Here is a 57671-nt window from a genome sequence, read left to right on the forward strand (position 1 = left end):
ACGCATCGTGTATCGCCGCGTCGAGGATTACTGGGGGCGCGATCTGCCCATCAACCGCGGGCGGCACAATATCGGCCGCCTGGTCTACGATTATTATCGTGATCAAACCGTAGCGCTCGAAGCCTTCAAGGCCGGAAATCTCGATTTGCGTATCGAAAGCAGCGCCAAGAACTGGGCCACCGCCTACGATATACCTGCCCGCAAGGAAGGCTTCATCAAGCGCATGATCGTTCCCGATGCGCAGCCTGCCGGCATGCAAGCCTTCGTCATGAACTTGCGGCGCGAGAAATTCCAGGACCGCCGCGTCCGCGAAGCCCTGACCCTGGCCACCGATTTCGATTGGCTCAACACACACCTTTTCTACGGCGCCTATCAGGAAACCGATAGTTATTTCGAAAGCTCGGACATGGAAGCCAGCGGCCTCCCCAGCGAGGCGGAACGCCAGCTACTCGCCCCCTACCGCGATATCCTGCCGCCCGAGGTATTCAACCAGCCGCTACCGATCTCGCGACCCGATACCTTGCGGGCACGTCTGAAAAAGGCACTGAGCCTGCTTCGCGATGCCGGCTATGAAGTGCGCGACGACGTGCTCGTCGACACCGCCACCGGGCGCCCCCTGCGCCTGGAATTCCTGCTCTACGACACACAGTTCGAACGCGTCACGCTGCCGCTCATCCACAATCTCGAACGCCTGGGTATCCAGGCCAGCCTGCGCGTGGTCGACGTCAACCAGTACCTGAGACGGCGCCGGAATTTCGACTTCGATCTGATGGTCGCCAGCTTTCCGCAATCGGCCAATCCGGGCAACGAACAACGCGAGTACTGGACGAGCGACTATGCCGATGCCCCGCGTAGCCGTAATCTGATCGGCTTGCAGAGCCCGGCGCTCGACGGCCTGGTCGACACCTTGATCAGTGCCGATAGCCGGCGTGAGCTGGATACCGCCGCACGCGCACTGGACCGCGTCCTGCGCTGGGGATTCTACGTCATTCCCCAATGGCATCTCGACGGCACTCGCGTGGCGCTGTGGGACAAGTTCGGTTACCCCCAGCCCTTCCCCGAATACACCTTCGATCTCTCGAGCTGGTGGGTCGACCCACAGCGCGCAGAGCGTGTGGAAGCACGTCAACACAGCGACGGCTGAGAGGAATATCGTGGCTAACTACATTCTACGCCGCCTGCTGCTGATGATTCCCACCTTGCTGGGTATCTTGCTGCTCAATTTCATCATCGTGCAGATGGCGCCGGGCGGTCCCATCGACCAGATGCTGGCCCGCTTCCAGGGCATGGACAGCAATGCCAGCACGCGACTGGAAAGCGGTGGCGAGACATCCAGCGGCGATACCCGCAGCACAAGCGGTATCGACCCGCGCCTGGAAGCGGCACTAGAGAAGCAATTCGGTTTCGACAAGCCCCCCGTGGAACGCTTCTTCGACATGCTGGCCAATTACGCCACCTTCGATCTCGGCGAGAGTTTCTTCCGCGGGCGGCCGGTGATCGACCTGATCGTCGAACGCTTGCCGGTCTCGATCTCACTGGGGCTCTGGACGACGCTGCTGGTGTATTCGATTTCGATACCGCTCGGCATACGCAAGGCCCTGCGCCACGGCTCGCGCTTCGATGTCTGGACGTCGGGGCTGATCATCGTGGGCTACGCCGTGCCGGGGTTCTTGTTCGCCATTTTTCTGATCGTGGTGTTCGCCGGTGGCAGCTACCTGGACTGGTTTCCACTGCGCGGACTGACTTCACCGGACTTTGCCGATCTTTCCTGGTGGGGCAAGATCCAGGATTATTTCTGGCACATCGCACTGCCCGTGCTGGCCTCGGCCATCGGCAGCTTCGCCACCCTCACCATGCTGACCAAGAACAGCTTCCTCGATGAAATCCACAAGCAATACGTGCTCACCGCGCGTGCCAAGGGCGCCAGTGAGCATCGCGTGCTCTATGGTCATGTGTTCCGCAATGCCATGTTGATCATCATCGCGGGACTTCCCTCGGCACTGGTGGGGATCTTTTTCACCGGGTCGCTGTTGATCGAGGTCATCTTCTCGCTCGACGGCCTTGGGTTGCTCGGCTTCGAGGCGGTCATGCAGCGCGACTATCCGGTCATCTTCGGCACGCTGTATCTCTATACCTTGATCGGTTTGGTGCTCAAGCTGATCTCGGACCTCACCTATGTGTGGGTCGACCCGCGCATCGACTTCGCGACACGGGGGGCGTGATGACAGTTCGCCGGCACTTTCGAGCCTCGCCCATCGCACGCCGCCGCTGGCAAATCTTTCGCGGTAACCGGCGTGCCTGGTGGTCGCTGTGGGCCTTCGCCCTGCTGTTGATCGCCAGCCTGGGCGCCGAGCTGATCGCCAACGACAAGCCTCTCGTCATGCACTACCAGGGCCAGTGGTACGCCCCGGTGGTCTTCGATTATCCCGAAACCGAGTTCGGTGGCTTTCTGCCGACGACGGCCGACTATCGCGACCCCGTCGTTCGGGAAAACATAACATCGCAGGGCTGGATGCTATGGCCGCTCGTGCCCTTCTCCTACGACACGCTGGATCGTGAGCTAGAAGGTCCTGCGCCCTCACCGCCCTCGGCACGCCACTGGCTGGGAACCGACGATCACGGCCGCGACGTCTTCGCTCGCGTGCTCTACGGCTTTCGCCTATCGGTGGTCTTCGCGGTGATATTGACGGTGGGTTCCATGGTGCTCGGGGTCTTGTTCGGCGGCGTTCAAGGCTATTTCGGCGGCAAGGTCGACCTGATCGGCCAGCGCATCATCGAAATCTGGTCGGGCATGCCGGTGCTGTTCCTGCTGATCATCCTCGCCAGCCTGGTACAGCCCAACCTGTGGTGGCTGCTGGGTATCATGTTGCTGTTTTCATGGCTGGGGCTGGTCGACATCGTGCGCGCCGAATTCCTGCGCGCACGCAATCTCGAGTACGTGCGTGCAGCGCGTGCCATGGGGCTGCCTTCGCGCCTGATCATGTGGCGCCATGTGCTACCCAACGCCATGGTCGCCACCCTGACCTTCATCCCGTTTCTGTTCACCGGGGCGATCACCACCCTCACCGCGCTGGATTTCCTGGGCTTCGGCCTGCCACCCGGCTCGCCCTCCTTGGGTGAACTCGTCGCCCAGGGCAAGAACAACCTTCAGGCGCCCTGGTTGGGCATCACGGCGTTCCTGAGTCTCGGGATCATGCTGTCGCTGCTGGTCTTCATCGGCGAAGGGCTGCGCGATGCCTTCGACCCGCGCCACGTACCCAGCACCATCACGTCGACCTCCGCCGATACCGACGATCTACCCGGGAGAACCGCACATGGTCAATGACGACGTGGTATTCGAGCTCGATGCGCTGAGCATCGCCTTCGGCGACATGCGCGTCGTCGAAGACCTGTCATTCACCATAAGGCGGGGCGAAACCGCCGCATTGGTCGGTGAGTCCGGCTCCGGCAAGTCGGTATCCGCCCTGGGCGCCCTCGATCTGCTGCCGCCTGGCGCGCATGTCGAGGGCGGACGTCGACTCTGCGGAGAGTCGCTCGAAGGCCTCTCGCCGCGGCGCTGGAATACGCTGCGCGGGGGGCAAGTCGGCTTCGTGTTCCAGGAGCCCACGACCTCGCTCAACCCCTTGCACACGGTCGGCAAGCAGCTCGGCGAAACCCTGCGTCTTCATCAAGGGTTGCGCGGCCGGGCCGCCCGCCAACGCGCCCGGGAGCTGCTCGTGGAAGTACAGCTGCCGCGTCCCGATGAACTGCTCGAGGCGCATCCGCATCAGCTGTCGGGCGGGCAACGCCAGCGCGTGGTGATCGCCATGGCCATCGCCAATGCACCGCAACTGCTCATCGCCGACGAGCCGACCACGGCGCTCGATGTCACCGTACAGCAGGATATCCTGGCCTTGCTGGCGCGACTACGCGACGCCAATGGCATGGCCATGCTGTTCATTACCCACGATCTCAACCTGGTGCGTCGTCATGCTGACAGCGTGCATGTCATGCAGCACGGCAGGCTCGTCGAAAGCGGCAGTGTCACACGTGTCTTCGATGCCCCCCGCGCGGCCTATACCCGACATCTGCTCGACGCCCATCCCGAGGGCCACGCCGCACCGTTGCCACCGGCACGCGAGGTGCTGCTCGAAGCACGCCATCTCGGCGTCTCTTTCGCACGCAGCAAGTCCTGGTTCGGACGCCGCCCCGCCCCCTTCGTGGCCGTTCAGCCGCTGGATATCACCCTGGCGCGCGGCGAAACCCTGGGCCTGGTCGGGGAATCCGGCTCCGGCAAGACCACCCTGGCGTTAGCGCTGCTACGCCTGGCCACCGCCGACGGCGAGATTCGCTTCGATGGTGAACGCCTGGATACATTACGCGGCAACGCGCTACGCCGTCGGCGGCGGCGCTTTCAGATCGTTTTCCAGGACCCTTACGGCTCGCTCTCGCCACGCATGCCCGTCATGGATATCGTCAGCGAAGGACTTCGCTTCCATCACCCGACACTCAGCGACGCGGACGTCGAGCAGCGGGTCGCCACCACCCTGGAGGAAGTCGGCCTGCCGGCGGATTGCGCGGCGCGCTATCCGCATGAATTCTCGGGCGGCCAGCGCCAGCGTATTGCCGTGGCACGCGCCATCATTCTCGAACCCGATCTCGTGGTGCTCGACGAACCGACATCCGCACTCGACCGCAGCGTGCAGAAGCAGCTCATCGATTTGCTGCGCGACCTGCAAGCGCGACGCTCCTTGAGTTATCTGTTCATCAGTCATGATCTCGCCGTCGTGCGCGCCATGGCGCATCGAATCGTGGTGCTCAAAGACGGCGAGATCGTCGAACAAGGCGCTTGCGAGTCCCTCCTCGGGCAACCGCGCGAGGCGTATACCAAACGCCTGCTCGACGCCTCAGGACTGTCCTTCGCCCCCTAGCCAATCTTGGGCGGGTCATGACGGCGTTGTCAGGTTATGGATCGTTGAACGAGCATGAAGATAACGGTATAAATTAGATGGACGCCACTTCGGCCTCGGTAAGCTCCCGCCAATCGCCCGGCGCCAGTGACGGGTCGAGCGCGATGTCGCCGATTTGCTCACGGTGCAATGCCACTACCGCGTTATCCAGCGCCGCGAACATGCGCTTGATCTGATGGTAGCGGCCCTCCTGAATGACCAACCGCACCCTCTCGCCCTCATCCGACGCCGGCAGACGTTCGAGGCGCGCCGGCAGTGTCGGCCTGTCTTCCCCTTCCAGCATCAATCCCTCAGCCAGGAGGTGCTCCGCTCCTTCCGCCAGCGGCCGCGCCAGCGTCACGAGGTAATGCTTGTCGCAACGTCGCTTGGGCGAAGTCAGCCGATGCGACCATTGGCCGTCTTCGGTGATCAACACGAGCCCGGTGGTATCGACATCCAGACGCCCCGCCGTATGCAAGCGGCCGGGCTTGGTGACATCCAGCAATTCGATCACCGAGGGGTAGCGCCCCGGCCGTGTCGTGCATTCATAGCCGGTGGGCTTATTGAGCATCAGATACCGCACGCCCACCAAGGACAAGGGCGCCCCCATCCAGCGTACGTCCTGCTTGTCGTCGAGCTTGAAGGCGGCATTCTTGATCACCTCACCATCCACCTCGACCTCGCCGCGGTGCAGGGCTTTCTTGGCCAGCGAGCGCGTCAGCTCGGTACTTTCACTTAAAAAACGGTCGAGACGCATGCAGGGAATTCACTCCTCGACCTGGAAACGATCGGCGTCCATCCAGGCCGGAAATTTGTCACGGAATGTACTCAGCGCCTGGCGATCCAGGTGACCGGTACGCATGAAAGGGACGTCACGCGGCTCATCGATCAGGGGCTCGCCCTTGAAGTCGACGAGCATCGAGTCGCCCGCATACGCCAACCCCTTGGCATCTTCTCCCACACGATTGACACCGATCACATAGCACAGGTTTTCGACGGCGCGCGCCTGTAACAGGGTGCGCCAGGGCTGACGGCGTGGTGCGGGCCAATTGGCCACGCACAGCAGCGCATCATACTCGAAATGCTCGTCCGGTGCGGGCTGCTGACGCAGCCATACAGGAAATCGCAGGTCATAGCAGACGCTCAACAACAGCCGAACCCCTTTGAGTTCGACGATGACGCGCTCGCTGCCCATGCCATAGCGCTCATGCTCGCCGGCCATGCGGAACAGATGTCGCTTGTCGTAATGCGTGATATCGCCATCCGGGCGCGCCCAGACGAGACGGTTGAAATACTCGCCATCCTCGACCACGGCGACACTGCCTGTCACCACGCAGCCACGCTGACGGGCCTGCTCGACCATCCAGGCGACGGTGGCGCTTTGTGCCATGGGTTCCGCCATCTCGCGAGAGTTCATGGTGAACCCCGTGGCGAACATCTCCGGCAGCACGATCAAATCCGTGGTATCCGACGAGAGCGTGCCCAGGCGCTCCCCGAGCAAGCGGCAATTGGCTTGAGGGTCTTCCCAGCGCAGGTCGGCCTGCACCAGGGTGGTACGCAGTTCACTCATCACACACCTCCCGTATTGAATGTCCAGTTTGAAGGCCTGCGCGAGGCGGCGGCAAGTCTCTTTCGTCCATGTTAGTTTAGCGTTTTCCCATTCGCTTTGGTCCTCCCACGGTGAGATTCCCATGACGCGCGAGAATCCCCTGCAAGACACGCTGGCCTCAACCAGGACAGCCGCCGATACAGATGCCGTCAAGGGCGTCACGTTCGGCGTCACCGCCTATACGCTATGGGGCTGCTTCCCACTTTTTTTCGCACTTTTCGATGGCGTGCCCGCCTGGGAGATTCTCACCCACCGTATTCTCTGGGCATGTCTTTTCCTGGTCTTGGTGGTGACCGCATTGGGGCGTTGGCGACCGATCAGAACGGCCTTGCGCGCGCCGCGCCTGCTGGCACGCGTCCTCGGCTGCGCCCTGCTCATAGGCTTCAACTGGGGGATCTACATCTACGCCGTGGAAAGCCACCATGTGCTCCAGGCCAGTCTTGGTTATTTCATGACCCCGCTGGTCAACGTAGCGTTGGGCATGCTGATATTGCGTGAGCGAATGTCACGCCTGCAAAGCGCCGCGGTGGCGATCGCCATCGTCGCCATCGGCGTTCAATTGGTGGGACTCGGCGGCCTGCCGTGGATCAGCATCTGTCTTGCCCTCAGCTTCGGTACCTATGGGCTGTTACGCAAACAGGTCAGTCTGGATGGTCTGTCGGGACTCTTCGTCGAGACCTTGATACTCCTGCCCCTCGGCTTGCTCGCCGTGGCCTGGTTCGAGATGGCGGGGATTTCCCATTTTGGCGGCAACGTACACAATACGGCGCTGTTGATAGCGAGCGGTGCCCTCACCGCATTGCCGTTGCTGGCCTTCGCCGGCGCCGCTCGGCGCTTGCGGCTCTCGACCGTGGGATTCTTGATGTACATCAACCCCACACTGCAATTCTTGATCGCATTGGTGATCTTCCGCGAGCCATTGGGCACGCTACAGCTCATGACCTTCATTCTCATCTGGCTCGGGCTGGCGCTATACTCGTTTTCCGCTTGGCAAGAACGACACGCTGGCGCCAGATAAAGCGAGCACCATTGCGCCCTCATCATCTAGAGTGAATGCACGGCTCGAGGAAATACGCCTTCATGACAACGCACCTGGTACTGGTGGGTGCCGGTCACGCACACCTCCACTTACTGACACACGCCGACACACTGCAGCGTGCAGGCTATCGCATCACACTCGTGGCGCCCACGCGTTTCTGGTATTCGGGCAGGGCCGCACGCCTCCTCAGTGGCGCACCGCGTGACACTTGCAGCCTCGACATCGCCGCCCTCGCCACACGCCATGGCATCGAGCATGTCACCGCCCCTTTCGTGGCACTCGACGTACACACCAAGCATGTGTTCCTCGCCGACGGTCAACACATCGCCTTCGATGTTCTCTCGCTCAATGTCGGTAGCGACATCGTCCCCCCCACCGCCAGCGGATCGACCGTGCCCACCTGGGGGGACGCGCGCTACTGGCATGTCAAGCCGATCGAACGCCTCGACGCACTCCGCCAGCATGTGCTCGACGCGGCACAGCGACACCGAGTCTTGCGCATGGTCGTGGTAGGCGGCGGGCCGTCGGGGGTGGAAATGGCCGCCAATCTAGCGGGTCTGAGCCAACAACTCGGCGTTGCCAACGACATTCGGCTCGTCACCCGCCACTCACGCCTCTTGCCCGCCGCACCGGATGCCGCAGCCCGCTGGGCCAGCCGGCAACTCACACGCCTGGGCGTCGAATGGCAACCCGACATCGCGTTCGATGACGGCGCCGAATGGCTCGACACCCTAGACTTCTCACCCGATGACATCGTTCTCGCCACGGGATTACGACCGGCTTACTGCGTCGCCGACCTGCCGCTGGCCCTGGACGATAACGGCATCCGTATCAAGTCAACACTACAAAGCGAGGCCCACGCGACCATCTTCGCCGTCGGTGACTGCGCCTCATTGACCGATTCCCCCCTGCCCAAGCGCGGCGTCGAAGGTGTCCGTCAGGGGCCCGTGTTGCTGAAGAATCTGATGGCCTTGCAGAATGGAACGCCACTGGACGCGTACCACCCACCGGCCACGGCGCTGGCCATCGTGGACATGCACGACAGGGGATTGGCACTTTACGGGAAACACTGGCTAGGCGGTCGCTTGGCCTTGCGGCTCAAGCGCTATATCGATAGGCGTTTCTTGCGGCTCTATCGTTAGGTGATGACGGTTTGGCAGGATGCATCAGCTCGATGCAGACCAGGACACACGGGCCGCCGCACTGGCGGCACTGGCCGATACGCTCAGGTGTCACACCTGCATGTTCATGACATCTTTATACGCCGTCACAAAGCGATTGCGAACCTGCGTGCCCATTTCGAAGGCAATGCTAGCCTTTTGCATGTCGACCATCACATCATTGAGCTCCACGCCCGGCGCCCCCGCCTCGAACGCCTTGGCTTGAGTGTTGGCACTCTGCTTCAAGCTATTGATCCGTGAGATCGCACTGTACAACTCACCGGTAAAGCCACCGCTGCCTGCTGTTGCAGGGGTAGAATTACCCGCCGCCTGATTAGCCAGGGATTGCATTTGCTGAAGCGCCTGGGAAATGGCCGGTGCACTCATGACTTTTCTCCGCCGTTCGAACAGCTCAAGGATACGTTGACGCACCCTACCAGCAAATCCGCATGCGTCATATTGACAATTGGGACCTAAAATATCGGCTTTTCCGCCCTTTATGGTTTTCATAGCTCCACATAATAGCCGTCATCATACATACGCCTCACTACGGTATTGATCGCACCGTCTTACGAGGCATCAAACGATGCGCAGAATTCTGGAGTTGGACATCCCCATGCTTGCCGCTGGACCGTTTCAGTGCCTACCCCGGCGTCGCCGGAGGATGACATGAGCACAGCAGCATCCTCCTCGAACGAGGCCAATCAAGGGACGTCAGGACAGCGCCAGGGCAGTGCCGCCCCGGCCAACGCCCAATCGTTCATCGACCGCTTGCGAGGCAATCCGCGGGTACCGCTGATCATCGCCGCCGCCGTGTGCGTCGCGATCATTGCCGTCTTGCTGCTCTGGGCGCGCTCGCCCGAGTATCGCGTACTCTATTCGACGCTCACGCAGAAAGATGGCGGCAAGATCGTCACCGAACTCGACAGCATGGGCGTGCCTTACCAATTCAGCGAGAACGGCCAAGCCCTGTTGGTGCCCGCCGACCGGGTCAACAGGTTGCGCTTATTGCTCGCCGAGCAAGGCTTGCCCGAAGCCTCCGGCGTCGGCTTCGAGCTGATGGACAGACAAGACTTCGGCATTAGCCAATTCAACGAACATGTCAATTATCAGCGCGCCCTTCAGGGCGAGCTTGCCCGCACCATCGAAGCCCTGGGTCCGGTTTCCAGCGCTCGCGTTCACCTGGCCATGGCCAAACCCTCGGTTTTCGTGCGTGAAAGCGAACCCGCCAGTGCCTCGGTCGTCCTCGACCTTCAGCGCGGGCGCGTGCTCGGCGAGGGCCAGGTACAAGCCATCATGCACATGGTCTCGAGCAGCGTCTCCGAGCTTGCCACCAGCGCCGTGACGGTGGTCGATCAATCAGGACGCCTACTCTCTCCAGCCAATGATGGCAACAGCGTGCTCAGCGGCTCACAGCTGGATTACGCCGCGCGCATCGAACGCAACTATGCAAAGCGCATCGAGTCGATCCTGGCGCCCATCGTCGGTGCGCGCAACGTCAAGGCCGAAGTCTCCGCACAACTCGACTTCTCCAAGCGTGAATCCACCCGCGAAATCTACGACCCCAATCAGCCGCCCAATGAAGCCGCCGTACGCAGCAAGCAAACCAACGTCAGCTACACCGGCGCCGGCAACCTGGCGATGGGCATTCCCGGCGCACTGAGCAATCAACCTCCAGGTATCGCGGCTTCTCCCATCAACGCTCCTCAGGCCGATGATGAAGGCAATCAAAGCAACGACGGCAACGCCGCTCAGGCGGACGCCGCCCAAGGGGAAGACGCACAAGGTGGTGGCAACGCTGCGGCGCAGGAAGAAACCTCGCAAGGACGCACGAGCAGCAACCAGACCATCAACTATGAAGTCGATCGTACCGTTCAGCATATACAGCGGCAGACCGGCACCATCGAACGTCTCAATGCCGCCATCGTGATCGACTACCGCGACGGCGTCGACGAAGACGGCAACCCCACCCGCGTGCCGCTGAGCGACGAAGAAATCGCCAACATCCGTAGTCTTGCCCAGCAGGCGATTGGGTTCTCGGCAGCTCGCGGCGATCAGCTCGAAGTCGTCAATTCGCCCTTCGAAGAAACGTCCAAACAGCGCCCCGCAGCACCGTGGTGGGAGTCTCCCCGGCTTTGGTCATTGGCCGCCACGCTGGGCCAATACCTGCTGATTGGTCTGGTCGCCCTGTTCCTGTGGTTCAAGGTGCTACGCCCACTGATCCAACGTCAGAGTGAACGTCCCGCCTTCACGCCGGCCACGCCGAGCCCCGCCGGTGCCACGGCGGGTACCGGCGGAGGTGCCGAGGCCTACGCCGCCACTGCTGCCGAAGGCACCGGCGCCGAGGAAGAAACGCCGGCGCCGCCACAGAAGCGTCGCGAGCGCCGCTCGGCCAGTTATGAACAAAACCTCCGTGACGTACGTGAGATCGCCCAGGAAGACCCGCGTCTCGTCGCCATGATCGTCAGAGGCTGGATGAGTTCCCATGAGTAAGATGAGTGGCGCTCGCCGAAGCGCAATTCTGCTGCTCTCGTTGGACGAGGACAGCGCTGCCGAGGTCTTCAAGTACCTCAGCAACAAGGAAGTCCAGGAAATCAGCCTGGAGATGGCCTCGCTGAGCCAGATCTCGCACGAGGAGATGGAAGAGGCCTTGAATGAGTTCCATGACGAAATGGAGCAGTTCTCGGCGGTCAACCTGCACAGCAGCGAGCATATTCGTACCGTGCTCACCAAGGCACTGGGCAGCGAACGTGCCAACAGCCTGATCGAGGACATCCTCGAGACCACGGGCTCCGCCTCGGGTATCGACGCGCTGAACCTGATGGAAAGCACGACCGTGGCCGAGCTGATTCGCGACGAGCACCCGCAGATCATCGCCACCATCGTCATCCATCTGGATCGCAACCTGGCCGCCGACGTGCTCGAACAGCTCGACGAGAAACTGCGCAACGATGTCGTGCTGCGTATCGCCACCTTTAGTGGTGTGCAACCGGCCGCCTTGCAGGAGCTCACCGAAGTGCTTGGCAGCATGCTCGACGGCCAGAATGTCAAACGCAGCAAGATGGGCGGCGTGAGAACCGCGGCCGAGATTCTCAATCTGATGAACTCGTCCCAGGAAGAGCTGGTCATCGACGCCGTTCGCGCCCACAACGACGATCTGGCTCAACGCATCATCGACGAGATGTTCCTGTTCGAGAACATCCTCGACATCGACGACCGCGGCATCCAGCTCATCCTCAAGGAAGTCGACACCAACTCGTTGGTGGTGGCCCTCAAGGGGGCCCAGGAAGCGCTGGTCGAAAAGATCACCCAGAACATGTCGCAACGCGCGGCCACCCTGCTGCGGGAAGACCTCGAAGCGCGCGGCCCGGTGCGCGTATCGCAAGTGGAGGCCGAACAGAAAGCGGTTCTCCAGATCGTTCGCCGTCTCGCCGACAACGGCGAAATCGTACTGAGCGGAGGCGACGACAGTTATGTCTGACAAACCGCTATCCGACGATGTCATTCATACGCCGGACGACCAACGCTGGCGTCCCTGGCGCATGGACGAGCTCTCGCGCGAGAATGCCGAAGGCAGCGATGCGCGCGACCATGCGCAACGCCTCGAGCAGCGCCGACGCCAACAGCGCCAGCGTCTCGCCGAAGAGCGCGCGGCATTGCACCGCAAGACCCGCGACATTGCCCACCGTGAAGGCTACGACGCCGGCTTCGCAGAAGGCCGGCAAGCAGGTTACGAACAAGGCCTCCAGGAAGGTCGCGAAGCCGGCGAGCAAGAAGCCAAGCGCCAACTCGACGACGCGCTCGCCCCGCTCGGCCAATTGGCCAGCGAGTTTCGTGCCGCGCTGGATGCCATGGATACCCAGCTTGCCGATCAGCTTGTCGAGCTGGCCATGCTCACCGGCAAGCATCTAGCCGACGAAGCATTGGCCGCGACCCCGGAACATGTCGTGACGCTGGTGCGCCAGTTGCTCCATGAAGAGCCCGTGCTCGATGGTCCCTCTCAGTTGTGGCTGCATCCCGACGATCTGACGCTGGTCAACGATCACTTGGGCAACGAGCTCGAAGCAGCACACTGGACGCTGCACGAAGACGCTGCGTTGCAACGCGGCGGATGCCGCGCCGAAAGCGCTACCGGCGGGCTCGATGCCACCCTCGAGACCCGCTGGCAAACCGCGCTGAATCAGCGTCGCCAACGCCATGTCTCGCCCTCCCCGGCAACGGGGTCGGAGGCCGGTGATGACTGAAACGCATCTTGCCGACACGCACGACGCGACCGTCCACGGCGCCCATTGGCAGCGCGCCCTGGGCAAGGTCGCGCAGCGTATCGAGGGGCTGGATTCACGCCGTCCCCACGGCAAGATCGTGCGTGCCACCGGGCTGGTGCTCGAAGCGACCGGCTTGCGCCTGCCGCTGGGAAGCGCTTGCCTGGTGGAACTCGCCCAGCACGGGCATACCGACTATGCCGAAGCCGAAGTGGTCGGCTTTGCCGGCGATCGACTGTTTCTCATGCCGCTCGGCGATACCCAGGGCCTGGTACCGGGCGCGCGTGTGCTGACCCTGGGCAGCAACCAGCACGATGCTGCCAGCGCGCGCCGTTTCCCGCTCGGTGAGGCGCTTCTCGGTCGGGTGCTCGACGGTAATGGTCGCGCGCTCGACGGCAAGGGCTCACTGGAGCATGCGCCGCATGCCACCTTGAACACGCGCCCCATCAATCCCCTCGACCGCGCCCCGATCGAGTCCGTCATCGATGTCGGCATTCGTGCCATCAACGGCCTGTTGAGCGTGGGCCGTGGACAGCGCATGGGGCTATTCGCCGGTTCCGGGGTCGGCAAGAGTGTGTTGCTGGGCATGATGTCGCGCTACACCCAGGCCGATGTCATCGTCGTCGGCCTGATCGGCGAGCGTGGCCGTGAGGTCAAGGACTTCATCGAAAACATCCTCGGCGCCGAGGGGCGCGAGCGCGCCGTGGTCGTCGCCGCGCCCGCCGACGTGTCGCCGCTGCAGCGCCTGCAAGGTGCCGCCTATGCCACGCGCATCGCCGAAGGCTTCCGCGACGAGGGGCGTAACGTCCTGCTGATCATGGACTCTCTGACACGCTATGCCATGGCCATGCGCGAGATTGCCCTCGCCGTGGGCGAACCGCCGGCCACCAAGGGCTATCCCCCTTCCGTCTTCGCGCGCTTGCCGGGGCTGGTCGAACGCGCCGGCAACGGCAAACCCGGCGGCGGGTCGATCACCGCTTTTTATACCGTGCTCACCGAGGGCGATGATCAGCAAGATCCCATCGCCGATGCCGCGCGCGCGATTCTCGATGGTCACGTCGTCCTCTCACGGGATCTGGCGGAGAGCGGACACTACCCCGCCATCGATATCGAGGCCTCGATCAGCCGTGCGATGACCGCCATCACCGACGGGGTTCACCAACGCCGCGCGCAACGTTTCAAGCAGCTTTTCTCGCGTTATCAACGCAATCGCGACCTGATCAGTGTCGGCGCCTATGCCGCGGGCCACGATCCGCAGCTCGATCGCGCCGTCGCCCTGTATCCGCGTCTCGAAGGTTTCCTTCAACAAGGAATCGGCGAACAGGCCGATGTCAACGCGACCCTGGACACCCTGGCATCGCTATTTCCGGAGACGCGCTGATGTCATTCACTCTGCATCGCGGTAAGGAGCTTTCATGAACGCACGCTCACCGCTCACCACGCTCAAGGAATTGGCACAAGAAACCTGCGATCAAGCGGCACGGTCGGTGGGACATTCCCAGCGCAGCCTGCAGGAAGCGCAGCAACGCCTGGACCAGCTCTTGAACTATCGGCACGAGTACCGTCAGCGCCTCGACGCGAGCATGGAAAAAGGCATCGAACCCGCCAACTGGCACAATTACCAGCAGTTCCTCGCCTCCCTCGACCAGGCCATCGCCGGTCAACGCAAGGCGCTCAACGACCAGCAGCGCCAGCTCGACCGTCAGCAGCAAGCGTGGCAAGGCGAGAAGCGCAAGCTCAATACATACGATACGCTGGTCTCACGTCGCGAACAGTCCGAGCAGAAACGTGCCATACGGCGTGAGCAGCAGCTTTTCGATGAAATGTCGGCGCGCATGTCGCGCCAGCAAAAAAACGATCGGGGTCTCGGCGTCACCGCGACGGACACCTCACATTCCAATGACCGCTTTTGACGAGGCACGCACATGGATATTGCCCTGCTGAACACCCTTCAAGGCAGTCATCAAGCCTCCGTAACTTCTCACGGTAGCGCTGGCGAATCGCGCAATGGCACGAGTAGCGAAGACAGTGCCTCGCCGTTCGCTAGCCTCTTGGGCAAGGCCCGTGGCGGCTCGGAGGTCAAGCGTGTAGCCAGCGACACACCGCTGCCTTCCAAGCACGATACACTGCAGGGCGGCGGGAGCGATCTCGCGGCGGCACTCGGCGTGTTGATGCAAGACAGCCATGACGCCAAGCTCCTCAGCGACTGGCTCGAAAGCGGTGACGCCAGCCAACTCGACGCCCTGACCCAACGCCTGGCGGAAATACAGCAAACGCTGGGCGGTGATACACAGCAAAGCGATTCGGCACAAGCTCTCGCCGCCTTGCTCAGTGCCCAAATGCCCACAACGGGGGCGACCAGTGTCTCCCAGGGGAGCGCTGGCGCGCTGGCCAACCGGAATGGCGACCTGTCGCTCGGTGACATCCAGCAACGCATGCTGCTCATCCAGCAATCCTCCAGTGCCTCGCAACACGCCGCGGGCGATGCCACCTCGCATCGGGACCTCGTGGCGCGACTCACCAATGCCGCCACGAACGCCGATCAGGACGCACCATCACTCGTCCAGTTGATCCAGAACGCACAGCACGCGTCAGGTCAGGCCGCATCGCAAACCAATGGCCAGGCATCTCCGACGGCGGCTTTGAGTATCACCTTGGCGCAGCAGGCCCAGGCCGTCGCCAATGCCCAGGGGGGCGAGATGCCACCAGGCCGACCTCTGGAGCGACAAGGCGACACCTCGCTCTTCACCAGCTTGGGACACAACGCTACCTCGGTTAACGCCAGCGCCTCGGGTCACGCCAATGCCGCCGCCAGTGCCGCCGGTGCCTCCGCCACCGCAACGCTCACGCCGCAGGTCGGCATGGCCGAATGGGGCCGGTCACTGGGACAGCAGGTCGTGCGCATGGCACAACGCGGTGATCAACAGGTCGAGTTGCGCCTGCATCCCGCCGAGCTAGGTCCCTTGAGCGTTTCGCTCAAGATGGGCGATCAGCAGCAGGCCAATGTGCAGTTCTTCTCCGCTCACGGTGCCGTGCGTCACGCCCTGGAAGCGGCGATCCCGCAATTGCGCGAGGCCCTGGCCGATAGCGGCATTGCCCTGGGCGAAACCTCGGTCGGTGAACAAGACCAGTTTCAACAGCAGCCCGACGAGCAACAAGACCAGCCCGGTGCTGGAAATGGTACCGATGGCGGGCTTCTCGCCAATGAGTCGAACACAGAGATGCCGCTGTTGAACGAGACGCCACTGCAATATATCGCGTCCTCGGGTATTAACCTTTATGCCTGAGCCTAGCTGCCGATAACACAACAGAGACATCCGTCGACGGATGTCTCTGCAAAGCCCGAAGTGGCGTGCGGGAAGCTTTCTATTCGAGCAATCGAAAAGTGCTCTCTATCGCCATACTCGGCCCACTTCATCTACGTCGAAGCGAATAGATATATACGATGGCCAAGTCCCAATCGGCAACCAACAAGCGCGGCAAGTCACTATGGCTGATAGGCCTGTTGATCGTCCTGTTCTCGGTCGGTAGCTCCATTGGCGTTTACCTGCTCATGGACTCGCGCCAGGAAGCAGCGGCCAGCGAAGAACCGAGCGAGCCCAAGGAGGCACCGGTGCCTATTTTCGTCAAGATCGAGCCCTTCACGGTCAATCTGCAGCACGACGAATACAGTAACCGCCTGCTCTATATCGGTCTGTCCCTGCAGGTGGGCGACAAGAAGACGAAGGAGATCATCCAGCAATACATGCCGGAGGTACGCAGCCGCTTGCTGATGATACTGTCCAGTCAAGAGGCCAAGGCCCTCATCAAGCCCGAAGGCAAGCAACGCCTTGCCAATCAGATTCTGGCGTCGTTCGACGAACCGCTGGCCGAGCCGCAGCCGCCTCTGGACGTCACCGGCGTGCTATTTTCCGAATTCATTGTGCAATAAGACGACATGTCCCAAGACGATCTGCTCTCGCAGGAAGAGATCGACGCGCTCCTAAAGGGCGTGAGCGGTGACGAGGAAAGCGCGAAGGAAGACGATACTTCGCGCCAGGGGAAGGTGCGTCCGTTCGATCCCGCCAAGCAGCATCGCATCATTCGCGAGCGGCTTCATGCGCTGGACATCATCAACGAACGCTTTGCCCGTCAGTTCCGCGTGGCCCTGTTCAACCTGATGCGGCGTAGCGCCGACATCACGGTTGAAAGCGTACGCTATCAAAGCTACAGCGAGTTCTCGCGCAACCTCCCGGTGCCCACCAACCTCAACTTGATCACCATGAAGCCGCTGCGTGGTTCGGCGCTGGTGGTATTCCCACCCAGCCTGGTGTTCATGGTGGTCGACAACCTGTTCGGCGGCGACGGACGCTTCTTGACCAAATCCGAGGGGCGTGAGTTCACGCGCACCGAACAACGTATCATCCATCGCATGCTCAAGCTGGCGCTGGATGGTTACAGCGAATCGTGGAAATCGGTCTATCCGCTGGACATCGAATACACCCGCTCGGAACTCCAGGTGAAGTTCGCCAACATCACCAACTCGCCGAACGAGATCGTCGTCAACAGCACGTTCCATGTCGAGGTCGGCAACCTCTCCAGCGAGTTCAATATCTGTATTCCCTACTCGATGATCGAGCCGATCCGGGATACGCTCGCCAGCCCCCTGCACGACACGCATCCCGACGAGGAGCAGCAGTGGGAAGCGCGCATGGCGCAAGAAATTCGCCACTCGGACGTGGAATTGACCGCCGATTTCGTCGATATCCCCTTGCGTCTGCGGGATGTCACCCAACTCTCGGTGGGCGACATCATCCCCATCGAATTACCCGAAGCAGTGAATGTCAGCGTCGATGGCATTCCCGTGATGACATGCGATTACGGCAGCCAGAAATCCCAACGCGCGCTGCGCGTTCGGCACCTCATCGAACACGGCTCGAGCCAAGTTGCAGCGAAGGATCCGAAAGATGACTGATTCCAAGAACCCCGATCAGAAAGGCACCGAGGACGAGTGGGCCGAGGCCATGGCGGAACAGCAAGATGCCGCCACGGATAGCGATGAGAGCACCGCCGATGCGGAAGAAGACCTGTGGGCGGCGGCGATGGCCGAGCAAGAAGCGACCGAGGATGACGAGCAAAGTAGTAACGAAGATGCTTCGGACATCAACGCGTCGCGCGCGCAAAATGCCGATCACGAAGTGTTCAAGCAGCTCGACGAGGGCGTCGCCGGCACGACCCCTCGCGACCTCGACCTGATCATGGATATCCCCGTCAAGCTGAGCGTGGAGCTGGGGCGCACGCGCATCACCATCAAGCAATTGCTCGAGCTTGCCCAGGGCTCGGTGATCGAACTCGATGGTCTGGCCGGCGAACCGATGGATATCCTCATCAACGGCTATCTGATCGCCCAAGGGGAAGTCGTGGTCGTGGATGACAAGTACGGCATCCGCATCACCGAGATCATCACACCCTCGGAACGCGTCAAAAAGCTGAACAAATGAGTGTCGCCGACAGTGCACGCGAGGCGGCCGTCTCGCTCGACGGTAGCGGCGATGCCGCCTTGGGCATGGCGTGGGTAGGCAAGGCCACCCTTTCCCTGGCGTTGATCGTCGCCATCATACTGCTGTGTGCCTGGCTGCTGCGCCGACTGACACCGGGACGCCTGCGTGCCTCCCAGCACGTCAAGGTGATCTCCAATACGGCGGTCGGGCAACGCGAGCGTGTGACCATCGTCGAAATCGATGGGCGCTGGTTGGTACTCGGCGTGGGCGGTAATCAGGTCAACCTGCTCAAGGACATGCCGGCCGCCGACAGAAGCGACGCACCGACGTCCGCAGCCCCAGCCCCCCTTAGTGGAAGCTTCTCTCAGCGCTTTCGTCAGGCGTTGGCGCAAAATATCGGCCGCAAACCGCCGAGCCACACCACCTCACGATCTCAGGGTGCCGCGGACGAGGAATCCGATCGATGAACGTCGTTGCCATGCTCAATCGGATAGACGTCGCCGTCATGCTGCGTCGTGGCCTGGCATTGCTGTTGCTGGCCTGGCCCGCGCTGGGTTGGGGACAGGAAATTTCCGGCATCGTCAGCGAACCCACGGGCGACGGAGGCCAACGCTGGTCACTGAGCCTGCAGACGCTGCTCCTGCTCAGCTCATTGGCCTTTTTGCCCGCGCTGCTGCTGGGCATGACCTGCTTCACGCGCATCATCATCGTGCTCAGCCTACTCCGCACGGCCATCGGCACCCAGTCGACACCGCCCAACCAGGTTTTGCTTGGCTTGGCGTTGTTCATGACGTTTTTCATCATGTCGCCGGTCATCGACCGCGTGCACGAACAGGCTTGGGAGCCCTTTTCCAATGATCAGATAAGCCTGCAGCAGGCCCTGCAGCAAGGCAGCCAACCGTTTCGCGAGTTCATGTTCGGCCAGACGCGTGAAACCGATCTGGCGCTCTTTGCACGCATGGCCGATGCCGGAGAGATGCAGGGCCCCGAAGATGTCCCGATGCGTCTACTGGTACCGGCCTTCCTGACCAGCGAACTCAAGACCGCGTTCCAGATCGGGTTTAGCATCTTCATTCCTTTTTTGATCATTGACCTGGTGGTTGCCAGTGTCCTGATGGCACTCGGGATGATGATGGTGCCGCCGGCCACGATTTCCCTGCCCTTCAAGCTGATGCTGTTCGTGCTCGTCGATGGCTGGCAGCTGTTGATCGGCTCCCTGGCGCAAAGTTTCTATATGTAAACTACGGGTGGTCGCATATAGGCCACTGACACCCAAGCAACATGAGGAGATTCCGCCATGACCCCCGAAATGGTCATGGGGCTGGCTTACCGAGGCATGAAAGTCACCCTCATGCTCGCCGGCCCTCTACTGATGACGGCCTTGCTGATCGGCCTGCTGGTCAGCTTGTTCCAGGCGGCCACCCAGATCAACGAGATGACGCTGACGTTCATTCCCAAGATCCTGGGCGTTGTCGCCGCATTGGTCATCGCCGGGCCATGGCTGATTCAAACCATCGTCGATTTCACCCAGGAACTGTTTCGGAACCTTCCGACGATGGTCAGCTAAACCTCCATGCTTCAGGTAACGTTCGACCAGTTGCACGAATGGCTGACGCTGTTCTTTTGGCCGTTCGTACGCATACTCGCTTTCCTGGCGGCGTCCCCCTTGTGGAGCCAGCATAGCGTACCGCGTCAGGTATCGATCGCGCTTGGCGCGCTGATGACGTTTGCCATCGCCCCGGCGTTGCCGCCCATGCCCGATATCCCCATCGTCTCGATCGGTGGTCTGGGCATTCTCATGCAACAGATGCTGATCGGTATCGCCATGGGGATGGTTCTGCGCGTGACCATTGCCGTGGTTCAAGCCGCCGGCGAGTTCATCGGCCTGCAGATGGGGCTGGCATTCGCGACCTTCTTCACACCGGGCGTGGGCAACAGCATGGTGCTGTCGCGCATCTTTCAGATGATCACCCTGCTCATGTTTCTGGCCATCAATGGGCATCTGATGACGTTGGAGATTCTCGCCAACTCTTTCGAAACACTGCCGGTCGGCGGGCCCAGGGTCGACGGCAGCGCCGGTGAGCTCATCGCCCGCTGGGGCGGCGAGATTTTCACCTCCGGCGTCCTGATGGCACTGCCCTTGATCGTCTCGCTGTTGATCATCAACCTGACGCTCGGTGTACTCAATCGCGCCTCGCCGCAGTTGTCGATCTTCTCTATCGGCTTTCCCATGACACTGACCACTGGCGTGGTGCTGCTGATGACGCTGATGCCCGACCTGCTCCGCTTTCTGGAGATCATCTTCAGTGAAAGCTTGAATACCATGCAGGAAGTGGTGCAGCGCCTCGCGGGGGGCTAGGGTGGCTATCACACGTGGCGTTCGTCAGGCAGAACGTTAAACGCCACGTCCGCAAGGACATGGCGTTTGCTTTCAGATAAGTTTTAGTGCGTCCCTGGACACAGCGCTACTCAAGGAAACTTATCTAAGATACTGAAACAGTGACATCTGCTGAATATCGGCGAACGACTTCTGCGATGCCTGAAGGCCTACTTTACTGAGCATGTAGTCGGAGATCGCCGAGTTGTAGTCCAGATCGACCAGGTCGGAGCGAGTCTGCTCGTAGGCAATCTCACGGTTACCACCCACCTTATCCAGAGCGTCCAATTCGTTCATGCGCGCACCGACCGAGGCCCGCGTGGTCAGTACGTTATCCAACGAAGCATCCAGCTTGCGGCTGGCAGTCGACAAGGTGTTGTCCAGTGCCGCCTGGTCGGCATCGGTATCGACGGGCTGGCGCAAGGCATTGATGGTATCGCCGATGGTCTTGAACAGGCTGGCCTGCTCATTGCTCATTTCACCGCCCGGCGTGACGGTCAGCGAGTCGCCGGCTGCCGGCTGGCCTTCCAGGGTCAATGCCATGCCCCCGAATTCGATGGTCTGGCCATCGGTGTATGCCACATTGGTCTGATCGGTGAACTCAGGGCCAGCACTGGCGATATCGTAGGTACCGTCACCGTTGAAGGTGATATCGAAGGTTTCACCTTGCGCGGCATTGTCGGCATTGCGGACATCCGGCCCCGTGAAGGTGACACTCCCGGTGTTGGTATCCGCGGCCTCGGCGATATACCCGCTGCCCGATGAGAAATTCATGAACACATCGGTGCCGCTATCGTTGGTCGCCATGAGCCGCTCGGCATCCACTTTCTGCCGCTTGATGCCCTGATCGCCTTCGTAACTGATGGTATCCACGCCAGCACCGGCATCGGTCCGCGAGAAGGCCTTGGCATTATCCTGGTAACCACTGAACAGATAAGTACCATTACCATCGGTGGTGTTGGCAAGTCCTACCAGTGTCTCGAACTTACCCTGGAGGTCCGAGGCCAGCGACTCACGATCGGCATCGCTCAGGGTCCCGTTACCGGCCTGTACGATCAGCGACTGCGCCGAAACGATGGCGTCACTGACACTCGACAGGACGCTTTCTTCCTGGCCCAGAGCATTGCGTGCCGTGGTACGGCTACTTTCCTGCTGCGCATTGACCGCCAACGATTGCGACACACTGACCGCCCGTGAGGCGGCGCGCGGATCGTCGGAGGGGTTCACCACCCGCTTGCCAGACGCAATCTGCTGGCCGATCTCGGTAAAATCGCTTTGCTGGCGGTTCATCGCCGAAACGCCCTGCTCATACATCGTCACGGTGCTGATACGCATCTTTGCTCACCTCGTCACCACGCTGTGTTCATTCAGCGTCGCATTGTCTTCTAAACGTTATCTTCAAGAACGAAGCTCAACCATCACGGGACGTTGATAGCGTCGCCCGACCGGCGTCATCACCGCAGTTGCAGCACCGAATCGAGGACGGTCGATCCGACGTCGATGACCCGCGCATTGGCTTGGTAATACTGCTGATAACGCATCAGGTTGGCGTATTCCTCATCCAGATTCACACCCGACTCGGACTGCTGATACTCACGCAACTGCTCAGTGAGGGCCGATTGCGCGTCCAGATTGACCTGGGTGATGTTGGTGGTATTGCCCACGTCATTGACCAGGGAGGCGTAGGCATCGCTGATCGACGAAGTTCCGCCGACGATCTTCTCGCTCTGCAAGTCGAGCAACGCCAGCGCGTTTTCATTGTTGCCGCTACCGACTTCTCCGTTGCTATCGTCACCATCCGCGCTACTCGAGGCGGCGATCTCCGCGCCATCGCTGATCGCCACTTCGAAGTCCTGGGACGCGGTGCGCGTGGGCTGCAGCATGAAGGTGTCGCCTTCCTGCGCGGTGCCGGAGAACGTCAAGGACACTCCATCCAGCGATGCTTTATCGTCGCCATCCAGCGTCAAGGTAGTGGTCTTGCCATCCGAAAGCCGTTCGGCCTGGTACACGTCATCGTCACCTGTGGCAGTAATACGATAATCGCTCGAGGTCAGTTGATTGACGTCACTATAGTCGGCGGTAATCGCCGCATTGCCGTCATTCTGGCTATTGCTCATCACGCGCGGCGAGCCGATGTTGAAGAAAGCCTCGCCGTCGTCGCCGTTGAGATCCTTGCCACTTTCATGCACGGCGTTGAATTCCGAGCCCAGCACCACCGTCATGCGGCCGAGCTGATTCTGCACGCTGTCCAATGTCTCGTTGCGGAACGACAACAAGCCGCCCAGCTCGCCGTTTTCGAAGGCACCATCATCGATCTGATTGATGTTGCCCGCCGCATCGCGATAGCCGATCACGGTACGCGAAGGGTCTTCATTGGAGGATACTGCTTCAAGGTCATAGCTCCTCGTGCCCGACACCAGCGGCTGCCCATTTTCCAGGTTGATGTTGTAGGTCTTGCCGTCCTGAACGTTCAGTTCCGCCCCCACCAGTTCATTGAGGTCAGAGACCAGCTTGTCGCGCTTGTCGAGCAAGGTATTGGGCTCTTCACCACCGGACTTGGCGCGCGCCTGGGTGATCTGGTCATTGAGCGACGCGATCTGCGTGGCGGTATTGTTGATGTCCGTCACCGTCCCTTCGAGCTGCCCATTGAGGCTATCGCGCATGTCACTGAGATAAGAGTCGAACGAACGAAATTGCGCGGCCATGGACGACGCCGACCCCAGCACGCCCTCGCGCGCCGCCGGATCGGAAGCCGCACCGGAAAGATCGTCCAGGCTGGAGAAGAAGTCCTGCACCAGGGGCGCCAACCCCGCATCGCTATCGGCCAGCAGATTATCGATCTGCGACACTTGGCTCTGATAACTCTCCAGGGCGCTTTTCTGACTATTGGCGTCGTTGTACTGCTCGGTGACATAGCTGTTGAACTGGCGCTGCACTTCGTCGACCGAGACCCCGGTTCCCGTCGACCCATTGCTATAGCTCTCTCCAAGGATCGTCACCTGACGATTGTAGCCCTCGGTGTAGACGTTGCTCAGGTTGTTGCTGGTCGTCGACAACGCTGTCTGGGCCGCACTGAGGCCACTCAGGCCAATCGAGAAAATGCTCATGACACCTTTTCCTGGCTAGGGGCGCCGGACGCTAACAAGTGTGGCCGGCACAACGAATAGTGATTACTTAGGGTATCGGCAGCACCGCGCCCGACTTGAGGAAAAATCCATGTGAGCGCTCAGAAAATGCCCGATGGCATGCGCGATACTCCATAGGGGTCGGCATCGCCAACGTCTCCACGTGTACCGGAGCGCTCCGCGGCACTGGCCAGCGCCGGACCGCTCGCGAGGCCGTCATCGATCTGCGCCATGACATCGATGACCTTATCGGCATAGTTCGGGTCGGTGGCATATCCCCCTGACTGCAAGGCGCGCGCCGCGTTTTCCGGTGACGAGGCCGTCACCACGCCGGCATAGCGCGGGTTGTTACCGATCAGTTGAGCGTAGTCCTTGAACGCAGCCGCGAAGGAATCGTAGACACGGAACTCGTCGCGCTGTTGGCGGGCACGCCCGTCGACATACTCGGTGGTCATGATGCTCGTCGTGTCACCCTCCCAGCTATCGCCGGCCTTGATGCCGAAGAGATTATGGCTGTTGCCGCCACCGTGGGTGGGAATCTCGCGCTCGCCCCAGCCGGTTTCCAGTGCCGCTTGCGCCAGGATCAGTGACGCGGGCACCCCACTCTCCTTGGCAGCCGCCTCGGCGGGCTCACGCAAGCGTGACAAGAATGCCTCCACATGCGGCGCCGCGCGCGTCTCGCCGGTATCGGCCCCCGCCTGCGTTGCCCGTGTCTCGGGATTGGCGGCCACCTCCAAGGGTGTAGACGACACCGGCGAAGGAGAGGCTTCGACGTTCGGCGGCGTAGCGTCGCCCTTGAGCCGTTCACCCTTGGGCACTGTCTCCTGAGGAATGATCGGATCGCTCAGCACCTTGGGTGTTCCCCGCGGGATGCCGGCAATCAGGTCGCTGCGCGTCACGTCGTCATCGCGCCCGACGAGCCCCCTGCCCTGCAACTGCTCGACCAGCATGTCCGAGAGCCCGATATTCCCGGTGAGTTTTTGCGCCCATTGCTTGTCGAGCATCGAGGTATAGGTGTCGGTCTCATTACTGCTGAGCAGGTCTGACTGCGGAATCGCATCTCGCATGCTCTTGAGCATCATCTGCAGAAATACCGCCTCGAACTGGTCCGCCGCCTGGGACAGCCCCTTTTCCGGCGACTGGCTGGCGGTATGCTTGAGTCGCGACAAGGATTGCACATCGAGAGCGAACTGATTTTTGAGCCCATCGACACTCATTAGATGATCTCCAGCTCTGCATTGAGCGCACCCGCTGATTTCAGTGCCTGCAAGATCGACATCAGATCCTGTGGCGACGCCCCCAGCGCGTTGAGCGCATTGACCACATCCATGAGATCGGCGCTGGTATTGACCATCTGTAGCGCGCCGCCTTCCTGCTGAACCGAGATATCCGCATTCGGCACGACCACGGTCTCGCCTTCACTCAATGGGTTGGGCTGACTGACCTGCGGATTGGAGTCGATGGTGACCGACAGGTCACCATGCGCCACCGCCGCACGATCCAGGGTCACCTTGCGATTGAGGACCACCGAACCGGTACGTGAATTGACGATGACCTTGGCCGGCCCCTGGCTGGGCGTGACATTCAAGTTCTGGATCCGCGCCATGAAATTGACCCGCGAATTGCTGTCGCTGGGCGAATTCAGACGAATCAAGCGACCATCCATCGCCGCCGCCACGGGCGCCCCGAACTCATTGTTGATGGCCTGTACCACGCGCTGAGCCGTCGTGAAATCGGTCTTGTCCAGGTAAAGGTCCAAGGTGCCATCACGCCGCCCCAGGCGCAGGGCCACGGATTGCTCGACAGTGGCGCCACCGGGAATGCGCCCGGCCGTCGTATGGTTGACCTGCACACTACTGCCTGCCTGCTGGGCACTGATGCCACCGACCAGCAGATTGCCCTGCGCCATCGCATATACATTGCCATCCACCCCGCGCAAAGGGGTCATCAGCAAGGTCCCGCCACGCAAGCTGTCGGCGTTCCCCATCGAAGAGACGGTAACGTCCATTTCCTGCCCTTGGCGGGCAAAAGGGGGCAGTTGCGCCGTGACCATGACCGCGGCCACATTCTGCAACTGCATGTTGGTACCTTCCGGAATGCTGACACCCAACTGCGACAACATGTTGATCAGCGTCTGACCGGTAAACGGCGTCTGCGTCGTCTGGTCACCCGTCCCGTCCAGCCCCACGACGAGTCCGTAGCCCACCAGCTGATTCTCGCGGACGCCCGCGAAGCTCGCCAGATCCCGTATACGCTCGGCCTGTGCGGGAGCGGCGCAGACGCCACACAACAACAGCACGCCCATCCAACGCAGCAAACTTCTCATGACGTATCTCATCCTCATCAGAAAGGCGCAATGTTCAGCCAGAGACGCTGGAGCCATCCCATATGCTGCGCCTCATTGATATAGCCATCGCCCACGTACTCGATACGCGCATCGGCCACCTGCCCCGAAGGCACGGTATTCTGCGTCGTCACAGAAAGCGGATCGACTACGCCGGAGAAGCGGATATATTCGGTCCCCTGATTGATGGCGATGCGCTTCTCGCCTCGCACCTGAAGGTTCCCGTTGGGCAGGATATTCACCACCGTCGCCGTCAGGGTCCCGGTGAAGGTATTGCTGGCACTCGACCCGCCGCTGCCCTCGAAGTCGTTTTCGCCGGAAACATCCAGGCTATTGTCCTCGAGGAAGCTCATCAGATCAGGGATCGTCTCCAGATCCAGCCCCAGACTGCTCTCACGGTTGGCGTTGGACGAAGAATCCTTGCTGGCACTGACATCCTCGTTGATCGTGATCGTGATGATGTCACCCACCTGCCGCGGTCGCCGGTCCTGAAAGAGCGGATGAAAGCCACCGCGTGCCTGGTAAATGGCACCGTTGGGCGTGGCAAGCGAGGGATCAGGATACGAGATGGGCTGCGCCTCGGGCACCACCGACTCATGCGGCAACTGCGCGCAACCGCCCATGATCAACAACGCCACCAGACACAGCACGCGCGCCGACATGCCCAACCCACCGCAACCGGACATCCACCCGCCCATCGTCCATCGCGATTTTTCATCATCGGCCATGTCCACGTTCGCTCCTCTCTCCACGTCCATTCCCGTCACGCCGTCATTCCTCACAACTGCGTCAGGCGCGACAGCATCTGATCGGACGTTTCCACTGCCTTGCTGTTGATTTCATAGGCACGCTGGGTCTCGATCATGCTGACCATCTCTTCCACCACATTGACGTTGGAGGTCTCGACATAGCCTTGATACAGGCGGCCTGCACCTTCCATGCCCGGAATCAGGTCATTGCGCGGGCCGGAGGCATCCGTCTGCTGATACAGATTTTCCCCCATGCTCTGCAACCCGGCGGGATTGATGAACGTGGAGAGCATGACCTGTCCGACTTCCTGCGTCGCGGTGTCACCGGGCTGCGTCACCGATACCGTGCCATCCTGCGCCACGGTCACCGACAGCGCGTTCTCGGGAATCACGATGGGCGGATCGAGCGGATAACCGCCCGCCGTGACCATCTGGCCGTTTTGGTCGATCTGGAAACTGCCATCACGGGTATACGAGGTCGTCCCGTCGGGCATTTGCACGGCGAAGAAACCATCACCGTTGATCGCCAGGTCCTTGGAATTATTGGTATTCTGCAGGCCGCCCTGAGTATGCAAACGCTCCGTGGCGACCGGACGCACCCCGGTACCCACCTGCAGGCCGGAAGGCAACGTATCCACCGCCGATGCCTGAGCGCCGGGTTGGCGCACGTTTTGATAAAGCAGATCCTCGAACACCGGTCGCGAGCGTTTGAAGCCGTTGGTCGACACGTTGGCGAGGTTGTTGGAAATAACGTCGAGCTTGACCTGTTGAGCTTCAAGCCCCGTCTTGGCGGTCCATAGCGATCTAATCATGACCTTTACCTGTTATGCCGGCACCGAGCGGGCGGTGCCGAGAATTCAATAGCGCGCGACGCCTGGTGTCGCCTGCACGCCGTTACGCTTGAACGGACAGCAAGCTATTGGCGCGTTGCGCGTTCTGATCGGCGCTCTCGATCACCTTCATCTGCATGTCGTAGCGACGCGCACCGTCGATCATGGCGACCATGGCATCCGTGGCGCTGACGTTACTGCCTTCCAGCACGCCGGACTGCAGCCGCGCCTCCTCATCCAGGGGTTGCGGCGGTGCCATTTCGGCGCCTTCTCCCGGCGGCAGGCGGAACCAGCCATCGTCGCCACGCTGCAACGCTTGCAGATCCGGCGTGACCAGTTTCAAGCGCCCGATCGGAGCGACTTCATCGGGATTCGCGCCAACTGGAATCACACTGACCGACCCATCGGCACCGATGGAAAATTCCGCATCCGGCGGGACCATCATCGGGCCTTGCTCGCCCATCACCGGCTGCCCCTTGACGGTCAACATGCCGTCCGCGCTGACCTGCAGATCGCCACGCTTCGTATAGGCCTCGCCGCCTTGCGGGTCTTGAATGGCGAGGAAGGCATCGCCTTGCATGGCGACGTCCAGACGCCGACCGGTGGCATTCATGTAGCCCGGCGAAAAGTCCGTCCCTGGTGTGGTGGCCGCGACCGTGGTACGTGTCGCCAGGCGGCCATCGCCTTGCACCGGCACCGCACGCATCGCGTCGATTTCGGCGCGAAATCCCGGCGTCGAGACGTTGGAAAGGTTGTGGCTAATCACCGCCTGCTGCTGCATCGCTTGGCTGGCGCCGCTGCCGGCGGTATAGATAATCCGATCCATGCTGATCGTCCTGCTCGACTCACAACGAATGAAGCCGGTCGCAACGACCGGCCGACTCAAGTCTTAACGCAAGTTATTGACTTCTTTCATCACGTCGGACTGCGTCTGGATAGCGTTGGTATTGGCCTGGAAGTTGCGCTGGGCGATGATCATGTCCACCAGCTCCTGCGTCAGGTCGACGTTCGAGGCCTCCACGGTGCCCGACTCCAGGCTCCCGAGCTGACCGGTTCCGGCCTGGCCCACCAGCGCCGCGCCGGATGCCTCGGTCGCCGTCCACAGGTTGTCGCCCTCCGGCGTCAGACCTTCGGGATTGCGGAAATTGGCCATGCCGATGGTGCCGACTTCGCCGCTATTGCCATTGGAGTAGTTGGCCATGATCTCACCGTTCTCGGTGATCTCCACACCGACGAAGGTGCCGGCGGTATTACCATCCTGAGTAAAGCTTCTCAATTCGAATTCTTGCCCGTACTGGGTGCTGTCTTCCAGGTTGATATTGAAGTTCATCGGAGCCGCACCGGTGCCCAAAGCCGCAGTTGACGCCGTCGCGTTAATGACGCCGTTGGCTGTCAAGTCACCACTTCCAGAGTCAAACGTCATACCGGTGGTGGTGCCCACGACCTGACCTTCCATGACAGCGTTGGCACTCCATGTATTATCTGCGGTCTTGGTGTAATAAAGACTCAGATCATGCCCCACACCCAGGGCGTCATAGACAGTGCCGGCATTGGTCACGTAGTTATAGGTATCGCTATTATTTGGATTGAAACCGCCAGCAGGAAGAGGAGTGAGCGTCTCGGCTTCTGCATCCAGATTGAACCCTGACTGCACGTCCGTCGTGGCCTGAGCCCCCTGGCTGAACTGCGTGATCTGCAACGGCTCGCCCTGCTGATTGGTCAGGCGCGCGCCCTGGGCATTCTCGAAATAGCCATCGGCGCTCATGGTGAGCTGGCCGTTGCGTGAATACGCCATTTGCTCGTTCTGAGAGAACTGGAAGAAACCGTCGCCGGCAATCGCCAGGTCGAGCGCGCGTCCGGTGGTTTCCAGGCTCCCCGTGGTGAAGTTCTGCACCGTCGCCGCCACGCGCGTGCCGAGGCCTTGGCTGTTGGCGTAGATATCCGCGAACTGCGTCGTGGAGCTTTTGAAGCCGACGGTCTGCGAGTTGGCGATATTATTGCCGATGGTATCCAACTGCGACGAGGCCGCATTGACCCCGCTCAATGACTGTGAAAAACCCATTATTCCTTCCCCGCGTTATAAAGTAGTGGCGTCAAGACAGCGTGAAATCGTGATCAAAGAATCTGGCGCACATTGTCGAGAGTAGCGCTACCGGAGGTCCCCAGATCGAGGGTCGGTCCGTTCTCACCGGAGGTCACGCCCTGTACGAGTGCGTAATTGAGGGGTGTGACGGAGACCTCTTCGCCGCCGACCTTGGCCGTCATCTCGACGTTATAGGCCCCCGCAGCCACGGGGTTGCCGTCCAGCCCCGTGCCCGGCCAATCGAAGGACTGCACGCCGGCCGGGACGTTTTCCTCGACACTCTGGTGGACCACCTGACCCGAGCCATTGGTGATGGTGATCTCGAGTTCGTCGGCACCGGTTGCCAGTTCGGCGCCCAGCGGCGTGGCCACGACGCTACCGTCCTCGGCCTTACCCACGCGCACGGTATCGCCCGGAACCATCACGCCCTGGCCGATCAACGATGACGCCTGGAGTGTCTTGCCGGCATCGATCTGATCGTTGATCTTGCCCAGCGAGTCGTTGAGTTCCTGAATCCCGCTGACCGTATTGATCTGTGCCAACTGCGCGGTCATCTGCGAGTTGTCCATCGGCTTCGTCGGGTCCTGGTTCTGCATCTGCGTGATCAACAACGTCATGAAGCGATCGTTGAGATCCTGGGCAGACTCCGCGCCGGTGGTACGGGTCTCGTTCGTCGCGTTGGCGTTGGGCGTGCCGTTGATCGTGGCAAGCGTATTACTGCCGATGACGGGGCTAGCCATGTCTGTCTCCGTTAAGCTTGTCCGATGGTGAGCGTTTGCCGCATCAGTGACTTGCTGGTGTTCATGACCTCGACATTGGCCTGGTAGGAGCGCGACGCCGCGATCATGTCGACCATTTCGTCGACCGGGTCGACGTTGGGCATGGCCACATAGCCCTCTTCATTGGCCAAGGGGTGATCGGGGCGGTACTCCATGCGAGGGGGCGCGTCGCTCTCGACCACCTCGGTGACACGCACGCCCCCCAGCTCGCTGCCGCCTTGCGACTGCGCCTGAAACATGACGTGCTTGGCGCGATAGGGCTCGCCATCAGGGCCGGCCACGCTGTCGGCGTTGGCCATATTGCTGGCGGTGGCATTCATGCGCTGGGACTGCGCACTCATTGCCGACGAGGAAATCTCGAAAATGCTGAACATGGACATAGCGATTCCTTATCTTGCAGGCTGCATGGCCGCTTTGATGCCTTGAATTTTGCTGGTCAAGATCGTCGTATTGGCCTGATAACGCAGTGCGTTGTCGGCGAACGCGGCACGTTCACGATCCATGTCGACGGTATTGCCATCCAGGCTCGGCTGCTCGGGAACGCGATACAGGAGGTCGTGAACGCCGCCACCGCCCGGCGCCTGAGCGGGAATGTGGCGCGCCGACGTCGTGGTGAGCGACAGACCACCGTCTTGACCGCTCCCACCGGATTGCATGGCGCGATCCAATTCCGCCGAGAAGTCGAAATCGCGCGCCTTGTAATTCGGCGTATCGGCATTGGCGATATTGTTGGCCAATACTTTCTGGCGCTCGTGGCGAAGGCTAAGTGCCTCCTGGTGGTAATCCAGGTAGCCTGCAAGCTTGTCAATCATGCCCTGTGTCCCTGTCATCGCGTTCGTTTCGCGGTTCGTTCCCCTTCGCTAGACATGGGGAAATGTGCACGATGCAGAATAGCCGCGCCGCCGTCACGGCAAACGACTAAACAGGCCGACATTTGAGCGCCATTTCCACCTTTGCTCGATGTGGCATGCCTCTAGAATCAGGCCATCGGGCTTCGGCTACGATCCTTATTCCTGGCTCATTCAGGGGCTCATCCAATGCAGCGTATTCTTGGCAACGCTATTCGGGCACTCCGTCGCGCGCTCTTTTGCAGTAGGCTCGCGCTGGCCCTGCTAGCGACTTGCATAGCGCCCGTCGCACTCGCCACGCCGGATGACGCCATCGCCCAAGCCACGCAACGCTTTTTGATGAGCCAGGCCGCCTCTCTGGGTGACGATGTCGGGGTCGACATTCTCAGCGAGACCGGCCGCTTCCCCGCGTGCCGCTCGCCTCAGCCTTTTCTGCCCCGCGAAGGCGTCCCGCAAGGCCGGGTCATGGTCGGGGTGAGGTGCAGCAACGATGAGCGCGTGCGCTATGTGCAGGCACGCGTTACCGCCAGCGTGCGCTTCCTGGTGGCGGCCACTGCCATTCAGCGCGGTGAACGCCTCACCGCCGACATGCTCGACTGGGAGCGCGCCGATATCTCGCGCCGACCACGCAATGCCCTCGACGATCCCAGCCAGGCCATCGGCAAGGTCGTCATGCAGCGCCTCGTCAAGGGCATGGCATTGCACAGTGACAGACTTCGCCAGCCCTACCTCGTGCATCGCGGCGATCCCGTGACGCTGATTGCCCAGGGCGAGGGCTTCTCGGTAACCCGCGAGGGCGAGGCATTGAACAATGGCGGCAAGGGCGACGCGATCCGCGCCCGCATGCCGGATGGTGACGTACTTCAGGGTCAGGTGGACGCGCGCGGAAGACTGACGATCAGTTACTGATAGACATGACCACAGACGCTATAATGCCGGCAGCGTGGCAGTGGCCCACTTCTTTGAAAAAGGTGCGGTCAATGCCCTACAGTTTTTGCCACCGTGGCCGATGAAGGGTACAAGCCCGCGCTGCAAGAGAGCTCAATTGTGAAAATTTCCAATCTACATCCGCCGTCTCAGACCACTCAGAGCGAGCAGAGTGATGCCGCCCAGCGCACACGCCGTGGCGACGACACCGCACAGGCGGGCACCCCGGCAAGCATCACCACGTTGAGTCAGAGCAACGAAGCCGACACTAGCCAGGATATCGACACCGCCCGTGTCGACGAAATCCGCCAGGCCATCACTGACGGACAACTCGAACTCGATACCGGCAAGATCGCCGATGGTTTGATCGACAGCGTCCGCGACCTGCTCGGCGACACCTCGGCACGCTAACCCCGGGGTGAATATACGCCGGCCTGCACCCCGGCACACAACCAAAGGATGGATGGGACGCCCTTATGTCGCTCGCCGAAACCCTGGACCGCCAACTCGACGCCATGCAGCGCTTCGTGGCCTTGCTGCGTGAGGAACGGGAATCCTTGTCTCAGGGCGAGATCGACGGGCCCGAGCTGGAACGCCTCGCCGAGGCGAAGTCCCAAGTCGCCACCGAGCTGGAAACGCTCGATGCACAGCGCCGCGACGTCATGCGCGAGCTCGGTCACGGTGAAAGCCGCCAGAGCGCCGAACGTGCCGCAACCGAGGCGCAGCGCCTGGATAGCTGGCATCAGCTGCGCACCATTGGCGAAGAGGCACGCCAGCTCAACCGCATCAACGGCTTGCTGGCCATGAACCGCATGGAACAGAACCAGCGCATGCTCAACTTCCTGAAAGAAGCCGCCGGCAGCACGATGTACGAAGCCGACGGACGCTCACGGCACAAGGGACTCAACCGTATCAGTTCGCGGGTATAGTACGGGCTCGCTCCCCGCCAAGCACTGCCGAATACCCCTCGCTTGGCGTACAGGTAGACATGAGAAACCGCCCCATATGAGCCATACTGATGGCATGCTCATCGTCTAATGAGAGCCTGCCGCCATGGATCTTGTCGCCGTTGCCCTCAGTTTGCTGATAATTCGCCTCGCGCTCCCCTCTGATCCCTCGACGCGTTCACGCGCGCACATGCCGCCACTCCACCGACCGCGACATATCGCGCACTACCAGCGCCGACCGCCCACGCCCCCACCACGCTGCCTTCATCGCCGCAACACGGTGACTTACAGGGATTAACGCAGGTTAATGAGTCCATTTCATTGCTAAGCAATACCGCATGACGGGGTAATATAGGCACCGAGGCTACGCTGCATCCCAATGCTTAGTCTCTGCGTACAAAGCTTTGCCCCGTCCTTCTGGACGGGGCTTTTTTCGTTCCAGACATTTGTCATTAGACACCCTAAGCGCAACACTTATGTTGCTTTTGGGCTTGCATGGCAACGTATATGTGGCTTTAGACGTCTGACGCGACTCCACGCAGCCGTTCCAACAACGCCTCACGCCTTCCCTCATCCATGAAGGCGGCTTGCACGGCATTGTGGGTCATGGCGATGAAGTCGTCTCGCGTCCAGCCGAAAGCCTCGTGACAGGCGACATGGTTATCCAGCATGCCGCCCCCGAAATAGGCGGGATCGTCGGAGTTGAGCGTGACGTTCAGGCCAGCTTCGCGTAGGGCCGGCAGCGGGTGCTCAGTGAGTGTGGGCGTAACCTTGAGCTTGACGTTGGACAGCGGGCACACCGTCAACGGCACACGGGCGTCGCGCAACCGCGCGACCAGTTCGGGATCTTCCAGGCAGCGCACGCCATGATCGATCCGGCATACCTCGAGCGCTTCCCAGGCCTCGCGAATATAGGCGGCAGGGCCCTCTTCGCCGGCATGCGCCACACCGGGAATGCCCAAGGCCCGCGCACGCTCGAACACCTCGGCGAAACGCCCCGGCGGATGATCACGCTCGGCGCTGTCCAGTCCCACTGCGTCGATCGATGCGTGCCATGGAGCCGCCTGCTCGAACACCTCCAATGCTTCGGCGGGATCGCGGTCGCGTAGAAAACTCATGATCAAGGCCGACGAAATATCGTAACGCGACTCGGCCTCGCGACACGCCGCCAGCAACCCCTCGAACGGCACCTCGAGCGGCACGCCGCGCACCAGATGCGCCTGCGGATCGAACGACAACTCGACATGCGCCACGCCGTCTTCTTGGGCGCGGGCGAAATACGCCATCGCCAGATCGAAGAAATCTTCCCGTGTGTGCAACACGCCCATGCCCTGATAATACAAATCGAGGAACGACGGCAGGTCGTCGAAGTCATACGCTGCACGCACCGCTGCGACCGAGTCATATGGCAGCGTCACGCCATTGCGCTCGGCCAGAGCAAACATCAGCTCCGGCTCCAGCGTACCCTCGATGTGCAAATGCAACTCTGCCTTGGGCAAACCGCGCAGCCAGGTTGTCATCTCCGTGTCGCGTGTCGTCATCGCGTCTTTCACCTCATGCTGTCCGTTCGGTCAAGGATGCATCAAGGGCTCGCCGGATGCCAATGACGCCAAACAAGGTCATTAGGCCTCACGCCGGGCGACGCCATAACGTACCGCCCACATAAATGCCGACAGGGGCTAATAACACGCCACCTGTTATATCCAAAACATGCGTCTACGTCGCCTCCCAACGCCTGACCGCCACCATGGACATGAACTTGCCCTCCTCGCTGAACGTCAGGCGAAACACCCCGCGCGCGCCCTCCGGCGTGACGATACGGCGCAGTGCCGTGGCGGGGAAGCTCACCCGGCGCCCATCCACGCTGGTGGCGATCACGGTGTGCATGGCGCCTTCGTAATGATAGCGGCAGGTCTCGAGCGACAGGTCGAGCATGATATCCAGCGACGGCATGAGAAGCACAAGCTCCAGGGAATCGACAGGCGCCAAGTATACCCAGCCACGGCGCATGAAAAAATTTGCAATTCACCCTAAAGCGAATTTCCCCTGCGCCGATAACTGGAATAACGGCCAACGGCGCCGTTGCGGTGGCTAACCCGGATCCCCGGAGCGCCGCTGGAGCCCCAAGACCTTGTCGATGGTAAAAAGGAAGGAATACCAAAATGGCAGTTATCAATACCAACATCACCTCGATGATCGCTCAGCAGAACCTGACCGAATCCAAGAGCGGCTTGACGACCGCCATGGAGCGTCTGTCCTCCGGTCTGCGCATCAACAGCGCCGCCGATGACGCCGCCGGCCAGGCCATCGCCAACCGCATGACCAGCCAGATCACCGGCCTAGGCCAGGCACAGCGTAACGCCAACGACGGCATCTCCGTCGCGCAGACCACCGAAGGCGCCTTGAACCAGGTCAACGACAACCTGCAGCGCGTGCGTGAACTGACCGTTCAAGCCGCCAACGGCACCAACAGCCAGGATGACCTCAACTCCATCCAGGACGAGATCGACCAGCGCCTCGCCGAGATCGACCGCATCTCCGAGGAGACCAGCTTCAACGGTGTCAACGTCCTCGCCAAAGATCAGGAAATGTCCATTCAGGTCGGTTCCGAGGATGGCCAGACCATCACCATGAACCTCCAGGAAGTCAATGCCGGCACACTCGGGCTAAGTGATTTCAACGTCAATAAGTTTGAAGTAACTGATGCTGCTACAGGTCCAGAAGTTACAGCAGCAACCGGAGAAACATTTACCGTAGATGGCACTGAGTATACTGTATCCGCTAGTGGTACTACAGGGGCTGCAAGCACTGACATTGCCAGCGGTTCAATCGCAATCACTAGCGACCTTTCAGGAACAGCTCTTGAATCGGGCTCAACAAGTGGGCTATTCACAGATACAGATGGTAATGTCTATATCAAAGGTACCGATGCAGAGGGCAATACCGGATTCTACGAAGCCGAGTTAAAAGTAGAAAGTGCTGGCGACGCAACCAACCCGCCAGTATTGAGCTACACTGTCGGGGCTGAGGCAACTGGTGCCACAGATGATGCGACTCAAGTGGCCACCAAGTCTCCCTTGGAGGCTCTTGATACTGCCATTGGCCAAATCGATAGCCAGCGCTCTGAGCTGGGTGCTATGCAAAACCGCTTCGACTCGGCGATCACCAATTTGAGCACCACGGAGACCAACCTCTCCTCCGCTCGCTCGCGCATCGAAGATGCTGACTATGCGACCGAAGTGGCCAGCATGACCAAGAACCAGATCCTCCAGCAGGCCGGTACCTCCGTACTCGCACAGGCCAACCAGCTGCCACAGAGCGCCTTGTCACTGCTGGGCTAAGTTAACCCCGGGCGGTAAGATGCAGGACACCGAAGCGAGCCCTTTTGGGCTCGCTTTTTCAGTTTTTCTTATCCTCAGCCCTACCCACCGCAAAAGCCGTAAAAGTCCACTCCCTAGCGGGCTTTTCCCGCCTTTGACATTGCCGCAGCCCTTTATAGTAGTGACATTGATCACCTTCATCATGCGATCCCTATGTCCAAGAAACGCAATCGCCATCAAACAAGCAAGCACGACTCGCTCACTCTGCCTCAGGCACGCAAGCAGACCCAGCACACCCCCTCTGATCCTGATGCCTGGTTGGCACTAGGGCGCCTGCTCGCCGAACATAAGGAATGGGAAAACTCTAGAGAAGCCCTTGAGCATGCACACAGCCTACGCCCGGAAAACGCGGAGCAACTGGCTTGGCTAGGGCATATCGCTTATCAGCAAAACCGCACACAAGACGCGATTCATTATTTGCATGATGCCTTGTTACAAAATCCAACGCTAGTATCAGGGCTTGTCATGCTCGCCAAGCTCCATATTGATCGTAATGAATTTCAGAAAGGTCTGGAATATGCACAACAAGCCTGTGACATATCTCCCCAACACATTCCTGCTATCGATACACTAGCCAGCGCTCATAGCAATCTATACCACTATGATGAAGCGCTTAAACTCTACTTCTATTTAACTGAAAAATCGCCTCAAGGATTCTCCTCTTGGAACAACGCAGGCAACATACTGCGAGACTTGGGGCGTCTTAAAGAATCTTATGCCTATTATGATAAAGCAAATAAAGTAGGTCAGCACCCTTTCCCCTATTCTAATCATTTGACAGCTCTTCACTATGACCCTAGTGTGTCTCGTGAAGAGATCATGGTATTTGCCAAATCCTGGGAAAAGCGCTTTGCACCAGCCAAACATCGTGTGCCAGCGCGGCCGAAACGTCTTGATGCAGGCCCCACACAAAGATTACGTCTTGGTCTTGTCTCTGATGGCTTCCGTAAGCATCCCGTCGGAAAAATGATTACCCGCTGCCTGGAGAGTCTTCCCAAAGGGCAATTCGAACTGTATTGCTATACTACAAGCGATGCTGTCGACACTCTCACCAATCGGATTCAGCAATGTGCTCAGCATTGGCAACCCATTCGCCACTTAAGCGATGAAGAACTCACTCAGCAGATCCGTGATGACGAAGTTGATATCTTGATTGATCTCTCGGGCCATAACACGGGGTCGAGAATGCGCGCGGTCGCCATGCAACCGGCGCCCTTGATCGTCAAATGGGTCGGCGGGCTGATCAATACCACGGGCGTGCAAGCCATTGATTACCTGATCAGCGATCATGTCGAGACACCCAAAGGTGAAGACGAGTACTACACAGAAAAACTCATTCGCATGCCGGATGACTATATCGTCTTCGATCCGCCCGAAAAGCTGCCCGCATTGAGCGAACTGCCGGCCAAGCAAAACGGCTATATTACCTTAGCGTGCTTCAACAACCCTACCAAACTCAATGACGTCGCACTCACAGAGTGGGCGGGTATCATGCATGAGCTGCCCAATTCACGGCTACTTCTCAAGGGGCGCCCCTACACAAGTGAAAGCTTCTGCGAACGCCTTTATGCCACGCTTGAAACTGAGGGCATCGCTCGCGAACGGTTGATTATAGAAGGCCCTGGCAACAACTATGAAATGCTGGAAGCCTATAACCGCGCGGATATCTCAGTTGACCCTTGGCCCTATTCAGGTGGCTTGACGACCTGCGAATCCTTCATCATGGGTGTGCCCGTGGTGACACTTCCCGGCCCGACCTTTGCCGGTCGCCACAGCGCGACTCACCTGGTGAACGCCGGCATGCCGGAACTGGTGGTCAACAACTGGGAAGAATATCGCGCCCGCGTGATCGAACTCGCCAGCGATCTGGAAAGCCTGGGCACCATTCGCCAGCACCTGCGCGACGTGCTGCTGCAATCCCCGGTATGCGACGGCCCTCGATTCGCCAAACATTTCACCGATGCCATGCGCGCCATCTGGCAGCGTTACTGCGACGACAAAGCCCCCGCCGCCCTCACCTTCAACAAGGAAGGCGAAGCCCGATTCGAAGACGAAGATGCCCCGGTGGAAATCCATTACGCCGAGGCGCCCGAAGATGACGCGAGATTCCAGTGGCAATTCGACGGCAAGCTCATTGCCATGGACAACGGCGGACAACTGCTTGAAAGCGATGTCGTTCGTCAGCTACTGCAGAAGGAAGCGCTCGAGCTGATCGCCTTCGACCCAAGCAGCCAAGCGCTGGATACCTCGCTCAAGCAGTACAAGGGTGTGCATTACTACCCCAATGCGACGCTGGGAGACGGCCAGCCAGGCCAACTGCACGCCTGCCTCGACCCCAAGCTAAGTGCGAGCCTGGCGCCCCTGGACGACGAGCACCAGCCCGAGGCCATCCGCAAAGGCAGCCAGGTGCTCACTCGGCTGCCGCTCAACACCATCAAGCTCGACAGCATCGACGACCTCCCCGCCATCGACTGGCTGGTGCTGGATGACCTCAACGACGCAACAGCCATCCTCGACAACGGCACTAAGGCGCTGAAAGACACCCTGCTGCTCCAGGTCAAGGTCGCGTTTCAACCTACCCACGACCGGCAACCCAACCTGGCGGAAATTCAGCACTGGGCAAGTCGAAACGGCTTCCGCTTCTATCGGCTGCACGAACCGCAACACCGCAGCCACCTTCCGGAAGAAGTGCCGGAAGCTCAGCGCCAAGCCACCGAACTGACAAGCGCGGATGCGCTCTTGCTGCCCAGCCACGCCCGAATGGAAGCGCTCTCCGATAACCAGCGCATGCGGCTCGCGTTTCTGCTACATACGGTTTTTGGGGTTAAAGATGTGGTGTATGGCCTGTTAGCCGGAACTGAATCGGTACTATCCCAAAATTACCTTGAAGAAGAGCGCCTCATAGCTTCAAATAAGGCTTCATTGCTTCCAGTCAATAACCCTGAAGCCGAAAACAAAGAAAAAGTTAATATTAAAATCCCCGAATCTCCACATATGTCACCGAGTGAGAAAAAACTCTTCAAGAGTTGCTTGAAAAATGCAACAAACTATTTTGAATTCGGTTCTGGTGGATCTACTGTATGGGCAGCTCAGGAAGACCTCACCGTCTATGGTGTAGAAAGCGACAACGACTGGGTGCGTGCTTTAAAAGAAAATCTTGGAGAAAATTGTCAAGTCGAGGCTGTAGATATTGGTCCAACGAAGGAGTGGGGTTTTCCAGCCTCACTTGATCACTCAGAAAACTTCCCTCGATATAGCCAAGCAGTCTTTGACCACCAAAATCCTTTTGACTTCATACTGGTTGACGGCCGATTTCGTGTAGCTTGCACACTGTCAGCAATACAACACATTCTCACATACTCATCTACACCTAAAGATGCCAGAATATTCATTCACGATTTCTGGAACAGGAAACAATACCACGAAGTACTTGACTTTCTAGACATAGTAGACAAAGAAGAAACAGCTGGCGTGTTCAAAATAAAGGAAAACATCGACCCTAAAAAGGTGGAGGCTTTATGGGACACATACTGCAAAATACCCCAATGAAGTCAACGAGCATCAGAGAAAAATTATTTCTCTAATCCAGTAATCAAAAAAACCAACCGCTCACACCGTGAGCGCCTCAATGGGCACAGGGCCTGTCTGCTCTGGTTCACGGGGCTGAGCGGTTCGGGCAAGTCCACCATTGCTGGCCTGGTGGAAGAAAAACTGCATGCCATGGACAAGCGCACCTATCTGCTGGATGGCGATAACGTGCGCCATGGCTTGAATCGGGATCTCCGGTTTTCCGACCGGGACAGGGTCGAGAATATTCGCCGCATCGGGGAGATGTCGCGGCTATTCGTCGATGCGGGCATGATCACGCTGGCGGCCTTCATCTCTCCCTTTCGTGCCGACCGCGATGCGGTGCGAGAGCGCATGGCGAAAGGCGACTTCGTCGAGGTCTTCATCGATACCCCGCTTGCCACCTGCGAGCAGCGCGATCCCAAAGGCCTGTATCGGCGCGCACGTGATGGGGAGATCAGGTACTTTACGGGGATCGACTCCCCCTATGAGTCCCCCGAAGCGCCCGAACTGCATATCGTGAATGACGGCATCACCCCGGAGGAGGCAGCAGCACGGATCGTCCGCTATCTGCACACCTACGGCTATCTTGTCGACGCCGACGCGATAAGTCCGTAAAGAGGGTGGGGGTGCGGACAACCCTCATTGGCGTTGACACCCGAGTGGAATTGAGCGAAACGAGATAGATGTCACCGCGCCGCATTACAGCAGCTCACGACCGATGGGGTCGGCATTCAGCCACTCGCGTTCGCCAGCGGACATATCTGCCGTGGTATCACACTGGGCCAGCAGCCCCTCAAGGGAGTACAGTAGCTTGGCCGGTTCCACGATCAAGCGCCCGTGGTCGACTTGAGAACCAGCATGAAGATTCAACTGGTCAAGCAGCCTACGCGGCACTGACCTCATGACAGAACCGCCGAGACGGCAAAGATTGGTAATGCTCATACAGACCTCTTGCGCATAAAGAGGGTGTATAGCGCAGGTAGGCAAGGGAATATTGACCATGCAATGCACTTGCATTACCTTCTCTATATGCCACTGCGTTGCCATCGAGCGGAGATCCATTATGAACACAGCCATTGAGGATGATTCCACCCTGACGGATCGCTACCAGACGACTGTGCCGGCATCGGTTCGACGTGCACTGAAGCTAAAGCGCCGCGACCGGATTCACTACACGATCCGCCCCAACGGGGAAGTGGTGCTCTCCCGTGCCAGCGATGAGCCCAGCCAAGACCCCGTGGTAACTAGCTTCCTGACATTCCTGGAACGCGATCTACAGGCGCACCCGGAAAATATTCGTCCTGTCGCTGCTGGCACCTTTGCTGAGGCTGAACGCCTGACGTCCGGCATCGAGGTAGACCTAGACGAGGCACTACCATAAGACGATGACGACGCATGAGCCCTCTGGTGATCAACGGGTGGACGATCTACGCACATCCACTCTTCCTGGCGCAGGTCGAGGCGCTGACCGACAAGGTGAAGCGGCTACAAGCGAAAGACCCGGAGGGATGCCGCGCCAAACCCGCCACCAAACGTCTGGCAGCCATTGTTAAACTGGCCTTGAACGACATCCCACAGGATCCATCAAGTCCACAGTATCAACAGGGGAACACGCTCGGAACAGCTCATACCCATTGGCAACGGGCAAAATTCTACCAACAGTACCGTCTATTCTTTCGTTACGACCTCGCCAGCAGGATACTCATCTATGCCTGGGTCAACGACGAATCCACCAAACGTGCCTATGGCAGCAAGTACGACGCTTATGCTGTCTTCCACAAGATGCTTAAGAGCGGCAATCCACCGGATAGCTGGGATGACTTGTGGGAAGCGGCTAGCAGTGAGGGCGAACGCATCAAAGCACTTTTGGGTGCGAGCGCGTCACGGTGAAGCGTGGCTAAAATCATCGTGAACAAGTTCCCTCTCACGAGAACCGTGCTCGGCTAGCATTTCTGCGTCAACAGCCTTCTCAGAAGGGTGCATCACTAAATTTCACAGGTTAGCAAAACCTGATACCTGCCTCTTTTTCAAATGACACTCAACATCGTAAAAGCTTTTACAGATATATCTTAATAACCCCAATAAATCCGACGCACCTTGCCCGTAACAAAGCGTTATTCCACTATGCGTGATGCTGGAAAGCGGCGAGGCAAGCCGCGCCCCCCATAGCTGGAGATCGTGGCTTGCTCGATGAATTGCGACTGATGGAAGTGCAGCAGGAGGTCCACGAGCGAATCGCTGCAAAAGCGCCGCTCGGCGAGACCCTGGATACCATCGCCCACTGGATCGAAATCCTGTTGCCGGAAGCCATCGTGGCTTTCATGCATTTCGATTCCCAGCAGCAGACGCTGAGCCTCAGCCCGAGCCGGCGTTTTTCTGCGTCCTACCAGGCGCGCCTCCAACGGGTGCCGATCGGTCCCGATTCAGCTTCCTTCGGCCATGCGGCTTTCTGCCGAGAACCGGTGGTCACGGAGGATATTCGCGCTGATCCTCGCTGGGCGGCATTCCGTGATGCCGCTGAGCACGAAGGGTTGCGTGCGTGCTGTTCGAACCCTGTGGTCACCGCCGAGGGGGAACTGCTCGGTACCTTCGGTACCTACTTCAGGCAGCCGTTTCATCCTAGCGACACGAGTCGGCGACGTCTGAAACAAGCGGCGGCGCTGGTGGCACTGGCCATCATCCGAGATCGCGACGCTTCCAAATACCGCGCCCTGGCGGAATGGCACCGCTCGCTGTTTGTAAACCATCCCGATGGCGTCTACGAATTCAATCTGGAAGGCCGCTTTCAACGCAGTAACGCCGCCTTGACCCGTATCACCGGCTACTCGGAAGAGGCGCTGATCGGGCATCACTTCAACGAATTCGTCGAGCCGGCCTACCGCGAGTTCACCCAGGCGAGTTTCGATATCGCCAGGCAGGGTGGCGCATGTCAGTACGAGACCATGGGGACGCATCACGATGGCCACGCCTACCACTTGGAGATACTCAATTTCCCCGTTTCTGTGGATGGTGAGGTCGTCGGGGTCTACGGAATCTGCCGCGACATCACCGAGCGCAAGCAGGCAGAAGCTGCGCGACACTTATTGGAGCGCGGTATCCAGGCGACGCCCAACGGGGTCGTCATGGCCGATGCTACCCAGCCCGACATGCCGCTGGTCTATGCCAACGATGCCTTCTATGCCATGACGGGCTATACGCCCGAGGAAGTCCTGGGCCACAATTGTCGCATGCTACAAGGGGATGAGACCGACCCGGGCGCCACCGCGACCGTTCACAACGCCATCGCCGAACGGCGAGCCGTCAACGTGCCCCTGCTCAACTACCGCAAGGATGGCACCCCGTTCTGGAATCACCTGTCACTCAGCCCCGTATTCGACGACCAAGGCGACTGCACTCACTATATCGGCATCCAGCAGGACATCACTCGTCAGCGTGAGCAAGAAGCTCAACTGGCCTACCAGGCGACCCACGACCTGCTGACTCACCTGCCCAACCGCACTGCATTCGACGAACGCCTGGAAGAAGCATTCAGGGTGAAAGGCAAATCGCTGGTGGTCATGCATCTCGACCTGGACGGTTTCAAAACGGTCAATGACGGGCTGGGACACCAGATCGGCAACCAGTTGCTGGTGGCAGTAGCCACACGATTGCGCCAGACGGCCGGCGAGGCCAATACCGTGGCGCGTCTTACGGGTGACGAATTTGCCTTGTTATTGCCCCGTCTCGATGATTGCCAGGCGGGGGGCGACATGGCCGAGCGGGTGCTGGATGCCCTATCGACGCCTTTTCAGATTGAAGACAAACCCGTTCACATCAGTGCCAGTATCGGTATCGCCTGCAATTGCGACCCCGTGGCATGTCCCCACGAACTGATGCAGCAGGCCGACCTGGCCATGGCCGATGCCAAGCAACAGGGCCGCAATACGTGGCACAGGTATCAGGGCAACAAGCAACGAGTCACCGAAGCCTCTGTGCTGCTGCGCCACGACCTGCACACGGCACTACGCGATGATCAGTTCGAGCTCTACTACCAACCCATCGTGGAGGCGGCAAGTGGGCGCATCCGTGGGTTGGAGGCGCTGATCCGCTGGCATCATCCCGAGAGAGGCATGATTTCGCCAGGCGTGTTCATTCCGCTGGCCGAACAGACGGGCCAGATCATCCCGCTGGGGCGCTGGATATTGCGTCGAGTCTGTCAGGATGCCGCGGCCATGCATGTGGCAGGTAAGCGTGTGGTACCGGTGGCCGTCAATATTTCGTCGCTGCAGTTCCGGCGGACAGGCTTTATCGAGGATGTGCAGCGGGCACTGGATGCTGCGTCGCTGTCCCCCGAGCACCTGGAGCTGGAAGTCACCGAGAGCGTGTTACTGGACGGTGCCGAGCAAGCAATCGAGCTGATCGACCAGCTCAAGGCAATGGGCATCAAGGTGGCGCTCGATGATTTCGGTACGGGCTTCTCCAGCTTGAGTTACCTGCGCGACCTGCCGATTCACAAGGTCAAGCTGGATCGTGCCTTCATCAAGGACATCACCACCGACCGCCATGACGCAGCCATCGTTCAGGGGATCATCACCATCGCACACCACCTGGATCTGGTCGTGGTCGCCGAGGGCATCGAGGAAGAAGAGCAGCAGCAGGACCTGATCCGTCGGCATTGCGATCTGTTGCAGGGATTCCGTTTCGCCCGCCCCATGCCGAGAGAGGCCGTCATGGCACTGCCCGACCGGTTGCCCTCCTTCGCTGAGACCTGAGTGTGTATCGCAATCGCCAGCCAGGTTATATCACCAAGGACCCGATTACGTTTGGAAGCGGCTTTCGCTGACTTTTATTCCTGCCTCGGCCAGCCCATGGCGCGATGGCAGGTGCCGGTAGGCGCCTGCCCTGCGTCAATGGCACCTTCGTATGTCCCACAAAAGATAACGATTGCTCTTCCCTAACCCCTTGTAAAACAAGCGACACGCACAGCACTAGCCATCTCACTCATATGTGATATAACGACTCTTGCGGGGGCAATCGTCTGGCGGTATCAACAGCCAGTGTCTAGCCGACTCAAGACCCTCATGGGCTGGCAGTCAGCACCCAGGGAGGGGGTTGACGCAGGTGCATCCCTGAAGGTGGGGTTGTGATAGCTGCAAGACTATAAATTAAAATTAACTTTAATTAGGAATGATAATTTTAGTCAATAAAGACCCGATCATCAGCGAGAACGCCTCGCATCCCGGCAATACTCTCTGATGCAATATTTTAATAAATAGCAGGTGCTCCATGCTGACCAAGGGTAGTTCTGGAAACCATCTTGCCGGTGTGCTCCGATCACTTGTATCGAAAGAGCATACGGTGACCATCTTCTCAAAAAAGACAACACGCCCGCTCCAGGCCGACATTACTAATCTGGACCTGGAGACGGGCGCCTTCGACCTGATAGTCAATTACGAAAAATCCGACATCGACTCCTATTTCCATCAAGGAAATTTGTCGTTCGATATCGAGGTTCCACCCGCTTCCGATGAAGAGACATCGGAAATCTATAATTTCGAAAAGATCAAGGCAAAGCCGCTAAAGAAAGAATCCGGCGTCTACGAAATAAAGTGTCAGATCACGGATGAGCTTTTCGCGCGAGAGGCTCGTGGCGCGGTACGTATCCCTTTCATCCTGGGGATGCGTGCTCAGGCCAATCTGGAAGTCTATACCAACGAGCTGCTCATCAAGGGGCGTGTCCGCAACCTCTCCACGGGGGGCTGCATGGTCGATATCGCGCTGGAAGACAGCCTGCCGCTCTATGTCACACAGCGACTGCCTAGCGTCACTATCGAATTTCCGAATGGGGACTACTTCCATTCCCCAGGCGGCATACGCCATATGCGTCCGTTCGGTAACGAAGGACACGCAGCGGTGGGCATCGAGTTCGTCGATGTGAATCACGACATGGAAAACGCGCTGTATCGCCTGGTCTCCGAGTCGGAGCGTGAGTCGGCCTACCGGGCCGGTATCGAGGGGCGCGGTGTCAGCCAGTCGCCGGTTTTCATTCCCCGCAAGAAGGAGAGCGGTATCCTGAAACACGACGCTCACAAGTCGACGGAGCCAGCCAACGCACCTCCCATGGTCAAGGGTGTCCGGTCGATCGCGCGCCAGCTGCAAGCAGTCTTGATCTTCATCAAGAACTGGAGCACCTTTCCCGAGGAAACACTTTACGACTGCACCGATTCGCTCATCTACCTCGTCAAGCAGGATCGTAAGGCATTGTTATACGCACTTTCCTATCTGCAGGATCAACCCGAGTGGGTGCGTCATGCCATCCAGGTGGCCGGTTCGCTGGCGGATATGATCGTATTGCGCGACCCGTATTCACCGCATTTGCGCGAGACCGTGGCGGGTACACTGATGCACACGATGGGCAAACCGCTGTTGATGAGCGAGAAACTACCCTCACTGAAAGCCAACATGACGCCACCGCAAAAGGAAATACTCCTCGGTCATGTCGACAAGCTGCTCGAAAAAATAACGGCACTGGGTTGGTACCCCAGCAAGGGATGCCTGGACATCATTCGGGACGCCAATGAGTTGCTCGATGGCAGCGGTTATCCTGCAGGCAAGACCGCAGACGAGCTCTCGTCGCTCGTCAAGCGCGTATCGGTCATCAAGGCAGTCAACAAGTACACGCATGGCCGCAATGGTGTGCCACCACGCACACCGCTAGATGCTTATCGCTGGGTGCACGAAAATGACGCCCTCTTTGACCGCACGATCCTGATCGAGTATATCCAACAATATGGGTTGTACCCCATCGGCAGCCTGGCCAAGTTTTCTAGAGGTTTTCTGGCCTGGATCATGGATATCGACAACAAGGGCATACCGACACAGGTGCATGTCGTCAAGAACCTCACCTTTATCGATACCCGTATCGATATCGTCTTGTCCTCGACCGATTTCATGCAGATCGGCAGGCTCGTGGGTATCGTCAGCCCGAACGATTACCGCGTCGAGCATAAGCACTGAGTCAACGCAGCGACACAGCCTAAAGTTCAGCACGCATGAGCCGATAGAAGCGTCGGTATCGCGATTGCTTCACACACCGTGAATACCGACACTCGCTGTGTATGACGCTTGCCGCGACCGGCAAGCCCTGGGCCAGCTTGGCTGGCCCTTTTTTCCTCATGACTGAAGGTCGGCGAACTCTTTTTGTACTTCGCCGGATTGTGATGCATCACTCTGTCGATGAGGGAGCGCCTGGCGCATTTGCGGTGCCTCTTCTTCAGTATGGCCTAGCTTGAAGGCACCGATCAGGGCCATGAGACGTTCCGCTTGATGGTTCATTTCGTCGGCAGCGGCGCTACTTTGCTCGACCATGGCCGCATTCTGCTGCGTCATGGTATCCAGCTCAGTCACGGCGGTATTGACTTGGCTGATGCCGCTGCTCTGCTCTTGGGAGCCTGTACTGATCTCGCCGATCATCTGCGTGACACGCTCGATGCTGCCAGCAATGTCTTCCATCGTCTGACCGGCTTTACGCACTTTCTCCGAACCGGACTCTGCGTTGGAAACGGACATTTTTACCAACTCGCGGATCTCACGCGAAGCATCGCTGGAACGTCCGGCCAGCGTGCGAACTTCTTCGGCGACGACGGCAAATCCTTTGCCATGCTCGCCGGCTCGCGCCGCCTCGACGGAGGCATTGAGTGCCAGGATATTAGTTTGAAAGGCAATCGAATCGATCATTCCGATGATCTCGTTGATACGTGATGCGGACTCGCTGATATCATTCATGGTCGTTTCGACATCCTGCATCGCTGCTTGACCGTCACGAGTGACCTCGACGCTACGGCGCGACAATTCGTCGGCTTGCGTTGCCGTCTCGGCGGTGTGGCGAACCGTGGCGGTAATCTCTTCCATCGATGACGACGTTTCCTGCAGATTGGAGGCTGTCTGCTCGGTACGCGACGCCAATTCCTGGCTGCTCTTGGCGATTTCATCCGAGGCCGAATTGACGCTCTGGGTACTCGAGCGAACGGCTTGCAACGTCCTGTCGATTCGATCGATGAAGGCGTTGAAGCGCTCGCTCAGCTCGCCGATTTCATCGCGACGCCGTGAGTCGATGCGTTGGGTCAAGTCCCCATCTCCGTCGGCGATCTCACGAATTCGCTCACTGACGTCACGAATCGATGTCGACATTCGACGCGGCCCGATCAATGCAAGTGCGATGGCAGCCAAGAAGATGATCGCCGAAATGATGATCACCCACGTCTGCTGGGTGTTGATCCGATCGAGCATCGATGTCTCGAGTTCGGTTACCTTGGTATTTGCGGCTTGTCCAGCCAGGTCATAAATCTCACGCAACTCATTGAAGAGCGGCATGCTTTTTTCATCGAACAAGGTTCGAGCTTTCTCTATGTCACCATCTCGATGCAGCTCGATGATGTTCTCGGAGACATTCGCCCATGCCTCGAAACGCCCTTCAAAGTCTTCGAGTGTCACTACCACACTCGGGTATTCCGACATGCGCTCTGCAAACGCATTCATGCGCGCATAGGCCTGTCCGGCATTGTCTTCATAAGCCGCAATGAATTGCTTGCCAGTGTTGCTACCCGGCGCTTCATTGAGAAGTTCCAGAACCGACATTTGTCCTTGATACAGGTCCCTATCCGCATTCAAGACACTGGAAATCGCTACATTGAATTCGCCACTAAAGGTGGTCATCCGCCCCTTGACGGCATTGACCAATCGCTCATCCACCACCACGATGACCAACATCGAAAGCGCGACCGCAATAAAAGCGGCAGCGTACTTGACGCTAATTTTATTGAAACCTTCTTTACTTAAACTTTTAAACATCCTGCCCTCCCCGAACATGAATGCAAACATATTGATTCAGATGACGTGGCTATCGGCAAGACGCGGACAAACTTTAAGGAATCAACCCTATCTGAAAAACAACAATATGAAGTTATAAATAAAATGCTTTATAAGTATACATATAGATATCTCGGTGTTCCTCGCCGCCTGACGACGGCGAGGAGACGCAGCGGTCTTCATGCGGAAGCGATAACCTCTCAATTCGCTGAGTGCCTACCCTCTAAGCGTTCCGTCTACGATCTTTCCTTCACACCCACTTGATCGCCAAAAATTCCTGCAGGTCGCTAAAGTTGACCATCCCCAGGCCGATATCCGTAGAACCTAGCTATGATAGCCACCCTTGTGATTACTACGCGTTTTCTTTGCAGGCGATGCCATGTCTTCTCCCCGTACCCAAATCACCGTGAGCGAGCTGAATGACGAGATCGTGCCGCGTCTCGATCTGGTCGAAAAATTGATCAACACGACCTTGGCTTCTCTCATCGAAACCACCGATTCCGACGAGGAACGCGCGCGGCGCGAAGACCAAAAACGCCGCTTCGAGCTGATGCTGCTCTCCATTCGAATGAATGTCGCCAGCGTCTCGCGCCGCCACGCAACGGTCATTCGGGCGATTCAGAACGGTGACCGCTCTGACGGCTCTCTCTTGCAATTGGATGAGAACGAGGCCATTGCCCTGGATAACGCACGGCTGTTGTACGCTCAGGTCAAGGAGAATACGCGTCAGTAACGTGCCACGCACATGCTTCCGTTCCGCGAGGTACGGCCAGTCGGGCACCGAGAAATGTTGATACGCACTTTAGGATAAGAAGCACTTGATTTTTCTCTGAAATGCGTTAAACCATGCGGGACTTCTTTGAAACTGGTTAGCTCATCATGCGGGCAATATTGCGCAGTCAGCTCTTTATCGTCGTCTTGTGGGGGGTGGTCATGGCGACCCTGCCTTACACGACGTACAAGATGCTGTTGTTCCAACGCCAGGCGCCGTCGCTACTGAGCGAGCACGTCGTGGCTCTGATGATCGGCAATATCGCCATGACGGTCATTCTGATCGCCATGCTGCTGCTGGTGACCAGCGCGCATTCGCACTTGCGCCAGGGACATTCTCGACCTCGGGGTGAAACGCCGCCATCAGCACCGCCCAACCGACGCCCTGCGGCTAGCTCCGCAGGTTCGCCGCGTTCCAAAGCACCTCAGGAAGACGCGACGGCAACACCCACCACGGGCTTGCAACTGGTCGATGTTGACGCTGACAGTCCCTTGCAAAGTCGTTTGCCGCTCGGCGCGGTGATAATATCGGTCAATGGCACCACCGCGACATCGCTCGCGGCGGCAGAGTCGGTACTCAAACCGGGCGTCAACGAACTCGATTGGTTGGACGACGCCGGCAAACGCAACATGGCGTATGTGATGGTGCACGATGGCAAGCTGCATGCCGAGTTGCAGCCTATCTAATAAAATTATTAAAGTTTGACCCACAAAGGTCGATACTCTGCGATACAGGAGCGCAGTCGTGATTATCGCGCTTGTGGGTACAATTGCATACGAGGCCTCCGATGACCCATATCGGTACATTCATCACGGAATCAGACACCAGTATTCACGAAAAGCTAGATCACGCCTTGGCACACCTTTTAGAGCGCGATGCGTCTTTACTCAAGGCATCAGCAACCGAACGCTCGCTTACCTTTCGCTTGGCGATGTACCTGCAACAGGCGTTTCCCGATTGGGAGGTCGACTGTGAATTCAATCGCTGGTCGGGCCCTTGCAAGCGCACCCGCCACATGACGAGCGTGACCAACACCGCCGATACCGACGCACGCACCGCCTACCCCGATATCATCATTCATCACCGCGGAACCCACGAAAATCTCGCCGCCATCGAGGTGCAGAAAAGCACCAACAGCTTCGGCAAGCATCAAGACATCAAGAAGATCCGGGCTTACAGGCGCGATGGAGGCTTTAGACATGCTTTCTTCGTCGACATCGGCGTCGGCGACGATGCCGGTCACACCCGTATCGACAGGATGACGTGACCGGGTTGCCACCGAGTGTCACGCCTCTAGCGTTCAGGCTTTATCTAGAGGCGCCGCTCGACAATAAAAGCGATAACGAAACAGGGAGCGCGTATGTCGTCGAATATTCCCGAATTTCCCACCCACAGTGGCCCCGCCACCGCGAATGTCACGCCCAACCCCTTGAGCGGCCGGCAACGGCTGGACATGGCCCTGGCACATATCCGCCCCGATGAGGGTATACAAGAGGCTTATGCATCGTCCTTGACCATGAGCGAACTCGCCGAGCCCATCGATCGTGTCAACCAAGTAATGCGGGCCTACAACGTCCAGTTCGAGCTATCAGAGCATAGCGGACGCATCGTGACACGCATCGTCGACCGCGAGAGCCAGGAACTGATCCGTCAAATTCCCAGCGAGGAAGTGCTGCGTATCGCCGAAGCCCTCGAGCAGCGCCAGGGTCGACTGGTCGATTGGGAAGCGTGATCAAGGCTACGCAGCCTGCTAGGCCGGTGGCATCCCCCGCGCTTGCACACAGGTCCCACACGCCGCACCATGAGTGGCTATTACAAGCACGTCTAGCATTATACCCGTTTGCTCTGAAATCTGACTTCCTTGCACACTAACGAGACCCGGATGCTCCAGCGTTACCTTCCCATCGTCGAGTGGTTGCCAAGCTACGATCGCCACACGCTATCCCAGGATCTCTTCGCCGCCGTCATCGTCACCTTGATGGTCATTCCACAAGCACTGGCCTATGCCCTGCTCGCCGGGTTGCCGGCGGTCACCGGTCTGTATGCCAGCATGCTGCCGTTGGTGGCATATACGCTCTTCGGCACCAGCCGCACGCTGGCGGTAGGGCCGATGGCGATCGTCGCTCTGATGACGGCCGCGGCATTATCGGGCATCGTCGCAACGGGAACCGTCGCCTACAGTGAAGCCGCCGCCACGCTGGCGTTTCTATCCGGCATCATGCTGATGCTGATGGGCATCTTCCGTTTGGGCTTTTTCGCCAACTTCCTGAGCCACCCGGTGGTCTCCGGATTGCTCAGCGCCTCAGGAGTGTTGATCGCCACCAGCCAGTTGGGCAACCTGCTGGGCATTTCGATGTCAGGCTTCACGCTGATCGACCAACTGGCCGGGCTGGCCACGCACTGGCGGGACTTCAACGTACCCACGGCGTTGATCGGGCTTGGCTCGCTGGCGTTTCTGATGCTGATGCGCCGCGCCGGCCCCACGCTGCGCCGACTGGGCATGACTGCCACGTTGAGTGGCTTCATCACCAAGGCGGGGCCGATCATTGCGGTGATGATCTCGACCCTGCTGGTATGGGCATTCGACCTGCAGGCACATGGCGTCGCCGTGGTCGGCGAGATTCCGCGCCGTCTACCGCCGCTGGCGCTACCTTCGTTCGACCCGGCCCTGATCAGCACGCTGCTCATGCCGGCGTTTCTGATCAGCCTGGTGGGCTTCATCGAATCGGTCTCGCTGGCGCAGATGCTGGCCGCCAAGCGTCGCCAGCGCATCTCGCCCGACCAGGAACTCTTCGCGCTGGGCGGCAGCAACATCGCCGCCGCCGTGAGCAGCAGCATGCCGGTGACGGGCAGCCTATCGCGCACGGTGATCAACTTCGATGCCGGTGCGCGGACCCCGGCCGCAGGCAGTTTTGCCGCGCTGGGCGTGGCCCTGGTGACACTTTATCTCACGCCGCTGATTCACTTTCTACCCATCGCCACGCTCGCCGCCAGCATCATCGTCTCGACCTTCACGCTGCTCGATGCACGCGGTCTCAAGCGCACTTGGCGCTATTCGAAGCGCGACTTCGCCGCCATGCTGGCGACCATCGTGCTGACCTTCGTCAGCGGGGTCGAAGTCGGCGTCATGGCCGGTGTGGGGCTGTCGCTAGCACTGTTTCTCTATACTACCAGCCGCCCGCATAGTGCGCTGGTGGGCCGCGTGCCCGGTACCGAGCATTTTCGCAACGTCGAGCGCTACACCACCGAACACGCTCCCAGCGTGGCCTTGCTGCGCGTCGACGAGAGCCTGTACTTCGCTAACGCGCGCTACCTGGAAGATACCGTGTATGCCATGGTCGCCGAACGTCCCGCCCTCAAGCACGTGGTCTTGATCGGCTCGGCGGTCAACTTGATCGACGCCTCGGCGCTGGAAAGCCTCGAAGCCATCAACGCCCGCCTCGATGACTCGCAGGTCAAGCTTCATCTCGCCGAAGTCAAAGGCCCGGTCATGGATCAGCTCAAGCAAAGCGACTTCCTCGACCACCTCACCGGCGAGGTGTTTCTTAGCACCTATCACGCCTGGGAGGCCCTGCGCCAGGAAGATGCCGTGGTGACGCCGCTTCAGGGCGATCCCCCTTCCCGTCAGAACTAGCGCGCACAGCCCGGTTCGTCATCATCGAAGGACGTGCGCGGGGGCGTTACATTGTCGCCGACACCCTGCCGCGCCAGCTGGCGCCGCAAGCGTTGACACCCCACGCCGCTTGCGCAATAGTCGCCATTTGATGGAGATATCCCTTAATGTCCCGCGTCCTATTTTTCGATCTCGACGGTACGCTGAGCAATACGCATGACCTCGCACGCGCCACCTGGTTAGAAGTGCTCCGCCCGCATGGTATCGATGTCGACGTCGAATTCTACCAGCAGCACATCCGTGGCCGGACGGACGACGAAATCATAACGACGATTCTGCCTCGGTTGCACGCAGACGAAGGCCGGCGATTGTGCACTAACCGACTGAGCAGCTATCAGGATCGTGTCCGCCGCGCCGCCCCTCTGCCGGGACTGCCGCAATTCATGGAGGCCGCGCGCGAACGCGCGTATCGAGCTGCGCTCGTCACCAATTCTCCCAGGGAGAGCGCGTACCATTCGTTGGACCCGCTGGGCTTGAGCAATGCGTTCGATGCCATGGTCTTTGCCGACGAGGCCGGTGCGCACAAGCCCGATCCCGCCCCTTACAACGCAGCATTACAACAGCTCGACCTGCTCCCCGATCTCGGCATTGCCTTCGAGGATTCGCCAAAGGGTGTCGCCGCAGCCACAAGCGCCGGCATTCCGGTCGTCGCGCTTGTCACCACGCATCATCCGCGCGAACTGAGAGAGGCTGGCGCCGCACTTGTCGTGGGCGATTTTGCCGACCCCGTGCTATACACGATGCTGGACCGGCCCGATATCCTTCGCCAACAGCCGCGCACATCGCCAGCGCCGTTGGCATGAATCGGCCTTGCCACGTCGCCCTTGTCACATAGCAGACGCCGAATGAGTCGCCGACTGAAAGATCAGGCCGCCCCTTCCACCAGCGCCTTCACCCTCTCGACGATATGCGCGCCGATGGGAATCGCCGAGGTGGCGGCCGGCGACGGCGCATTGCAGACGTTGACGCTGCGTCGCGTGTTGACGAACAGGAAGTCGTCGATCATCTTGCCGTCCTTGGCGACCGCCTGGGCACGCACTCCGGCCGGGTAGGGACGCAGGTCGTCGCGGGTCAAGCCGGGACAATACTTGCGGACTTCCTCGAGATAACCACCCTTGAAAAGCGAGTTCTTCATCTCGTGAAGGCCCGGCTTGAGGTTGGCTCGCAGCACCTTGCGAATGCCGGGATCGCCGGCCATCGCCGCCAAGTCGCCGAACGACACGTCGCGCTTGCGATAACCTTCGCGCTTGAAGGCCAGCACGGCGTTCGGCCCCACGGTCACGGTGCCGTCGATCATCCGCGTGAGGTGCACGCCGAGAAACGGCATCGCAGGGTCGGGAATCGGGTAGATCAGGTGATTGACGATGCGGTCGTGCTCGGGCGGTAACAGGTAATACTCGCCCCGGAACGGGCAGATGCTGAACGCGGGCGTGACGCCCAGCATGCGTACCACGCGATCCGCCATCAGCCCCGAGCACGACACCAGATGACGCGTGGTGAACATGCCCTGATCGGTGGTGACCACGACCTCTTTGCTGCGCTCTTCGAGTGCTGTCACCGGCGCGGCGTAACGTATCTCGCCGCCGGCTTTCTCGAACACCTCGGCCATCTTGGCGGTAATCTGACGATAGTCGACGATGCCGCTGGCGGAGACGAAGATGCCCCCCTGCCCGGTGATGTTGGGCTCGCGCTCGCGGAGTTGATCGGCGTCGAGCCATTCGCGTTCCAGTCCGTTGGCCGCGGTGCGCTCCCACAGCGCCTGCATGCGCTGCATTTCCACTTCGTTAGTGGCGACCAGCAGCTTGCCGCAGCTCTCATGGGCGATGCCGTGAGTGTCGCAAAACGCCTTGGTGGCGCGATTGCCTTCCAGGCAAAAACGCGCCTTGAGGCTCCCCGGCGTGTAATAGACGCCCGCATGGATTACCCCGCTGTTGTGGCCGGTCTGGTGATGCGCCGGGCCACTTTCCTTCTCGACGAGCAATATACGCTTGTCGGGATAGGCCTCGATGAGTTGCATGGCGGTGGACATCCCCAGGATGCCGCCGCCGATGATGATGAAATCGTACACCGCGTTCTCGCTTGTCAGAATCGAATCGTTACAGCCTGCGCAACGCCTGGTCAGCGTTCAAGACATCCCTCACTCATCGCGTATCCACGACCCACTCAGGTGTGCTTGGGGTTGGCCAGCGTCTGCTTGTGCGTGAAGTAACCGCGCTGGCGCATCAACTCACGGCGCAGCTCGGGGTGCGGCGTGAAACGGTCACGCCCATGCAGCCAGAAGTGATTGTTGATGAGCAGGAAACTACCGATGGGGACCGGTACGGAGAGCCGCGCCTCGCTGCTTTCCAGCGACTCGGACAGCTCGCACAGCCAATTGCCCTCTTCGAAATCGCGTGGCTGCACGAACTGGTCGATGTAGGACATCACCGGACGCCCCTCGGCATCGACACCGAACACGGCATGATGGACATCCTTGCCGACGTTCTTGCTTGGCGGTGCCGTCCAGCGCATGTCGCGACGTGCCATGGGATGTGCGTGAAAACGCTCGAGATCCGCCCAATCGTCGAGATGCAGCAACAGCGAATTGCCCCCCTGCATGTGCTGCTCGTCGATTTTCATCATCAACACGTAGTCGGTGTCCTGCTCGACGAAGGTGCCGTCGTTATGCAGCTCCATCACGCGATGCGGCTGACGCAGATAGCTGTCGGAATCATCGACGTTCTTGACCACGAAGCGCGCGTAATATTGTCCGCTCATGGCATCGAAGTTGGAACGTCCGATGCAATGCGCCACCGCCGTGGCCACCTTCACCATGTCGTCGGCCTGCGCCACTTCATCGAGCCCTTCCGGCGTCACCAGCAGGCCACCGGTGGCACGGTCCACCAGGGTATCCACCAGCCAAGGCTGGAGCGTATTGGCGCACAGGTCATCGAGAATTTTCGCGACACGAAAACGCAGCATCGACTTGTACTCAAGCGCCTGAATCGGCCATTCGGCGGTGGCGTCGAGGAAGGCATGCACGGTTGCCGCATCCAGGGTCAGCTGCAACAAGCGCGGCGATTGGGCGGAAGGCGCGGCGCTGAATCCCTGAGGGGCGCGATCGGCAAGAGTATTAAGGGCAGTCATGAGCGGTCTCCGTGTTGTTTTGGATGCTTTATAAAAATATCTACATTTTTATAAAACGTCAAAATTATACCCATGCATCGACGCAAGAACGTTCCCGCGTCCGAGGACGTCCGGTATCATGATGACCACATTCCGTTGGAACCGCTCCCATGACCCGTGCTTCTCCGCGCCCTAACCTCGCCATCGGCGCGTACCGACACCTTAAACGCGACATCATTCGTGGCGTCTATGCGCCGGGCGAAAAGTTGCGCATGAGCGATCTGAAGACGCGCTACGATCTCGGCGTGGGCCCCATGCGCGAAGCGCTGTCGCAATTGGTCGGCGAGCGTCTGGTGACAACGGTCAGCCAACGCGGTTATCGCGTCGCCGAGATGTCGATCAAGGAACTCGAAGAGCTGTACGACGCACGCGCACAGCTGGAAGGCTTGATACTGGAACTGGCCATCGCCCGGGGCGGCGACGACTGGGAGGCAGAGATCCTGGCCAAGGCGCATGCCTTGAGCAAGGTCGTGGAAGTGCATAGCGCCGAGGACATGCTGGAGGTCTGGGACAGGCGCCATCAAGCGTTTCATAGCGCCATCGCGACCGGCTGCGACTCGCCGCATCTGCTGCAGGCACGCACCTGGTTATTCGACCAAGCCGAACGCTACCGTCACCTGTGGCTATGCCAGACGGTGTTCTCCGATGCCGCGCTGGACACCAAGCGCCGCGAGCACGCCGCGTTGACCGACACCATCCTCGCGCGTGACACGGCGGCCGCGCGCGCGAGGATGCGTGAACATCTCATGTCACCGGTACCGATCATCAAGCGCGTAT

The 57671-nt window shown here is 59.6% G+C and carries 56 protein-coding genes (2 of these 56 running past the window's edge); 36 read left to right on the forward strand and 20 right to left on the reverse strand.

The window, feature by feature from the left end; translation table 11 throughout:
• The 4 genes in view from C8E00_RS07075 to C8E00_RS07090 are tightly spaced (at most 10 nt apart) and all read left to right on the forward strand, a layout consistent with a single transcriptional unit that may run on beyond the window.
• Nucleotides 1–1144: the 3' portion of an extracellular solute-binding protein gene (locus C8E00_RS07075; protein ID WP_133696250.1), read on the forward strand. The gene continues 692 nt to the left of window position 1, outside the view; 1144 of the gene's 1836 nt are visible here — the last part of the coding sequence; its start codon lies beyond the left edge, outside the window; the stop codon is at nt 1142–1144.
• 10 nt (nt 1145–1154) lie between these two features.
• Nucleotides 1155–2222, forward strand: coding sequence for a microcin C ABC transporter permease YejB (locus C8E00_RS07080; protein WP_133696252.1), 1068 nt, complete (start codon nt 1155–1157; stop codon nt 2220–2222).
• Entirely contained in the window at nt 2222–3325 is a 1104-nt protein-coding gene (locus C8E00_RS07085) for an ABC transporter permease (protein ID WP_133696255.1), read from the forward strand. The genes C8E00_RS07080 and C8E00_RS07085 overlap by 1 nt, the downstream gene beginning before the upstream one ends.
• Nucleotides 3315–4910: an ABC transporter ATP-binding protein gene (locus tag C8E00_RS07090; protein ID WP_133696258.1), complete on the forward strand. Its 1596-nt coding sequence runs from the start codon at nt 3315–3317 to the stop codon at nt 4908–4910. The genes C8E00_RS07085 and C8E00_RS07090 overlap by 11 nt, the downstream gene beginning before the upstream one ends.
• Nucleotides 4911–4983: 73 nt before the next feature.
• Here C8E00_RS07090 and rsuA read toward each other — a convergent pair whose 3' ends face one another.
• On the reverse strand, nt 4984–5685 hold the full coding sequence (rsuA, locus tag C8E00_RS07095; protein WP_133696260.1) for a 16S rRNA pseudouridine(516) synthase RsuA: 702 nt from the start codon (nt 5683–5685) through the stop codon (nt 4984–4986).
• 9 nt (nt 5686–5694) lie between these two features.
• Complete coding sequence (locus tag C8E00_RS07100) at nt 5695–6498, reverse strand: amidohydrolase (protein WP_133696263.1); 804 nt, start codon at nt 6496–6498, stop codon at nt 5695–5697.
• A 121-nt stretch (nt 6499–6619) separates the two neighbouring features.
• Here C8E00_RS07100 and rarD point away from each other — a divergent pair, with 121 nt between their 5' ends.
• Together rarD and C8E00_RS07110 are read left to right on the forward strand one after the other, a co-directional pair.
• The gene (gene rarD / locus C8E00_RS07105) at nt 6620–7555 is read left to right on the forward strand and encodes an EamA family transporter RarD (RefSeq protein WP_133696265.1); all 936 of its coding nucleotides are present in this window, start codon (nt 6620–6622) and stop codon (nt 7553–7555) included.
• A gap of 62 nt (nt 7556–7617) precedes the next feature.
• Nucleotides 7618–8718: an NAD(P)/FAD-dependent oxidoreductase gene (locus C8E00_RS07110; protein WP_166638272.1), complete on the forward strand. Its 1101-nt coding sequence runs from the start codon at nt 7618–7620 to the stop codon at nt 8716–8718.
• 90 nt (nt 8719–8808) lie between these two features.
• Here the strand turns inward: C8E00_RS07110 and fliE are convergent, their stop codons facing one another.
• On the reverse strand, nt 8809–9123 hold the full coding sequence (fliE, locus tag C8E00_RS07115) for a flagellar hook-basal body complex protein FliE (protein ID WP_133696270.1): 315 nt from the start codon (nt 9121–9123) through the stop codon (nt 8809–8811).
• A gap of 282 nt (nt 9124–9405) precedes the next feature.
• Between fliE and fliF the strand changes: the two genes are divergently transcribed.
• From fliF to fliR, 13 genes are all read left to right on the forward strand, one after another.
• Complete coding sequence (gene fliF / locus C8E00_RS07120) at nt 9406–11229, forward strand: flagellar basal-body MS-ring/collar protein FliF (RefSeq protein ID WP_133696272.1); 1824 nt, start codon at nt 9406–9408, stop codon at nt 11227–11229.
• Nucleotides 11222–12217, forward strand: coding sequence for a flagellar motor switch protein FliG (fliG, locus tag C8E00_RS07125; RefSeq protein WP_133696275.1), 996 nt, complete (start codon nt 11222–11224; stop codon nt 12215–12217). The genes fliF and fliG overlap by 8 nt, the downstream gene beginning before the upstream one ends.
• The gene (locus C8E00_RS07130; RefSeq protein ID WP_133696277.1) at nt 12210–12980 is read left to right on the forward strand and encodes a flagellar assembly protein FliH; all 771 of its coding nucleotides are present in this window, start codon (nt 12210–12212) and stop codon (nt 12978–12980) included. Before fliG ends, C8E00_RS07130 begins: the two co-directional genes overlap by 8 nt.
• Nucleotides 12973–14379 carry a flagellar protein export ATPase FliI gene (gene fliI, locus C8E00_RS07135; protein WP_133696280.1) on the forward strand — a complete coding sequence of 469 codons (1407 nt, stop codon included), beginning with the start codon at nt 12973–12975 and terminating at the stop codon, nt 14377–14379. Before C8E00_RS07130 ends, fliI begins: the two co-directional genes overlap by 8 nt.
• A 34-nt stretch (nt 14380–14413) precedes the next feature.
• Nucleotides 14414–14911, forward strand: coding sequence for a flagellar export protein FliJ (fliJ, locus tag C8E00_RS07140; protein ID WP_133696283.1), 498 nt, complete (start codon nt 14414–14416; stop codon nt 14909–14911).
• A 12-nt stretch (nt 14912–14923) separates the two neighbouring features.
• Nucleotides 14924–16285: a flagellar hook-length control protein FliK gene (locus C8E00_RS07145; RefSeq protein ID WP_133696285.1), complete on the forward strand. Its 1362-nt coding sequence runs from the start codon at nt 14924–14926 to the stop codon at nt 16283–16285.
• A gap of 158 nt (nt 16286–16443) precedes the next feature.
• Complete coding sequence (gene fliL, locus C8E00_RS07150; protein WP_133696288.1) at nt 16444–16929, forward strand: flagellar basal body-associated protein FliL; 486 nt, start codon at nt 16444–16446, stop codon at nt 16927–16929.
• 6 nt (nt 16930–16935) lie between these two features.
• Complete coding sequence (gene fliM, locus C8E00_RS07155) at nt 16936–17952, forward strand: flagellar motor switch protein FliM (RefSeq protein ID WP_133696290.1); 1017 nt, start codon at nt 16936–16938, stop codon at nt 17950–17952.
• Nucleotides 17945–18478, forward strand: coding sequence for a flagellar motor switch protein FliN (gene fliN, locus C8E00_RS07160; protein ID WP_133696293.1), 534 nt, complete (start codon nt 17945–17947; stop codon nt 18476–18478). The genes fliM and fliN overlap by 8 nt, the downstream gene beginning before the upstream one ends.
• Entirely contained in the window at nt 18475–18945 is a 471-nt protein-coding gene (gene fliO, locus C8E00_RS07165) for a flagellar biosynthetic protein FliO (RefSeq protein WP_133696295.1), read from the forward strand. The genes fliN and fliO overlap by 4 nt, the downstream gene beginning before the upstream one ends.
• Complete coding sequence (fliP, locus tag C8E00_RS07170) at nt 18942–19718, forward strand: flagellar type III secretion system pore protein FliP (RefSeq protein WP_166638273.1); 777 nt, start codon at nt 18942–18944, stop codon at nt 19716–19718. The genes fliO and fliP overlap by 4 nt, the downstream gene beginning before the upstream one ends.
• Nucleotides 19719–19775: 57 nt before the next feature.
• Nucleotides 19776–20045: a flagellar biosynthesis protein FliQ gene (gene fliQ / locus C8E00_RS07175; protein ID WP_133696298.1), complete on the forward strand. Its 270-nt coding sequence runs from the start codon at nt 19776–19778 to the stop codon at nt 20043–20045.
• 6 nt (nt 20046–20051) lie between these two features.
• The gene (fliR, locus tag C8E00_RS07180; protein WP_133696300.1) at nt 20052–20837 is read left to right on the forward strand and encodes a flagellar biosynthetic protein FliR; all 786 of its coding nucleotides are present in this window, start codon (nt 20052–20054) and stop codon (nt 20835–20837) included.
• A 120-nt stretch (nt 20838–20957) separates the two neighbouring features.
• Here fliR and flgL read toward each other — a convergent pair whose 3' ends face one another.
• From flgL to flgB, 11 genes are all read right to left on the reverse strand, one after another.
• Nucleotides 20958–22190, reverse strand: coding sequence for a flagellar hook-associated protein FlgL (gene flgL, locus C8E00_RS07185; RefSeq protein WP_133696303.1), 1233 nt, complete (start codon nt 22188–22190; stop codon nt 20958–20960).
• A 119-nt stretch (nt 22191–22309) separates the two neighbouring features.
• On the reverse strand, nt 22310–23962 hold the full coding sequence (flgK, locus tag C8E00_RS07190; RefSeq protein ID WP_133696305.1) for a flagellar hook-associated protein FlgK: 1653 nt from the start codon (nt 23960–23962) through the stop codon (nt 22310–22312).
• Nucleotides 23963–24081: 119 nt separating this feature from the next.
• The gene (flgJ, locus tag C8E00_RS07195) at nt 24082–25197 is read right to left on the reverse strand and encodes a flagellar assembly peptidoglycan hydrolase FlgJ (RefSeq protein WP_133696308.1); all 1116 of its coding nucleotides are present in this window, start codon (nt 25195–25197) and stop codon (nt 24082–24084) included.
• Complete coding sequence (locus C8E00_RS07200; protein ID WP_279586109.1) at nt 25197–26306, reverse strand: flagellar basal body P-ring protein FlgI; 1110 nt, start codon at nt 26304–26306, stop codon at nt 25197–25199. Before C8E00_RS07200 ends, flgJ begins: the two co-directional genes overlap by 1 nt.
• Nucleotides 26307–26323: 17 nt before the next feature.
• Nucleotides 26324–27010 carry a flagellar basal body L-ring protein FlgH gene (locus C8E00_RS07205; RefSeq protein ID WP_133697216.1) on the reverse strand — a complete coding sequence of 229 codons (687 nt, stop codon included), beginning with the start codon at nt 27008–27010 and terminating at the stop codon, nt 26324–26326.
• Between the two features lie 92 nt (nt 27011–27102).
• On the reverse strand, nt 27103–27885 hold the full coding sequence (flgG, locus tag C8E00_RS07210) for a flagellar basal-body rod protein FlgG (RefSeq protein WP_133696314.1): 783 nt from the start codon (nt 27883–27885) through the stop codon (nt 27103–27105).
• Nucleotides 27886–27967: 82 nt separating this feature from the next.
• On the reverse strand, nt 27968–28729 hold the full coding sequence (locus C8E00_RS07215; protein WP_133696316.1) for a flagellar basal body rod protein FlgF: 762 nt from the start codon (nt 28727–28729) through the stop codon (nt 27968–27970).
• A 63-nt stretch (nt 28730–28792) separates the two neighbouring features.
• A complete protein-coding gene (locus C8E00_RS07220) occupies nt 28793–29965 on the reverse strand; it encodes a flagellar hook protein FlgE (protein ID WP_133696319.1) in 1173 nt (390 codons plus the stop codon).
• Between the two features lie 53 nt (nt 29966–30018).
• Entirely contained in the window at nt 30019–30726 is a 708-nt protein-coding gene (locus tag C8E00_RS07225) for a flagellar hook assembly protein FlgD (RefSeq protein WP_133696321.1), read from the reverse strand.
• Nucleotides 30727–30737: 11 nt separating this feature from the next.
• Entirely contained in the window at nt 30738–31145 is a 408-nt protein-coding gene (flgC, locus tag C8E00_RS07230) for a flagellar basal body rod protein FlgC (RefSeq protein ID WP_133696323.1), read from the reverse strand.
• Nucleotides 31146–31154: 9 nt separating this feature from the next.
• On the reverse strand, nt 31155–31577 hold the full coding sequence (gene flgB, locus C8E00_RS07235; protein ID WP_133696326.1) for a flagellar basal body rod protein FlgB: 423 nt from the start codon (nt 31575–31577) through the stop codon (nt 31155–31157).
• Nucleotides 31578–31802: 225 nt separating this feature from the next.
• Between flgB and flgA the strand changes: the two genes are divergently transcribed.
• The 3 genes from flgA to C8E00_RS07250 all read left to right on the forward strand — a co-directional run bounded on the left by flgA (nt 31803) and on the right by C8E00_RS07250 (nt 33469).
• A complete protein-coding gene (gene flgA, locus C8E00_RS07240) occupies nt 31803–32522 on the forward strand; it encodes a flagellar basal body P-ring formation chaperone FlgA (RefSeq protein WP_133696328.1) in 720 nt (239 codons plus the stop codon).
• A gap of 138 nt (nt 32523–32660) precedes the next feature.
• The gene (gene flgM / locus C8E00_RS07245; protein WP_208291894.1) at nt 32661–32951 is read left to right on the forward strand and encodes a flagellar biosynthesis anti-sigma factor FlgM; all 291 of its coding nucleotides are present in this window, start codon (nt 32661–32663) and stop codon (nt 32949–32951) included.
• Between the two features lie 65 nt (nt 32952–33016).
• Nucleotides 33017–33469, forward strand: coding sequence for a flagella synthesis protein FlgN (locus tag C8E00_RS07250; protein WP_133696331.1), 453 nt, complete (start codon nt 33017–33019; stop codon nt 33467–33469).
• A gap of 533 nt (nt 33470–34002) precedes the next feature.
• On the opposite strand, the gene C8E00_RS07255 is transcribed toward C8E00_RS07250, so the two are convergent.
• Both C8E00_RS07255 and C8E00_RS07260 read right to left on the reverse strand, forming a co-directional pair.
• On the reverse strand, nt 34003–35007 hold the full coding sequence (locus C8E00_RS07255; RefSeq protein WP_133697218.1) for an adenosine deaminase: 1005 nt from the start codon (nt 35005–35007) through the stop codon (nt 34003–34005).
• A 196-nt stretch (nt 35008–35203) separates the two neighbouring features.
• The gene (locus C8E00_RS07260) at nt 35204–35440 is read right to left on the reverse strand and encodes a DUF2835 family protein (protein ID WP_133696333.1); all 237 of its coding nucleotides are present in this window, start codon (nt 35438–35440) and stop codon (nt 35204–35206) included.
• Nucleotides 35441–35649: 209 nt separating this feature from the next.
• Here C8E00_RS07260 and C8E00_RS07265 point away from each other — a divergent pair, with 209 nt between their 5' ends.
• The 3 genes from C8E00_RS07265 to cysC all read left to right on the forward strand — a co-directional run bounded on the left by C8E00_RS07265 (nt 35650) and on the right by cysC (nt 41052).
• The gene (locus tag C8E00_RS07265; RefSeq protein WP_133696336.1) at nt 35650–36828 is read left to right on the forward strand and encodes a FliC/FljB family flagellin; all 1179 of its coding nucleotides are present in this window, start codon (nt 35650–35652) and stop codon (nt 36826–36828) included.
• 192 nt (nt 36829–37020) lie between these two features.
• The gene (locus tag C8E00_RS07270; RefSeq protein ID WP_133696338.1) at nt 37021–40416 is read left to right on the forward strand and encodes an O-linked N-acetylglucosamine transferase, SPINDLY family protein; all 3396 of its coding nucleotides are present in this window, start codon (nt 37021–37023) and stop codon (nt 40414–40416) included.
• Nucleotides 40417–40458: 42 nt separating this feature from the next.
• Nucleotides 40459–41052, forward strand: coding sequence for an adenylyl-sulfate kinase (cysC, locus tag C8E00_RS07275; protein ID WP_133696341.1), 594 nt, complete (start codon nt 40459–40461; stop codon nt 41050–41052).
• Between the two features lie 84 nt (nt 41053–41136).
• Here cysC and C8E00_RS07280 read toward each other — a convergent pair whose 3' ends face one another.
• A complete protein-coding gene (locus tag C8E00_RS07280; protein WP_133696343.1) occupies nt 41137–41379 on the reverse strand; it encodes an AbrB/MazE/SpoVT family DNA-binding domain-containing protein in 243 nt (80 codons plus the stop codon).
• Nucleotides 41380–41500: 121 nt separating this feature from the next.
• Between C8E00_RS07280 and C8E00_RS07285 the strand changes: the two genes are divergently transcribed.
• From C8E00_RS07285 to C8E00_RS07300, 4 genes are all read left to right on the forward strand, one after another.
• Complete coding sequence (locus tag C8E00_RS07285) at nt 41501–41818, forward strand: type II toxin-antitoxin system PrlF family antitoxin (protein ID WP_133696346.1); 318 nt, start codon at nt 41501–41503, stop codon at nt 41816–41818.
• A gap of 14 nt (nt 41819–41832) precedes the next feature.
• A complete protein-coding gene (locus C8E00_RS07290) occupies nt 41833–42327 on the forward strand; it encodes a type II toxin-antitoxin system YhaV family toxin (protein ID WP_133696348.1) in 495 nt (164 codons plus the stop codon).
• 293 nt (nt 42328–42620) lie between these two features.
• On the forward strand, nt 42621–45188 hold the full coding sequence (locus tag C8E00_RS07295) for an EAL domain-containing protein (protein WP_243833135.1): 2568 nt from the start codon (nt 42621–42623) through the stop codon (nt 45186–45188).
• 586 nt (nt 45189–45774) lie between these two features.
• On the forward strand, nt 45775–47433 hold the full coding sequence (locus tag C8E00_RS07300) for a PilZ domain-containing protein (RefSeq protein WP_341765846.1): 1659 nt from the start codon (nt 45775–45777) through the stop codon (nt 47431–47433).
• Between the two features lie 156 nt (nt 47434–47589).
• On the opposite strand, the gene C8E00_RS07305 is transcribed toward C8E00_RS07300, so the two are convergent.
• Nucleotides 47590–49266, reverse strand: a complete 1677-nt coding sequence (locus C8E00_RS07305; protein ID WP_133696353.1) for a methyl-accepting chemotaxis protein — start codon at nt 49264–49266, stop codon at nt 47590–47592.
• 397 nt (nt 49267–49663) lie between these two features.
• On the opposite strand from C8E00_RS07305, the gene C8E00_RS07310 reads away from it, so the two are divergent.
• The 6 genes from C8E00_RS07310 (at nt 49664) to C8E00_RS07335 (ending at nt 54532) form a co-directional block, all read left to right on the forward strand.
• On the forward strand, nt 49664–50017 hold the full coding sequence (locus tag C8E00_RS07310; RefSeq protein ID WP_133696356.1) for a hypothetical protein: 354 nt from the start codon (nt 49664–49666) through the stop codon (nt 50015–50017).
• A gap of 146 nt (nt 50018–50163) precedes the next feature.
• Complete coding sequence (locus C8E00_RS07315) at nt 50164–50742, forward strand: hypothetical protein (protein ID WP_133696358.1); 579 nt, start codon at nt 50164–50166, stop codon at nt 50740–50742.
• 101 nt (nt 50743–50843) lie between these two features.
• The gene (locus tag C8E00_RS07320) at nt 50844–51323 is read left to right on the forward strand and encodes a hypothetical protein (RefSeq protein ID WP_133696361.1); all 480 of its coding nucleotides are present in this window, start codon (nt 50844–50846) and stop codon (nt 51321–51323) included.
• 93 nt (nt 51324–51416) lie between these two features.
• Nucleotides 51417–51788 carry a flagellar protein FlaG gene (locus C8E00_RS07325; RefSeq protein WP_133696363.1) on the forward strand — a complete coding sequence of 124 codons (372 nt, stop codon included), beginning with the start codon at nt 51417–51419 and terminating at the stop codon, nt 51786–51788.
• Between the two features lie 150 nt (nt 51789–51938).
• Complete coding sequence (locus C8E00_RS07330) at nt 51939–53690, forward strand: SulP family inorganic anion transporter (RefSeq protein WP_133696366.1); 1752 nt, start codon at nt 51939–51941, stop codon at nt 53688–53690.
• Nucleotides 53691–53836: 146 nt separating this feature from the next.
• Nucleotides 53837–54532 carry an HAD family hydrolase gene (locus C8E00_RS07335; protein ID WP_133696369.1) on the forward strand — a complete coding sequence of 232 codons (696 nt, stop codon included), beginning with the start codon at nt 53837–53839 and terminating at the stop codon, nt 54530–54532.
• 62 nt (nt 54533–54594) lie between these two features.
• On the opposite strand, the gene lhgO is transcribed toward C8E00_RS07335, so the two are convergent.
• Together lhgO and glaH are read right to left on the reverse strand one after the other, a co-directional pair.
• Entirely contained in the window at nt 54595–55797 is a 1203-nt protein-coding gene (lhgO, locus tag C8E00_RS07340) for an L-2-hydroxyglutarate oxidase (RefSeq protein WP_133696371.1), read from the reverse strand.
• A 95-nt stretch (nt 55798–55892) separates the two neighbouring features.
• The gene (gene glaH, locus C8E00_RS07345; protein ID WP_133696374.1) at nt 55893–56855 is read right to left on the reverse strand and encodes a glutarate dioxygenase GlaH; all 963 of its coding nucleotides are present in this window, start codon (nt 56853–56855) and stop codon (nt 55893–55895) included.
• 149 nt (nt 56856–57004) lie between these two features.
• On the opposite strand from glaH, the gene csiR reads away from it, so the two are divergent.
• Nucleotides 57005–57671 carry the 5' portion of a DNA-binding transcriptional regulator CsiR gene (gene csiR / locus C8E00_RS07350; protein ID WP_133696377.1) on the forward strand. 23 nt of this gene lie beyond the right edge of the window, so the window shows 667 of its 690 coding nt (coding positions 1–667); the start codon lies at nt 57005–57007; the stop codon falls past the right edge of the window.

The sequence above is a fragment of the Chromohalobacter marismortui genome (genome assembly GCF_004364315.1).
Taxonomy (GTDB): Bacteria; Pseudomonadota; Gammaproteobacteria; order Pseudomonadales; family Halomonadaceae; genus Chromohalobacter; species Chromohalobacter marismortui.

Excerpts from the sequence above, each read along its gene's own strand:
- C8E00_RS07085 (WP_133696255.1), top strand. The coding sequence starts at position 2,222 with ATGACAGTTCGCCGGCACTTTCGAGCCTCGCCCATCGCACGCCGCCGC.
- C8E00_RS07090 (WP_133696258.1), top strand. The coding sequence starts at position 3,315 with ATGGTCAATGACGACGTGGTATTCGAGCTCGATGCGCTGAGCATCGCC.
- rsuA (WP_133696260.1), bottom strand. The coding sequence starts at position 5,685 with ATGCGTCTCGACCGTTTTTTAAGTGAAAGTACCGAGCTGACGCGCTCG.
- C8E00_RS07100 (WP_133696263.1), bottom strand. The coding sequence starts at position 6,498 with ATGAGTGAACTGCGTACCACCCTGGTGCAGGCCGACCTGCGCTGGGAA.
- rarD (WP_133696265.1), top strand. The coding sequence starts at position 6,620 with ATGACGCGCGAGAATCCCCTGCAAGACACGCTGGCCTCAACCAGGACA.
- C8E00_RS07110 (WP_166638272.1), top strand. The coding sequence starts at position 7,618 with ATGACAACGCACCTGGTACTGGTGGGTGCCGGTCACGCACACCTCCAC.
- fliE (WP_133696270.1), bottom strand. The coding sequence starts at position 9,123 with ATGAGTGCACCGGCCATTTCCCAGGCGCTTCAGCAAATGCAATCCCTG.
- fliF (WP_133696272.1), top strand. The coding sequence starts at position 9,406 with ATGAGCACAGCAGCATCCTCCTCGAACGAGGCCAATCAAGGGACGTCA.
- fliG (WP_133696275.1), top strand. The coding sequence starts at position 11,222 with ATGAGTAAGATGAGTGGCGCTCGCCGAAGCGCAATTCTGCTGCTCTCG.
- C8E00_RS07130 (WP_133696277.1), top strand. The coding sequence starts at position 12,210 with ATGTCTGACAAACCGCTATCCGACGATGTCATTCATACGCCGGACGAC.
- fliI (WP_133696280.1), top strand. The coding sequence starts at position 12,973 with ATGACTGAAACGCATCTTGCCGACACGCACGACGCGACCGTCCACGGC.
- fliJ (WP_133696283.1), top strand. The coding sequence starts at position 14,414 with ATGAACGCACGCTCACCGCTCACCACGCTCAAGGAATTGGCACAAGAA.
- C8E00_RS07145 (WP_133696285.1), top strand. The coding sequence starts at position 14,924 with ATGGATATTGCCCTGCTGAACACCCTTCAAGGCAGTCATCAAGCCTCC.
- fliL (WP_133696288.1), top strand. The coding sequence starts at position 16,444 with ATGGCCAAGTCCCAATCGGCAACCAACAAGCGCGGCAAGTCACTATGG.
- fliM (WP_133696290.1), top strand. The coding sequence starts at position 16,936 with ATGTCCCAAGACGATCTGCTCTCGCAGGAAGAGATCGACGCGCTCCTA.
- fliN (WP_133696293.1), top strand. The coding sequence starts at position 17,945 with ATGACTGATTCCAAGAACCCCGATCAGAAAGGCACCGAGGACGAGTGG.
- fliO (WP_133696295.1), top strand. The coding sequence starts at position 18,475 with ATGAGTGTCGCCGACAGTGCACGCGAGGCGGCCGTCTCGCTCGACGGT.
- fliP (WP_166638273.1), top strand. The coding sequence starts at position 18,942 with ATGAACGTCGTTGCCATGCTCAATCGGATAGACGTCGCCGTCATGCTG.
- fliQ (WP_133696298.1), top strand. The coding sequence starts at position 19,776 with ATGACCCCCGAAATGGTCATGGGGCTGGCTTACCGAGGCATGAAAGTC.
- fliR (WP_133696300.1), top strand. The coding sequence starts at position 20,052 with ATGCTTCAGGTAACGTTCGACCAGTTGCACGAATGGCTGACGCTGTTC.
- flgL (WP_133696303.1), bottom strand. The coding sequence starts at position 22,190 with ATGCGTATCAGCACCGTGACGATGTATGAGCAGGGCGTTTCGGCGATG.
- flgK (WP_133696305.1), bottom strand. The coding sequence starts at position 23,962 with ATGAGCATTTTCTCGATTGGCCTGAGTGGCCTCAGTGCGGCCCAGACA.
- flgJ (WP_133696308.1), bottom strand. The coding sequence starts at position 25,197 with ATGAGTGTCGATGGGCTCAAAAATCAGTTCGCTCTCGATGTGCAATCC.
- C8E00_RS07200 (WP_279586109.1), bottom strand. The coding sequence starts at position 26,306 with ATGAGAAGTTTGCTGCGTTGGATGGGCGTGCTGTTGTTGTGTGGCGTC.
- C8E00_RS07205 (WP_133697216.1), bottom strand. The coding sequence starts at position 27,010 with ATGTCCGGTTGCGGTGGGTTGGGCATGTCGGCGCGCGTGCTGTGTCTG.
- flgG (WP_133696314.1), bottom strand. The coding sequence starts at position 27,885 with ATGATTAGATCGCTATGGACCGCCAAGACGGGGCTTGAAGCTCAACAG.
- C8E00_RS07215 (WP_133696316.1), bottom strand. The coding sequence starts at position 28,729 with ATGGATCGGATTATCTATACCGCCGGCAGCGGCGCCAGCCAAGCGATG.
- C8E00_RS07220 (WP_133696319.1), bottom strand. The coding sequence starts at position 29,965 with ATGGGTTTTTCACAGTCATTGAGCGGGGTCAATGCGGCCTCGTCGCAG.
- C8E00_RS07225 (WP_133696321.1), bottom strand. The coding sequence starts at position 30,726 with ATGGCTAGCCCCGTCATCGGCAGTAATACGCTTGCCACGATCAACGGC.
- flgC (WP_133696323.1), bottom strand. The coding sequence starts at position 31,145 with ATGTCCATGTTCAGCATTTTCGAGATTTCCTCGTCGGCAATGAGTGCG.
- flgB (WP_133696326.1), bottom strand. The coding sequence starts at position 31,577 with ATGATTGACAAGCTTGCAGGCTACCTGGATTACCACCAGGAGGCACTT.
- flgA (WP_133696328.1), top strand. The coding sequence starts at position 31,803 with ATGCAGCGTATTCTTGGCAACGCTATTCGGGCACTCCGTCGCGCGCTC.
- C8E00_RS07250 (WP_133696331.1), top strand. The coding sequence starts at position 33,017 with ATGTCGCTCGCCGAAACCCTGGACCGCCAACTCGACGCCATGCAGCGC.
- C8E00_RS07255 (WP_133697218.1), bottom strand. The coding sequence starts at position 35,007 with ATGACAACCTGGCTGCGCGGTTTGCCCAAGGCAGAGTTGCATTTGCAC.
- C8E00_RS07260 (WP_133696333.1), bottom strand. The coding sequence starts at position 35,440 with ATGCCGTCGCTGGATATCATGCTCGACCTGTCGCTCGAGACCTGCCGC.
- C8E00_RS07265 (WP_133696336.1), top strand. The coding sequence starts at position 35,650 with ATGGCAGTTATCAATACCAACATCACCTCGATGATCGCTCAGCAGAAC.
- C8E00_RS07270 (WP_133696338.1), top strand. The coding sequence starts at position 37,021 with ATGTCCAAGAAACGCAATCGCCATCAAACAAGCAAGCACGACTCGCTC.
- C8E00_RS07280 (WP_133696343.1), bottom strand. The coding sequence starts at position 41,379 with ATGAGCATTACCAATCTTTGCCGTCTCGGCGGTTCTGTCATGAGGTCA.
- C8E00_RS07285 (WP_133696346.1), top strand. The coding sequence starts at position 41,501 with ATGAACACAGCCATTGAGGATGATTCCACCCTGACGGATCGCTACCAG.
- C8E00_RS07290 (WP_133696348.1), top strand. The coding sequence starts at position 41,833 with ATGAGCCCTCTGGTGATCAACGGGTGGACGATCTACGCACATCCACTC.
- C8E00_RS07305 (WP_133696353.1), bottom strand. The coding sequence starts at position 49,266 with ATGTTTAAAAGTTTAAGTAAAGAAGGTTTCAATAAAATTAGCGTCAAG.
- C8E00_RS07310 (WP_133696356.1), top strand. The coding sequence starts at position 49,664 with ATGTCTTCTCCCCGTACCCAAATCACCGTGAGCGAGCTGAATGACGAG.
- C8E00_RS07315 (WP_133696358.1), top strand. The coding sequence starts at position 50,164 with ATGCGGGCAATATTGCGCAGTCAGCTCTTTATCGTCGTCTTGTGGGGG.
- C8E00_RS07320 (WP_133696361.1), top strand. The coding sequence starts at position 50,844 with ATGACCCATATCGGTACATTCATCACGGAATCAGACACCAGTATTCAC.
- C8E00_RS07325 (WP_133696363.1), top strand. The coding sequence starts at position 51,417 with ATGTCGTCGAATATTCCCGAATTTCCCACCCACAGTGGCCCCGCCACC.
- C8E00_RS07330 (WP_133696366.1), top strand. The coding sequence starts at position 51,939 with ATGCTCCAGCGTTACCTTCCCATCGTCGAGTGGTTGCCAAGCTACGAT.
- C8E00_RS07335 (WP_133696369.1), top strand. The coding sequence starts at position 53,837 with ATGTCCCGCGTCCTATTTTTCGATCTCGACGGTACGCTGAGCAATACG.
- glaH (WP_133696374.1), bottom strand. The coding sequence starts at position 56,855 with ATGACTGCCCTTAATACTCTTGCCGATCGCGCCCCTCAGGGATTCAGC.